40 protein-coding genes, 1 tRNA gene and 2 pseudogenes are annotated in these 48,586 nt (G+C 59.2%); 15 read left to right on the top strand and 28 right to left on the bottom strand.

Annotation, left to right across the window (positions count from 1 at the left end; genetic code table 11):
- Positions 1-563, bottom strand: a 563-nt coding sequence (locus M8523_RS28865; protein ID WP_282588335.1) for a hypothetical protein, incomplete at its 3' end; no start/stop codon positions are given.
- Between M8523_RS28865 and M8523_RS28860 the strand changes: the two genes are divergently transcribed.
- Positions 510-791, top strand: a complete 282-nt coding sequence (locus M8523_RS28860) for a helix-turn-helix domain-containing protein (RefSeq protein ID WP_282588330.1) — start codon at positions 510-512, stop codon at positions 789-791. The two genes, M8523_RS28865 and M8523_RS28860, sit on opposite strands and share 54 nt — an antisense overlap.
- 8 nt (positions 792-799) lie before the next feature.
- Here the strand turns inward: M8523_RS28860 and M8523_RS28855 are convergent, their stop codons facing one another.
- Both M8523_RS28855 and M8523_RS28850 read right to left on the bottom strand, forming a co-directional pair.
- Entirely contained in the window at positions 800-1,195 is a 396-nt protein-coding gene (locus M8523_RS28855) for a DUF3768 domain-containing protein (protein ID WP_282588329.1), read from the bottom strand.
- A complete protein-coding gene (locus M8523_RS28850; protein WP_282588328.1) occupies positions 1,192-1,794 on the bottom strand; it encodes a hypothetical protein in 603 nt (200 codons plus the stop codon). Before M8523_RS28850 ends, M8523_RS28855 begins: the two co-directional genes overlap by 4 nt.
- 802 nt (positions 1,795-2,596) lie before the next feature.
- Here M8523_RS28850 and M8523_RS28840 point away from each other — a divergent pair.
- Entirely contained in the window at positions 2,597-3,190 is a 594-nt protein-coding gene (locus tag M8523_RS28840) for a class I SAM-dependent methyltransferase (RefSeq protein WP_282588327.1), read from the top strand.
- A 507-nt stretch (positions 3,191-3,697) separates the two neighbouring features.
- Here the strand turns inward: M8523_RS28840 and M8523_RS28835 are convergent.
- The 14 genes from M8523_RS28835 to M8523_RS28770 all read right to left on the bottom strand — a co-directional run bounded on the left by M8523_RS28835 (position 3,698) and on the right by M8523_RS28770 (position 16,898).
- Positions 3,698-4,468, bottom strand: coding sequence for a hypothetical protein (locus tag M8523_RS28835; protein WP_282588326.1), 771 nt, complete (start codon positions 4,466-4,468; stop codon positions 3,698-3,700).
- Positions 4,469-4,899: 431 nt separating this feature from the next.
- Positions 4,900-6,399 carry a pilus assembly protein TadG-related protein gene (locus tag M8523_RS28830; RefSeq protein WP_282588325.1) on the bottom strand — a complete coding sequence of 500 codons (1,500 nt, stop codon included), beginning with the start codon at positions 6,397-6,399 and terminating at the stop codon, positions 4,900-4,902.
- Between the two features lie 32 nt (positions 6,400-6,431).
- Complete coding sequence (locus M8523_RS28825) at positions 6,432-7,043, bottom strand: TadE/TadG family type IV pilus assembly protein (protein WP_282588324.1); 612 nt, start codon at positions 7,041-7,043, stop codon at positions 6,432-6,434.
- Positions 7,033-7,491, bottom strand: a complete 459-nt coding sequence (locus M8523_RS28820; protein WP_282588323.1) for a TadE/TadG family type IV pilus assembly protein — start codon at positions 7,489-7,491, stop codon at positions 7,033-7,035. The genes M8523_RS28825 and M8523_RS28820 overlap by 11 nt, the downstream gene beginning before the upstream one ends.
- A gap of 16 nt (positions 7,492-7,507) precedes the next feature.
- Complete coding sequence (locus M8523_RS28815) at positions 7,508-8,431, bottom strand: type II secretion system F family protein (RefSeq protein ID WP_282588322.1); 924 nt, start codon at positions 8,429-8,431, stop codon at positions 7,508-7,510.
- Position 8,432: 1 nt separating this feature from the next.
- Complete coding sequence (locus tag M8523_RS28810) at positions 8,433-9,383, bottom strand: type II secretion system F family protein (RefSeq protein ID WP_282588321.1); 951 nt, start codon at positions 9,381-9,383, stop codon at positions 8,433-8,435.
- Entirely contained in the window at positions 9,383-10,726 is a 1,344-nt protein-coding gene (locus M8523_RS28805) for a TadA family conjugal transfer-associated ATPase (RefSeq protein WP_428351540.1), read from the bottom strand. The genes M8523_RS28810 and M8523_RS28805 overlap by 1 nt, the downstream gene beginning before the upstream one ends.
- Before the next feature lie 47 nt (positions 10,727-10,773).
- Complete coding sequence (locus M8523_RS28800; protein ID WP_282588320.1) at positions 10,774-11,958, bottom strand: CpaE/TadZ family protein; 1,185 nt, start codon at positions 11,956-11,958, stop codon at positions 10,774-10,776.
- A gap of 133 nt (positions 11,959-12,091) precedes the next feature.
- The gene (gene cpaB, locus M8523_RS28795) at positions 12,092-13,072 is read right to left on the bottom strand and encodes a Flp pilus assembly protein CpaB (protein ID WP_282588319.1); all 981 of its coding nucleotides are present in this window, start codon (positions 13,070-13,072) and stop codon (positions 12,092-12,094) included.
- Positions 13,069-13,209 carry a Flp family type IVb pilin gene (locus tag M8523_RS28790; RefSeq protein ID WP_282588318.1) on the bottom strand — a complete coding sequence of 47 codons (141 nt, stop codon included), beginning with the start codon at positions 13,207-13,209 and terminating at the stop codon, positions 13,069-13,071. The genes cpaB and M8523_RS28790 overlap by 4 nt, the downstream gene beginning before the upstream one ends.
- 270 nt (positions 13,210-13,479) lie before the next feature.
- Positions 13,480-14,124 (bottom strand): tetratricopeptide repeat protein, encoded by a 645-nt coding sequence (locus M8523_RS28785; protein ID WP_282588317.1) that lies wholly within the window; start codon positions 14,122-14,124, stop codon positions 13,480-13,482.
- Positions 14,066-14,683, bottom strand: a complete 618-nt coding sequence (locus tag M8523_RS28780) for a hypothetical protein (protein WP_282588316.1) — start codon at positions 14,681-14,683, stop codon at positions 14,066-14,068. Before M8523_RS28780 ends, M8523_RS28785 begins: the two co-directional genes overlap by 59 nt.
- A gap of 210 nt (positions 14,684-14,893) precedes the next feature.
- Positions 14,894-15,811: a ferritin-like domain-containing protein gene (locus M8523_RS28775; protein WP_282588315.1), complete on the bottom strand. Its 918-nt coding sequence runs from the start codon at positions 15,809-15,811 to the stop codon at positions 14,894-14,896.
- A gap of 628 nt (positions 15,812-16,439) precedes the next feature.
- A complete protein-coding gene (locus tag M8523_RS28770) occupies positions 16,440-16,898 on the bottom strand; it encodes an A24 family peptidase (protein ID WP_282588314.1) in 459 nt (152 codons plus the stop codon).
- A gap of 454 nt (positions 16,899-17,352) precedes the next feature.
- Here M8523_RS28770 and M8523_RS28765 point away from each other — a divergent pair, with 454 nt between their 5' ends.
- The gene (locus tag M8523_RS28765) at positions 17,353-17,625 is read left to right on the top strand and encodes a hypothetical protein (RefSeq protein WP_282588313.1); all 273 of its coding nucleotides are present in this window, start codon (positions 17,353-17,355) and stop codon (positions 17,623-17,625) included.
- Between the two features lie 518 nt (positions 17,626-18,143).
- On the opposite strand, the gene M8523_RS28760 is transcribed toward M8523_RS28765, so the two are convergent.
- Entirely contained in the window at positions 18,144-19,559 is a 1,416-nt protein-coding gene (locus M8523_RS28760) for a type II and III secretion system protein family protein (RefSeq protein ID WP_282588312.1), read from the bottom strand.
- 270 nt (positions 19,560-19,829) lie between these two features.
- Between M8523_RS28760 and M8523_RS28755 the strand changes: the two genes are divergently transcribed.
- Positions 19,830-23,171 (top strand): glycosyltransferase, encoded by a 3,342-nt coding sequence (locus M8523_RS28755; RefSeq protein ID WP_282588333.1) that lies wholly within the window; start codon positions 19,830-19,832, stop codon positions 23,169-23,171.
- A 376-nt stretch (positions 23,172-23,547) separates the two neighbouring features.
- Complete coding sequence (locus tag M8523_RS28750) at positions 23,548-24,108, top strand: hypothetical protein (protein WP_282588311.1); 561 nt, start codon at positions 23,548-23,550, stop codon at positions 24,106-24,108.
- A gap of 442 nt (positions 24,109-24,550) precedes the next feature.
- On the opposite strand, the gene M8523_RS28745 is transcribed toward M8523_RS28750, so the two are convergent.
- Entirely contained in the window at positions 24,551-25,159 is a 609-nt protein-coding gene (locus tag M8523_RS28745) for a DUF3429 domain-containing protein (RefSeq protein ID WP_428351531.1), read from the bottom strand.
- Between the two features lie 1,045 nt (positions 25,160-26,204).
- Between M8523_RS28745 and M8523_RS28740 the strand changes: the two genes are divergently transcribed.
- The gene (locus M8523_RS28740) at positions 26,205-28,529 is read left to right on the top strand and encodes an ATP-binding protein (protein ID WP_282588310.1); all 2,325 of its coding nucleotides are present in this window, start codon (positions 26,205-26,207) and stop codon (positions 28,527-28,529) included.
- Entirely contained in the window at positions 28,513-28,956 is a 444-nt protein-coding gene (locus tag M8523_RS28735) for a response regulator (protein ID WP_282588309.1), read from the top strand. Before M8523_RS28740 ends, M8523_RS28735 begins: the two co-directional genes overlap by 17 nt.
- Before the next feature lie 15 nt (positions 28,957-28,971).
- Here the strand turns inward: M8523_RS28735 and M8523_RS28730 are convergent, their stop codons facing one another.
- From M8523_RS28730 to M8523_RS28715, 4 genes are all read right to left on the bottom strand, one after another.
- Positions 28,972-30,450 (bottom strand): ATP-binding protein, encoded by a 1,479-nt coding sequence (locus tag M8523_RS28730; protein WP_282588308.1) that lies wholly within the window; start codon positions 30,448-30,450, stop codon positions 28,972-28,974.
- A 202-nt stretch (positions 30,451-30,652) separates the two neighbouring features.
- Positions 30,653-31,165 carry a transcriptional regulator LdtR gene (gene ldtR / locus M8523_RS28725; RefSeq protein WP_282588307.1) on the bottom strand — a complete coding sequence of 171 codons (513 nt, stop codon included), beginning with the start codon at positions 31,163-31,165 and terminating at the stop codon, positions 30,653-30,655.
- 268 nt (positions 31,166-31,433) lie between these two features.
- Entirely contained in the window at positions 31,434-31,676 is a 243-nt protein-coding gene (locus M8523_RS28720) for a hypothetical protein (protein WP_282588306.1), read from the bottom strand.
- Positions 31,673-31,921 carry a hypothetical protein gene (locus M8523_RS28715; protein WP_282588305.1) on the bottom strand — a complete coding sequence of 83 codons (249 nt, stop codon included), beginning with the start codon at positions 31,919-31,921 and terminating at the stop codon, positions 31,673-31,675. The genes M8523_RS28720 and M8523_RS28715 overlap by 4 nt, the downstream gene beginning before the upstream one ends.
- A 413-nt stretch (positions 31,922-32,334) precedes the next feature.
- Between M8523_RS28715 and M8523_RS28710 the strand changes: the two genes are divergently transcribed.
- The 5 genes from M8523_RS28710 to M8523_RS28690 are packed head-to-tail and all read left to right on the top strand — an operon-like array spanning position 32,335 to position 36,615.
- Positions 32,335-32,535, top strand: coding sequence for a YlcI/YnfO family protein (locus M8523_RS28710; protein WP_282588304.1), 201 nt, complete (start codon positions 32,335-32,337; stop codon positions 32,533-32,535).
- The gene (kaiC, locus tag M8523_RS28705) at positions 32,525-34,216 is read left to right on the top strand and encodes a circadian clock protein KaiC (RefSeq protein WP_282588303.1); all 1,692 of its coding nucleotides are present in this window, start codon (positions 32,525-32,527) and stop codon (positions 34,214-34,216) included. Before M8523_RS28710 ends, kaiC begins: the two co-directional genes overlap by 11 nt.
- Positions 34,213-34,536: a circadian clock KaiB family protein gene (locus M8523_RS28700; RefSeq protein ID WP_282588302.1), complete on the top strand. Its 324-nt coding sequence runs from the start codon at positions 34,213-34,215 to the stop codon at positions 34,534-34,536. The genes kaiC and M8523_RS28700 overlap by 4 nt, the downstream gene beginning before the upstream one ends.
- On the top strand, positions 34,533-34,862 hold the full coding sequence (locus tag M8523_RS28695) for a circadian clock KaiB family protein (RefSeq protein WP_282588301.1): 330 nt from the start codon (positions 34,533-34,535) through the stop codon (positions 34,860-34,862). The genes M8523_RS28700 and M8523_RS28695 overlap by 4 nt, the downstream gene beginning before the upstream one ends.
- Positions 34,852-36,615 (top strand): ATP-binding protein, encoded by a 1,764-nt coding sequence (locus M8523_RS28690; protein ID WP_282588300.1) that lies wholly within the window; start codon positions 34,852-34,854, stop codon positions 36,613-36,615. The genes M8523_RS28695 and M8523_RS28690 overlap by 11 nt, the downstream gene beginning before the upstream one ends.
- 508 nt (positions 36,616-37,123) lie before the next feature.
- Here the strand turns inward: M8523_RS28690 and M8523_RS28685 are convergent.
- Complete coding sequence (locus M8523_RS28685; RefSeq protein WP_282588299.1) at positions 37,124-37,666, bottom strand: recombinase family protein; 543 nt, start codon at positions 37,664-37,666, stop codon at positions 37,124-37,126.
- A gap of 400 nt (positions 37,667-38,066) precedes the next feature.
- Between M8523_RS28685 and M8523_RS28680 the strand changes: the two genes are divergently transcribed.
- A complete protein-coding gene (locus M8523_RS28680; protein ID WP_282588298.1) occupies positions 38,067-40,949 on the top strand; it encodes a TrlF family AAA-like ATPase in 2,883 nt (960 codons plus the stop codon).
- A gap of 429 nt (positions 40,950-41,378) precedes the next feature.
- On the opposite strand, the pseudogene M8523_RS28675 reads toward M8523_RS28680, so the two are convergent.
- The 4 genes and pseudogenes from M8523_RS28675 to M8523_RS28660 all read right to left on the bottom strand — a co-directional run.
- A pseudogene (locus tag M8523_RS28675) lies at positions 41,379-41,504 on the bottom strand (transposase); the annotation flags it as partial.
- Between the two features lie 390 nt (positions 41,505-41,894).
- On the bottom strand, positions 41,895-44,525 hold the full coding sequence (locus M8523_RS28670; RefSeq protein WP_282588297.1) for a hypothetical protein: 2,631 nt from the start codon (positions 44,523-44,525) through the stop codon (positions 41,895-41,897).
- A 754-nt stretch (positions 44,526-45,279) separates the two neighbouring features.
- Positions 45,280-46,980 (bottom strand): DUF6538 domain-containing protein, encoded by a 1,701-nt coding sequence (locus M8523_RS28665; RefSeq protein WP_282588296.1) that lies wholly within the window; start codon positions 46,978-46,980, stop codon positions 45,280-45,282.
- A gap of 85 nt (positions 46,981-47,065) precedes the next feature.
- Positions 47,066-47,135 (bottom strand) — tRNA-OTHER (locus M8523_RS28660).
- A 795-nt stretch (positions 47,136-47,930) separates the two neighbouring features.
- On the opposite strand from M8523_RS28660, the pseudogene M8523_RS28650 reads away from it, so the two are divergent.
- Both M8523_RS28650 and M8523_RS28645 read left to right on the top strand, forming a co-directional pair.
- A pseudogene (locus tag M8523_RS28650) lies at positions 47,931-48,278 on the top strand (integrase core domain-containing protein); the annotation flags it as partial.
- 135 nt (positions 48,279-48,413) lie between these two features.
- On the top strand, positions 48,414-48,586 hold a 173-nt coding region (locus M8523_RS28645), incomplete at its 3' end, for a glycogen debranching N-terminal domain-containing protein (RefSeq protein ID WP_282588331.1).

Below are 48,586 nucleotides of genomic sequence, written 5' to 3'. Positions count from 1 at the left end.
ATGATCAAATCGAGGTTGGCGTTCATCGAATCAAAACGCCCGCGATAGGCTGCTTCGACAAATCGTTCGGCGTCGAGGTGCGAGAGTAGGGTGAGCCCATTGCCTTGAGCTGTCTCAGCATCGAACGCGGCTTTTGCCTCAGCGGCGAGCTTGCAATCGCTTGACGGCAAAGCTGTTCTGTTACCTTGGGAAAAGTGGAAAGCGTGATCAAGCACCAACGTGGCATCAGAGTCGCGCGGTGGGCCTTCCATCGCAGCAACGGGCAGCATGGTTGCCAAGAGCAGCGGGAATGCGACCGCCACGGACATCGATTGCTGTTTTGACTTTAGCGACACCCTCTTCGCTATGACTGATCTCGCCCCTCGCTCACCACCGTGGAGCGGGGCAATGCGCGAGATTGGCATACCAAAAGTGGGAACCGACGAAGACATCACGGGCGTCTCTTTCAGACTATTATGTACCTTTAGTGCCTGGATTTCGGACCGGCAAGGGTTGTTTGTCTCCAGTGCATGGACGTCCGCGCCCTGGTGGGTTTCAACTTGCGCAGGTTGCGTATCGCTCACGAACTCTCGCAGGAGGGTGTCGGGCTCATGGCAGGCTTCGAGCCCTCGTATGTCGGTCGGATTGAGCGGGGGACTGAGAACGTCACCGTTGGCACACTTGATCGGCTTGCGACCGTGCTGCAGGTGCCTGTTTCTGCATTTTTCACTGTGCCCGCGGAGGGTGAGGCCAAGCCCTTGGTGCTGAAACCCGGCCGTAAGCGAAAGACCAGCAGCGCAGCTAAGCAATGAAAGGGGCATCAAAATTCCGCTCCCAGCATGATCGTCAGCACCCGGATGGTCACGGCTGGGATTGCGGGATCAGGCGAATAGGCTGTCAGCGTGCGATCGTAGTAGTCGATCTTCCAGCAGGCGCAGGTCGCATCGGTTCTAACGACGCCGAAATCGTGTTCGTCGAAGGGATCGTTGGCGCCATCGAACGCCGCAAATGACCGGATCGCGGCAAAGATGCTGGCCTGAACAGCCGCTGGTAAGGCTGCAACCCCGGCCGTGATCATGACCCGCCCCCCGTCGCCTTGGCAGCGAAGCCGATCGTTGAGTTGTCGGATCCGGTCGGCCCGAGCCCCTTGAACCAAGTCCGCACTGAACACGTCGCGCCTTCGGCTGATGTCACTTTGCGCTTTGGTCAGTGTCATTGTCCTGCCTCCTCGCTTTGCTGCGCCTGGGGGTGGAGCAACGCCAGCTCGTGGGTGTGTCGTGCGAAAGGCGGGTAATCTGAATAGTCGCGCCAAATGAGGATATGAAGTCCGTCCGGCTGCGTCTCGGTGACGACGGCATCGCACCAGCCGTCTTCAGGCTGATCGATAGCCAGAACCACACTGCCTGGGCGAATGCGGGTCCAATCCTCCGGGTAGTTCAGGATCAGTGGCGCTGTCTCCGATATATCCTTCACGGCATCGGCATTGTTGGCTTCCCGTTGCGGAAGCACGACCTCATTCGGGTTGACCCCGCCAAAGCCGCATAGTTCGTCATACAGCGCCCTTTTAACAAAGGGCACGAAGGCCTTGCCGCTGGCGAAAACCCGCCCCTTGGGCAGCTTTTGGGCCGCGATGTGATGCTCGGGGCGGTCGAGCTGCAACACATGCAGGCCCATCAAGCTAGCCGCCTTTCGCGCCAGGTCGGCATCGGCCTGGCCAAACACCGAGGCATGCGCCTTGCGGCTTTCGTCGAGCCCGAACACGGCGATGTGGGGCGGGCTGTCAGGCAGGGTCACTGCCGAGGTTTGGTCGTTCATCAGTATCTCCAGAAAAGAAGAAGGCCCCGGAGGGGGCCTGGAAAGGTTGCGCGGTGGAGTTTTCGTTTGGGCGCCATTGGCCTAGTGGCAACGAAGTCTTGTGCGCTCATGGTTCGCGCCTCGATGGGGCTGCAATCATCGCAGCCTTACGTAGGGTAATACACTCTGTGGTTGAATGTCAAGCGACCTTAGCTCTCAAAGGACCTTCTTGAAAGCAGCATCTGCATTGACGGCCTTCCCGCCTATCCATCGTTCTGCCAAACCGGTCATCCGCTGAGGCGCTACGACTCCCAGTTCCGCAAGATGGCAACGGAGGGCATTGATCAACATGGTGCGCTGCTTGACCAGACCCTCAAAGGTCTCACCGCTACGAAGCCATCTGCAAACAATGGACATCAGAACCAGGACGGTTCAGACACAACCCAATTCATCAGATGCTGGAACTGAACACCTAGAGAATTTAAAAGGCTCACAATCAAGGAAACTTCGGTGCCAGTTGACGCTGGCCATGACGGCGAGCGTTGCAGATCAGCCGTGGAGCATGGAAGATGTGGCCGAGATGGTTGAGGCTGGGATGTCGAACCCGCTGAAGCGTGGCCCGTACAAGAATGCGACTACCTTGGGGTGAGGCTTGATGGCAGAACTGGTGAAGTTTGAGGACCGCGCACCATCCGCTCAAACGGCGGTAGATGTCTTTCGCGATCGTTGGGCTTGCGATCTGCGTCCTCTCCTTGGCGTTGATGGCACCGGCTCAAATCTACTTTTTACACATGACGAGCGGCCCGCCATCTCGGCGAGGGCATTGGGTCTGACCGACTTTGCGGGACTGCACATTCTCGAAATCGGACCCTTGGAAGCAGCTCACACCTACCGTTTGGAGCAGATGGGCGCTGCAAGCGTCACCTGCGTCGAGGCAAGTGCCGAGGCGTGGCTCAAATGCCTTGTCGTGAAAGAGCTACTTGGTCTGAACCGGTCGAAGTTCTTGCTCGGCGATGCCATGGGTTTTCTTGAGGCTGAGCTTCGCCGCTTCGATGTCGTGTTCTGCTCGGGCGTTCTCTATCACATGTCCGATCCGATCCGGCTCATTCGCGCCATAGCGGGGGCAAGTGACCGCTGCTTCGTCTGGACCCACGTCTACCATCCCGATCGGCATCCTGTTCCGTTTGAGGCGTCGTCTGTCGAACGCGAGGGAGTCACATTCGACTACTGGACGCACCGATATGGCTCGAAAGAAGCGCTCCACTGGGGCGGCATCGATCCGACTGCGGCATGGTTGACGAAAGAGGACGTGTTGCGCGCCTTTTCGGCCTGTGGGCTTTCGGCCGTCAACTTCATCGAGGATCAGGCCAACCATCCGAACGGCCCGGCCATCATGTTCACCGCGAGTCGGCCGTGAACAAATCCAAGTCGAGACACTACCGAATTTCCAGCCACCTGCATTCTCGCATGCGTCGATGTGCGGGCGTCGATGTGCGGGCGTCGATCAGGTAGTTGGTTGTTCGCAAATCCTGGATAAGATCTGGAGTGGGCCCCGGTGCCGGACAGGATCATCGGTTGGTATCCCCCCATGCCGGTCTTCCGAAAGAAGGCCCATAGCGAAGCACCGAACACACAGCATCGATTTCAAGCGGCAGGTCGTGCAGGACCACTTGGCCGGGGAGAGCCTTCACGGGCTTGCCAAGCGCCAAGATCTTTTGAGCTGGAGTTTCTAAAGGGGGCTTCGCGTGCCGCACCCGGCCCAGAAACGCCGCGACGTCCACCATCATCGCCCCTCGGCTATCTCAGCCCCAAGCAGTTTGAGGATCAACTCCCCTGGCAGAGCGTCAAATCAGCAGCCTGAACTCGTCCGGCGCCAGGGACCCACTCCACCCACCGCCGTTCAGACAAACGGAGCCACCTCTGGTTACGGCTTCGAATAGGTGCGGTCCAGGAACTCTCGTGTGATGGCATTTCGTCGTGCCACCGGTGCGGAGAGTTCGGCGGCTAACTCCGATAGAAGATCCGCATAAGCCCGGACATTGCGGTGGACGACAGCATGCGAGTTTGAATTCACGATCGACACACCGACGTTCGGCAGGTCCCACACATGCAAACCATGAAAATAATCCATCCAGAAGTGAGCGTGAACGGGGTTGTCGGCTTCGCCGACGGCCATGACAATTGTGGTGGACGCATGCGGATCTGACGCTTCGATCAGTCTCGCTCGCACATCAATGAGATCGTCCGGCGTTGCAAGGGGGCGGATACCGGCGAAGTGAACCTTCGTTTTTACCGCCGAATCCGAACGCGTTTGTGGCGCGCAGGCAACCACGGTCGACCCTGGGAAATAAGTGGAAGCTACCAGGGCGGCATATGCGCCAGATGACTGTCCAAAGAAGAGTGCGGGCTTGTTGCCGATCTCGTCTTTCAAGAACATTTGGCAGAACACACTGAGTTCAGGAATCAGGCACGAACCCTGATACCAGCCACTTTCAGGATCCTGCACATACACGACCTTACATTTCAGGGTCTGGGCAGCGGACAGCATATGAAACCGTTCGAGATTACCAGCAAAAATAACTACAGTGCGATCGCATTCAATTTCGCCCTCGATCACCACACAACCGAGTTTGTCAGCGCGCTCATTGAATTCAGTAATAAGACTACGAAGCTCTTCGGCAGGCAGATCGATCATCCGAATAGAATGACGCTCAGCGCGAACATGCATGAGGTCGGGGAGTGCAGGAATTATATGCCTAGAAGGGTACAACAGTAATGACATCTGATTGAGCCATGATCTCATACGAGAAAGCATTTGCTGAAGAACTCCGACACATTTCCGGTGGCAGCTAGGCGATGAGACAATGGCGCGGACCACCTAGCAACACGGTCTCGTCTGATAACGAGTGGCCACAAAATTAGTCATCCGGGTCACGGGCGCCGGCATTTCTATTGTGGCGGTTCAGCCACCATCCTTCGCTCACATCGCGGCCTGACTTAAAAAACTGACGACGGACATTCCCCTGGCGATGCTCACGGGAGAACTGGTCCGTTCCGCGCCTTTCACCTTACGCAGTTGTCGCCTCTCCTAAACAAAAGCACACATGAGGTCCAATTTGAACGGAACTAATTCCCGTCCACGAGTTGCACGATGTGGCGCAGCTTGTCGGCATCGTCCCTGGGCCGAAGCAGGCCGATAAATTCGACCAGGGTCATTCCCGTATCGGTCGGCTCAGTGAGGAAAAATTTTGCCACGTGTCGCGACAGGACGGAAGCCGTTGCGGCCTCCGGAAATTGACCGCAATCGGCGACAGAAAGATCGATGACCCGCCGTTGGGGGTCGACCGCCGGCTGGGTGCCAGCATAGCAGAACGGGGCGGCATGTTCCCGTACCAGTCTCAGAGGACCTGAAACGGGACCGCCGGTCGGCATGGTCGCGACCGAAGCGCCGAGGCTGCGCGTGTCGACGGGCGCTTTCTCCGTCGACCGGTCGAGGCCGAGTTCAGCGAGGTATAGGTCGTAGCGTGTGGGCGCATTCCGAAAGCGGTCGAGCACAGCCGTCCCCTTATCGGCATGGTTCCAGGCCAGATATTCGTCGAGTGCCGTTTTAAGCTGAAGCCCCGTGCCGCCGATCGGCGGCGTGATCTTCCAATCGCCGATACCTTGGTCCCAGAGCCCGTTCAGACGAAGCCCTTCGTAGGCTGTGTCGCGTGGGAGATGATAGGGCGGATTGATGTCGCCGCCTTGCGGCGGCGAATTGCAGGTCGCGAGATGACGCCCCTGGATAATGTCAGGTGCCGGTGGATAGATTGCGAGATCGGGGGCGATCGGACCGCTCCGCCCGACATAACGGTCGAAACGGACGTTGACGGCCTCATCGAATTCAAGAGGGCTGATGTTGCGCCGCAGGCGGAGCCCGTCAGCGTAGCAGAATTGCGGGGCGTTGCTGGCAAGATCACGCAGGGCTTGGCGTCCGCCCTCGGCATCCGGCCGGTCGAGCAAGGCGATCGAACCGGCAACGATGTTGCCGTCCATGCGCAGAAGATATTGCTGGCCGGGACGCGCTTGGGCCGCGAAAGCGGCGGGGTCGGGCTGGCACAGGACAGCCGGCGTGACGTCACAGGCGTAATACTGCGACTCGGCGATGGCGCGCCGTTCGAGCGGCGCGGCGCGCGCGCCGACGAGTTGGAGGAAACTCGTCGTGAGCGAGGCTTCCGAAGCTCTCACTTCGACGAATTGCGCCTCCACTCCAGCACTGTCCGACAAAGAGAAGCCGGGGGATTGACGCAAATCAGCGAGACGTCTCGCGAAGCGGAACGAAAGGCGCGGGCGCGCGTCGCCGCGCCAGTCCGCTGCCGATTTGTTCAAGAGCGCAAGGGCCGCCGCGCGCGCTTGTGGAATGGCATCGGTCGATCGATCGAGACGATCTGCCGCCGCCAGAGCCGCCGCATCTGCGATATTGGCCGTGTCGGTATCGAGCGACATCAGCCTGATGCCGTCCAGCGCGAGGCCGATCAGGCCAAGAATGGCCGGAATCGCGATGGCCAGGAACACCAGAACGAACCCCGCTTCATTTTTGAGAAGCCGATGAGGCCGCGCGCGCCGAGTGGCGTCGTTGAAGCGCAAGCTGACACATCGAAGACCGAAGCACCAAGCCATCAGCGCGTCAGCAGGTCTTCGCCCGGCACGCCTGCCGAAGCCGTGATCGGCAGCGTGTCGCCCCAGAGTTCGCCGAGGAACAGAGGCTTGTAATGCAGCCCCACGAGACTCACCCGGACATCGACTTGAACCGGAACGGGCCGCGCGACATAGCCAAAACCATTTGTCGTATAGGTGATCTGGAGATTCTCGGGCCGCAGATCCGGCATCACGGCCTGCATAGCGCTCAGAATGGGTCCGAGGCGTCTCGCAACAAAGCGGAAGCGGCACGCATCACCTGTGCAATGGCAGCCCGCCTCAAAATCGCAACGCACTTGGAAGGTGGGACAAAGGGTGCGCTGTCCTGGCGGGGGGAAGCATCGCGCGCCGGGCGGCAAACCGTACCAATAGGTGGCACTCTCGGCCGGATCGAGCCCAGGCCCGACCGCAACAGCATCCGACAGGATCGCACGGCGCGCCCCAAGCTGGACGGCCTTGAGGGCGAGGCTTTTGGTCCAGAAATAGAGGCTGACGTCCGTGAGCCCGAAAACCAGGAGCAGCAGGACCGGCAGGACAAGCGCGGCCTCAAGCAAAGCCGCACCCTCCTGATTTGACGCGATATCACTCGGCAATCCGCTGCTCCTGGTGCACCGCGCTCAGCGTGAGAAGCGGTCCGAGCCCGACGAACCGCAGCATGTCGCTGTCGAGCGTTAAACGCGCCTGCATGGTCACAGTGGGGGATCCGGGCTCCCATTGCGCTGCGACACTGATGGCCGCCGGCAGGAGGCCGGTGTTTTCTACGATTGCGTTGCGTGTCATGGCCACGGCGCGGGCCGCCCCCGGCGTGCAGATGTTGAGGCAGGTCGGATCCGGCACGCGTGCGAGGGTGCGCGCACCGCCGCGCACGGCTTCGATCATGGCCTCCCGGAACAGAAGTGCGCGCCCGAGTTCGAAGGCGGCGCCGAGCAGCGCCAGTAGAATCGGCAGCACAAGGACGAACTCCAGAATAGCGGCGCCCTCCTGACAATCCGCAAGATTTCGCATGGTCTTCGCACGGACGACGCCAGAAGGTGAGCGCAAGGCTGGCTGCTCCATCTCAATGAGGGAGCGTGGCCATCACCTTGAGGACGGCCGGTGCCAGTACGGCAATCAGCACGACCGGAAAGATGAACAGGCCTAACGGCAATGTGAGTTTCGGAGGCAGCGCCGCCGCCTTTTCTTCGGCGTTCGACAGGCGTTTGTCCCGCATCTCGTCGGAGAACACCGTCAGCGCCTGCGCGACATCGGTGCCGAGTTCGATCGTCTGCTGCAGCAGGGCCACGAAGGACCGCGCTTCCGGCAAGCCGAGCCGGTCGGCCAGGGCCTTCAGCGCATCGCCGGTGCTCTTTCCGGCCCTCATCTCTCCAGCCATAAGTTCGAGATTGGCGTAAAAGGCGGCCGCCTCTTCGTCTAGTTCGCGCCCGGCGCGGTCGAGAGCCGCTTCCAGGCTCAGACCCGCGTTGACGCACACGACCAGCATGTCGAGGAAGTCGGGGAACACGAGGCGGTAGCGGTTCTCCAGATGCCGTTGCCGGCGGCTGAGATAAGCTGGCGGGAGATAATAGGCCACCGCGAGGAGGATGCCGACCAGCGCGACCCGTTCCGTCACGCCCCAGCTCGCGGCGGTGAAAAGTGCGACGAACAGCCCTATCAGGGGCAGCGCGATCAGGAAGGCAATCCTGATGACGGCATAAGCCGGCATAGCCGACGTGCTGAAAAACCCCGCACGCATCAGCGTGACCCGCAGCTCCCGCTGCGCGGCGGCATCGAGCCCGAGGCGTCCAGGATCGATGCCCGTCCAGGATCTCTCCCGCTCCACCAAGTCGACGTCCGCCCGTGCTCCCACAATCGACGCCGTGCTGAACCGCCGGCGCCGACGCGCGCGCTGTTCGACCGTCCGGATGGCCACCAGGGTGATAATCGTCACGCAGACGAAAATCAGCCCGGTGATGAGGAAGAGCTGATCCGCGATACCCGGCATGTCACACCTTGAAGTTCACTAGGCGGTAGATGACGAGATTACCGACGAGCAAAAGCGCGATGCTGATCGCCAGAAGTGGTCGTGCGGCGGCGCTATTCCAAAAATCCGCGTAGTAGGATGCGCTCACGAGGTTGATGATGCCGAATAACGCAACTGGGAGAACACTCAGCGCATAGCCGCTGAACCGGCCTTCCGCCGACAGGGCCCGCACGCGGCGGCCGAGGCGGAAGCGATCACGCAGCATGCGCGACAATCGAGACAGGATCTCGCCGAGGTTGCCGCCCGTCTGATGTGCGATAGCGGTCGAGGCCACGAAAAACCTGAGTTCAGGGTAGCCGACGCGGTCGGACAGATGTTCCAGCGCCTCACTGAGGCTTCGGCCGTAATTGACCTCGTCGACCACGAGCGCGAACTCGTGCCCAGCCGGGTGCGGGGTCTCACGCGCAACGAGATTCAACGCCACCGCGAGCGGATGACCTGCACGCAGGCTACGCACGATGACGTCGATCACATCCGGCAATTGCTCGCCGAAGCGGGCGATCCGCCGGGCCCGTTTGATGCGAAGCCATCCTTCGATGAGACTGATCGCGACTGCGGTGGCCAGCAGAGCGCGCAGAGCGCCGGAGGCTGGAACGGGCAACAGCAGCGACATCACCAGCGTCAGCCCGAGCCCCATTAGGGCGATGGTCGACCAAGCCAGCTGCGTTCCCGACTGCACGATAAGCTGGTTGGCATGCCGGGCGAGGAAAGACTGGCTCCAGCGGGTCGATCGCCGCCGCAGTTCCTCCAGGCTTGCTGGGTTGCCCGCCGCCTCCAGCGACGCAAAGCGCTTTTGCTTCTGCCGGCGGAGGCTCCTGGCGGTTCCCAATCCTTGCTGCAATTGCTGAATTGCGACGGCAACCAGGATGAAGATCAGAAGGTAGAGAGCCCAGGGCTCGTTCCCGTCGGACACTACAAGCTCGTGCGCGGATCGAAGGCCTGAGCCGGCAGATCGATCCCCTGCGCCTTCAGCTCGCCAATGAATTTCGGCCGCACCCCGGCGGCTCGAAACTGACCGACGATCTGATTGCTGGAGTCGATGCCCTCGCGCACAAAACTGTAGATCTCTTGCATCTGGATCATGTCGCCCTCCATGCCGGTGATCTCGGCCAGGCTGGTGATCCGCCGCCGGCCGTCGGTCATGCGCTGCAGCTGTAGAACGAGCTGGATTCCTGATGCGATCTGATTGCGGATCGAGACCAGCGACATCGAGGCCGCCGCCATCCCGATCATCTGCTCGATGCGGCTCAAAGCGTCACGCGGCGTATTGGCATGGACCGTGGTCATCGATCCTTCGTGTCCGGTATTCATCGCCTGGAGCATGTCGAAGGCTTCCTCACCGCGGCACTCCCCTAGGATGATCCGGTCGGGCCGCATTCGCAACGCGTTCTTCAACAGTTCGCGCTGCCGGATCTCGCCCCGGCCCTCAACGCTCGGCGGCCGCGTCTCGAGTCGCGCCACATGAGGCTGCTGCAGTTGCAGTTCGGCCGCATCCTCGATGGTAATCAGGCGCTCGCGCGGCGAGATGTAGGACGACAACGCGTTCAACATGGTGGTCTTGCCGGAGCCCGTGCCGCCGGACACGATGATGGAGATGCGGCCTCTCACCGCCGCCTTCAGCACCTCAGCCATCAAGGGTCGCAAGGCCCCGAGTTCGACCAGCCGATCCATGGAAATCGGACGTTTTGCGAATTTGCGGATCGACACGAGCGGACCGTCCACGGCCACGGGGCGGATCGCGACGTTGACGCGCGACCCGTCAGGTAAACGGGCGTCCACCATGGGCGAGGACTCGTCGACGCGGCGGCCGACCGCCGAGACCATCTTGTTGACGATGCGGAGCAGGTGGGCCTCATCCTTAAATCGAACTCGCGTCAGCTCGAGCTGCCCATTCCGCTCCACGTAGACCGACATATGTGCATTGACCAGAATGTCGGTCACGGTCGGATCCTTGAGGAGCGGTTCGATGGGGCCCAGCCCGACCATCTCGTCCAGGACCTCGGCCGCGAAGGCTTCGAGCTCTCGCTGATTGAGTGCCAAACGTTCACGTGATGCATGTTCGGCTACGAAGCGTCCCACCTGACGCGCGAGATCGTCCGCGGAAATGCGATCGATAAGCGCGAGGTTGAATTCATCAATGATCCGGCCGTGCAACTCCACCTTGGCATCGACCAGGGATTTGTTGGGCACCTCAAGCTTCGTTGCGACAGACGGGACAGGCAGGCTCGGCCGCTCCGGCTCGGCCGTCGTTTCAATGCGGGGAAGGTCTGGCTGCGTGCGCCAGCGGTCGGACAATCCCGTCCTCACGCCAATGCCTCACGGAGCAGTGGCGTCTTGACCCTCGACTCTTGTGACTGCCCGGTCGCCTTTTCGATCCATACCGCGAGGCATTTGACGTCCTTGACCATTCTGCTCTGGGGCGCCAGCTCGGACAGTGGCTTGCCGATGTCGAGCGCACGGGAGGCGCTTTTACCATCGTGCCGCACGAGAAAGCTTTGACGCTTCGCGAGGGCACGTTCGATTAGCATGCGACGCGATGCCCGTCCGAGCAAATCCGTTTCGACGGCGTTCACCACAACCGCAAGCTTACTGCCCGGCAGCGCTAGACGGTCGATGTGATCAAGTGCGGTGGTGAGCCGCCGCAGCCCGGGCACGCTTTCGGTCCCCGAGATGACCACGGCGTCAGAGCCTTTCAGAAGCGTATCGGTCCAACTCGACCAATGGACCGGAAGGTCGAACAGGATCGCATCGTAGCGGCCGGCGATGGAATCGATGAAGGTGAAGAGCAGTTCGGATTTGACGCCGTCCAGCCCGAGCCGACTCTTCGAGCTGGCGAACACATCCAGGTTTTTCGAATAGCGGCTGGTGAAGATGTCGATCAACTGCTCATCGAGCCGCTCGGGCCGATCCACGATTTCCGAAAGATCGAAGCGGGGTTCCAGGTCCAGCGCATCCGCAACGGTCCCGCCCTGCAGGTTGAGATCCAGAATCGCGATGCGCAACCCGCCCCGTTTGCGGCGTGCGGCCATTAAAACGGCCGTCTCGACCACCAGCGTCGTGTTGCCGACGCCGCCTTTGCTCGGCACGAAGCTTACGATCTTGGCCGCACGCCCGCTGGTGTCCGCGACTGCAAGGCGGGCTACAAGTTCGGGCAACTCGTCCCGGCAATCACGAAGTGTGATCCAGTCCGCAGAGTCGGTCCGCACGAGGCGCTTGTAATCGGCGGGCGCGATCGTGTCGGCGACGTAGACCACGAAGGCTTGGCCATTAAACTCGCGGGCGAAATCCACAACCTCGGTGACCGTGGCCGGCAGCGCCTGGGCGTCGGGCACCAAGACGAGCGGACGCTCCGCTTCCGCAAAAGCGCGATCGAGACGCAACTGCGCAAGACCTTTCGCATAACAGAGCGATAACCTAAGTTCCTTCACCACTGCCGCGAGAGCATGGTGGAGGGGTCCACCCCCTTCGCCAACGATGAAACTTTGCACGTTGTTCGACCTTCGCGGTTCGGTATTTGATCTCCGCAGCTATTCACCCCGGATTTGTCGCATCACTCAGGTTGGTTTCCGAGTTTTCTCATGAGGCGAAGAGTGCTTCTCGAAGGCGGCTCGGCCATGAGCCTCAGCGCTCAGCCGAAACCGTGTAGGCCTCGGTCTTCGCTCCATTCCGAGTAACATTGATGACAGAGCTCGATTTTGGCTGTACGGCGGGCACTTTCACGATGGACTGCGCCGGAATGGGGACTGGAGCGCGAAGGTGCGCTTCGATTTCGGCCATCTTTTGCGCCATCGCTCGATCAGCTTGCGTCCGGGCCGCCTCTTCGGCTGCCTTCATGTCTGCCATCCGTTTTTCGAGATCGGCGATCTTGTCTTGCGCAGCGACCTGATCCCCGCCGAGGTCACCTATCGTAATCCGCCTCGAAGGCTCCTCGTCCACTGCATTGGCTTGTCGCAGAACGAGAGACAGACGGCCGATCTCTTCGGCCAGTATGACTTTCTGCGATTGCATGACGGTTAGCTCAAGTGTGACCGCACGGGCGACCGCTGGCTTGTCCTGCCTTTCATCAGCCAATTGATCGACGGCCAGAACCTTGACGTTCGGCAGGAGCATGTCGGCATAAGCCAAAGTCTCCTGCGAGCCACCCCCGCCACGGGTCGAGATCACATCGACGCGGTCTCCTGGCAGGATGAAACCAGCCACGCCGCGAACCTCATCCACACGAATCGTGACTGCTCGCATACCCTCGTCCAATTGCGTCGCCAGTGTCGCGCGCTGATTCGGTCCTGTGATCCGGGAGGCAAGGACCGGTTCGTTCGGCTGCATTGAAAGCAGTGCGAGCCGACGCCCGTCCTTCACAAGGTCGCTGACCCGTGCGAACGAGCCCTCCAGAGGCGTGGTTGATTTCCACGCGACCTCCTCCAGATTGTCTACGGTCAACGGCATTCCGAAGGGCACAGCTTTTCGGGCCACCACGATCGTCGTCGTCAGCCCGGCTTGGCGCGAAAGCCCTGCGGTGCTAACTACGACCTCGCGAACTAGAAATGCCGCGAGCCCACCGACCAGCAAAGCAATCAGAAGCGAGAATTTTGATGTGAATGTCACTGATCGCAGGAGGCGGAGGGAGACGCTATCTTACAGCTGATTTTGGTGAATTGCGCGTTGACATTGGTTCCGACCGCCGCGACGCCAACGATGGCGACAAGCGCGACGAGCGCGACCAGCAATGCGTATTCAACCATCGCAGCGCCAGATTCGTCTCTGATGAAATTCCGGAGAAATGTTTTCATCACTTGATCACCATTTGCGAGAGGAGGCCAAAACAATGGATTGACCTCGTGCGAAGAGTAAATATTTCTTAAACTCTTTAGGCTATCGGAGGACCTTTGTACAGATTTGTACCATGTGATCCGACGCAATCCGTGCAATCAGCACACCCCTTTCAACCGCCGCGCGACACAAACACGTGATCAAAAGCGTTCCGATCCGAATGAGGCATAGTCAGGCTAACCCTAGGGTGCGGCACGCCGATTCGGTTGATCCCCCGTGCGGACCAAACTTATATTGTTCTCCACCACGGCATTATTTGGGCTCAAGCTCGCCGCCCTTTCGAGTTCCGACAAAGCCCGCTTGCGATCACCCCGAAGATAATACGAGTAGCCGATGTTGTTCATGATCCAGAATGTTTCGCCCCTGAGGCGTATTGCTTCGGCATAGGCACGGTCGGCGAGTTCGAACCGCTTCAGATTGTCGTAAGCAGCGGCCAGACCCACCCAAGCGTCATAGTTTGCTCGATTTTTTTCGACAGCACTCCTAAAGTGCTCCTCCGCCAATCCACTATTTCCGGCCGTGAGGTCCTGACGGCCCAAACGGCTCAGTTCATCGGACGCTAGGGGAGCGGCATCGAGATCAGGTCCCGCACCACTGGCCGATACCGCGTCTGGCGGTGTTTGACAGGCCGACAATGCAAGCAAGCCGCCGAACCCCAAAGTCCTAACTACGCGAAGCATACGCTTCTTCCGGTTCGGATCACCAACCTGTGCTTTTGCATGACGCAGCTTGCACGAGCGGCTAAGCGGAACAGAAACATCTGATCCTTCAATGGAGTGGACGAACCACCGGACGGCCACACGACTGAATGAACCTTTCGACGGCATCGATGTCTGCAGGCCCGAGCGATATGAACAAACGATACACCTTCAGCTGTGTCAACGGGACAGGGTTGGTGCCCAACGAAACGGTTATATCGAGCGCACGCGGTTTCGTCAGCAGCATTTGCCCGATCGTCACAGCGATATCACGCTTCGGCCCAGACTTTTCCGAAACTACAATTTCGGACGGCTTGTTCAACGTGAAGCGAAAAACGGTATTCGTCGGCGCCCTCGGCTGATCAAAGGCGGTGATCGCTCCGTAACCAGTAGTTTGCGATGTGGCGATCGGCGTTGGCAAGGAAAGACGAACTCGCCTGTCTGAATCCGAGCAGGCAATCAGCACCCCCACATCGCCGGCCCGCCCACTAGACCTGGACGTCCGGAGGATAGCGACATCGGTGCCGAATTGCTCAAACGCCCAGCCGTGTGTGCTCACACCGTCACGAGCGCTTGCACTTAGGTCAGGGTTTATCACAGACGCAATTAACGCCAAACGCCAAGTGGCTTTCAGAAGTCGATCACCGTATCGATGATCGCTGATTTCGAGATCAAGTGCCACAATCATGCAAACGACTGAGCCTTCCGTCCGCAAATATCAAGTTGGATCGTACTCCTGAAGCTTGTTATAGTCCAAATTTCGTCAGATTAGAATCTGAATATTTGATGCTACACCCGACACGATCTTTGAAACCAATTTTGGTTCCAATGCTCGAACTCAAACTAGCAGAGCAGTGTCCCGCCACATCACGCGGGACACTGCCGAACACATGTGCGATTACCTGATCAAGCCGTTCAGGCCATTCGGAAAGAAGCCCGTTGGGGTTCCATTTGGGTTCAAGTAGACAATGTTTAGGACCTGAGATGTAGTCCGGGAAAACGCTAAGCCGGACGAATCCACAGGAACAAGGTTGGACGTCATCGCGTCGCCAATTCCCTGATCCAGATCGGTCGGACCGTCGAGCGAGTCACGCGCGTTGGAAATTGCCTGCGCCTGACTGAACAAACCCTTGCCGTAGAGAATTGTGCGGATTGTGCCAGCATGGTACGCTTCAACCGCCAAAATACCGGCCGCGTAGGATCGGTTCGTCGTGTCCGAGATTAAAGGCGCTGCGCCGTGATACGCTGTTACGCCGACGTCTTCGAATATGAAGGCCGCCAGCAGGAAGTTGTCTTCATTGGCGAACGCGTCGAAGGCGTCATTCGGACCCGCGAGACCCGCCGCACGGGCCGCAAGCGTGAAGGCGAGCCCCAGATCGATTGATGGGCGCGCGACGGCTACACTGCCAAGCACCGACCGAATGGTCTGAACATGTGCTCGCTCGTTGCGTGCGATTTCGTTCGCGTAATTAGCGACCGCCTGGCTGTCGAACTGAACTTGGCGTCCGCCACTCACCGGCCCGAGCGTGCCAGTACCGCTGACCTCCATATCGGTCAAACCCTCGCCAGTTGACGCCCGTAAATAGAACTCGGCTTCAAGATATTCCAAATTGAGAGCAAAATTGAAAATATCGGCATCCGTTACAGATTGCGCCGAGGCTGGCTTGACCGAATTCGACCCAAAGAACGCGGCGCCCGCGACGCCCAAACCGAGTGCCTGGATGAATGTGCGACGGCCGGCCTCAAGATCAATTCGTACGGGAGCGGTTTCGGCCGCCGGCTTATCTTGCCAGAGCTTTGAATTGAGATTCGTCATTCTAAACGTTCCTCTATTGATGATTTCAACGAATTTGACCGGCGCCATCAGTGCATTGAGGACCCCTCAGCACCGCAGTTGACTGAACCACAATCAGTGGAGCTTTTTTCTTCTACCGGATAAACTGTTCGTTAGCCAGTTCAAAACTGGCATCAACCCGACAAAGAAGGTAGATATATTTTTATTGGTTCTCGTTATTACTTGAAACTTTCGATGACCGCGTCCGTATCTAGTGCGGCGAGGTCCTGGTCTGAAATGGCACCATGCAAAGAGCTTTCATTTTTGAACAGACTTGTGCGCAACAGGGAACCCCGCAGTCAGACGCAGGCTGACTGTCATGCCCACCTGCAAAGTACACGTCCTCGCTTCATGTTTCGATTTTACCGGAACAGTATCAACATTTCGATTTTTAACCCAAACGTTGCATTCTGATCTTCAGCACGCCCATTAACCCTCCAATGTTCTGAAGGTACGCAGGCAACGACGCGAAGTTTCGGATGGTTCCATAAAAATTAAGGAAGTCTGACCTTAAGTTCTCCAATCATGCAGGGTTCTCCCAAGTGCGGCGCGTTGACGCGGTGTGGATTGCTCGATGATCAAGTGATAGGCCAACTCGATGATCGGGCGATCAGTGTTTCGCGACCCAGACCACAAGACTGCCGTGGATGATCCAAGCAGCGGCGATGCTCGGGCCAAACGGAATCAGGGTTCGTCCGCCCCTGGAACGCTGTGGCAGCCAACCCGCCCAAGCGCCGGCCAGATAAAGCAGTGTGCAGAACAAAAGTGCGATGGCGAACACGACGCATCCTTCCGGCCCAACCCAGAGGAGGGCGGCCGAAAGCAGCTTCACGTCTCCGCCTCCCATCATTCGCAGAGCAAAGCAGCCGCTGAGGACACCGAGTCCCAGGACGGCGAGAATGCTGTGCGGTACCATCAGGGCGAGGCGATCCCCGAGAATGCAGTCGAGTGCGAAACTCGAAATCAGAGCAATGATGAGGACGTTGCGTATCCTGAACCGCAGCATGTCCTCGACGAAGATCCAGCAGAGGATGAGACCGACCACCACTGTCAACGTGTCAGAGCGCATGATTCAGCCACTCGGGATGGCGGCATCAGCCGTCACAGCGAAAGACGCGCAGCCGCACGATTTACGGACAATTGCTCTTATAGTAGAATCGTGGAGGCGGAATGTGCCCACTCATACATCGCAGCCGTGGTGCTGATCCGCGATGAAGCTTTCCTCGGTCACGGGCGCCTTGTGGTCAACGACAATGTCAATCTGGCGCCAGCGCGTCATGGCAGCATCTCGTCTCCTGGTGGAATATTTATCAGTTCGGAGGATCTGACCTGGTTCGAGTCGATGGCTCAGTCTCGAATCGAGCCCCATCCGGGTTAAACAAGCGTGCCTGCTTCTAGCGTATTGCATGACCCCGTCCTCAACCACTGTGGGAGCGCAGATTGAGGTGATGCGTCATATCGTGCGCCATTGCGCGCGACGCGCTAAGCATGCGGGCGTTCCTCGCGGCGCTCGACGACGGTCCGTGACCGGGCAAGGCACGTGTAACCACAAGAAGCCCGGCATCCAGGACATCGGGAGCACCGTGCCCGGTTTGCCGCCGCAACCCAGAACCCACACGGCGTTCGCATGCGACAACGAGTACAAGCGTCACGGCACGTTGAGCCTTTTCGCAGGCATCGAACTGCTGGCCGGGCAGGTGTATGCCAGCATCGAGGACTACCACCGCTTGCGCGATTTGATTGAGTCCTCAAGAAACTTGATGCCGGTTGTCCGACCCAAACCACCATCAAGGTGATCCTCGGCACACGCGGCGGACATCTCCAAGGAGACAAGGCTTGAGTCGATACTCGGCCCGAGGGCCAGTTCTCCTTCGTGATCACGCCAAAGCATGGGTCCTGGTTTAACCTCGTTGTGAGCTTCTTCGCAAACGGGGATAGGAATCGATCGATGGACGCGTCGGACTGGGCGAAGCGGCCAAAGCTCTACTTGAGCGTCGGGGCAAACGCGGGTGCGACGCCGACGGGGATTGTAGACGAGCCTGACGGCTGCGTGCCACTTGAGGGATTGCGATATTGCTCCATGGCGTGTTGAAGACGCTCCCCGTTCGTATCCAACACAGTCCACCGTGCGGCCGGAGGAGAGGGGTCGATCCCCTGAGCAGTCATGTCGGCCCTGATGGCGTCACCTGAGCCGGCGGATAGGGAATCCCTTCGGACCAGGTAGTCTTCTGAACAGGACGAGCAGCAGAGACTGCTCGCGAGGATCACGACTATCCTCAGGTCAAAGGGAAAATGCGCATCAGGCTGTCGCATCTCAGTTTACGGCGTTCGAGCGCGTCGCCACAGAGGGGGTGTTGACCGGCTCCTGCAGAATATGACCATAAGGTCCGATCACCTTGCCACGGGGTGTCGCGAAATAACGCGGATCACGCGGCACTTCCATGCGGCCGTCGACAAAAAGATCCACATCGTTCGCCGGTAAGGTGGTGTCGAGCGGTGTGCCGAGCGGTGTGCTCGGTTTAACCGGCTTGACGAGTTGCGGCGTTACGATGACCACAAGCTCGGTTTCTCGCTCCTGAAACAAGCTGCTTCGAAAAAGAGCTCCAAGGACCGGAATGGATCCCAGCCATGGCAGTTGGTCGATGTTGCGGGTCGATTGCGTCTGAAGCAAGCCCGCGATCGCAAAACTCTGACCGTCGCGCAAGTCGACGCTCGTCTTCGCACGCCTCTTGGAGAGACCTGGGACCGAGACGCCACCCCCAACTGCAACCGAAAGTGTCGAGTCGATGTCACTAACCTCGGGCTCAAGCTCCAGGTGGATCTGGCTGTTGCGCAGAACAGTCGGCGTGAAGGCCAGCTTCACGCCGAACTCCTTGTACGACACCGTGATTTGGGGTGAGCCGTTGGTGGTCTGGTTGGCGATGGGGATCGGGATCTCGCCGCCGGCGAGAAATTCGGCTCTCTCGCCGGAATTAGCGATCAGGTTCGGCTCTGCCAAACGTCGCAGCAAACCTTTGCTTTCCAACGCCGAAATGAAAATATCGAGCTGGTTGCCCGAGCCGGTGAAGGATTGAACGACGGTGCCGAACGGGACTCCTCCGGTCGTGGCCGCGCTCACAGCGGTGCCGACGGCACCTGACAGGAGACCTCCCGTGTTCGTCGAACTGCTGATTGCAGACGAGGTCCCGAAGGCCCCGATCGATGCCAAAGTATGGCTGCCGCCAAACTCAAAGCGCGTCCCGAGCTCCCGATCCGCATTGCGGTTGACTTCGACGAACCGGACCTTGAGCATAACTTGTTGAGGTGAACGCACCTGCGTCAAATTGACGGTTCCAGGCGGCGCTACCTGCATGGCACGGTCCACCGTGGGTGCATCTTCGGCGACCCCGCCGAGAAGCACACGGTCTCCTTGGCTTGCAACCGTCAGCTTGGGCTCACCTGTGCTCTGGTGGATCTGCGAAGCGATCGCGTCGACGTCGGGCCGGACTTCGACGTCGATCAATCCCACCAATTTCTTGTCGCTGCTGATGATCGACACATTGGTGGTGCCGACCTTCTTGCCCAGTAGATAGATGGTTCGATCGCTGAGCGGCACCACATCCGCGATCTCGGACGAGCCGACAAGCACATCCGCGAAAGCGGCCCCCGCTTTGACCGTTTGCGATTTGTTAACCGTCAGCCTGATATGGCTGAGCGTGGCACCGCCGTCAGTGCGAGGCAGAACTTTCACCTGTGACATCGTCGGGCTAATGCCGAACACGGCGCAGGCCAGGACGCCTGCTGTCAACCCACACAACACGCGCCTCGCGTCTTTTCGGTAAGCAATGCGCGGTCTCGCAAACTCATCTGGCACGCACGTGCTCCTGCCTCGGCCGCCGAGGATCGGATGAATGCTATCCGGGCCAACGGTCGAGCGATAGACGCACCGTGAAGAACATGGCAATGTGCGGCAATATGGATACGGTGCGCCGCGATCCAGCCTCAGCTGAGAGAATTGTTGGTGCGGTTTAGAGACTTCGGCTTATTGAGAAAGAGCCTTCGGAAAGTTAGAAGCATCCTCGCTGCAAGATATAAGTCGCAAGCGGGTTTCGATTTTGCTGGACTCCAGGCGTCAACATCACCTGACGCCTTCGACCCGATCTGGTATCTTCACCGCTATCCTGACACCGCAGATTTTCATCAAGGCCCGTTTGCGCATTTCTGCCTCCATGGGGCGAAAGAAGTAAGACATCCATCTCCTCACATCGATCTTTCTTCTCTCTACAGATCTCGACCCAATCTTCACAAGTCAGATCCTGACCTCTTGCTCAAGGCTATCGAAGACAATCTGGGAGAAACGGCACGCCCGCATTTGCCGAGCGATGAATATTCTTTTGAATACTTACTTTTCAAATATAAGTTGTTCGACGCGGAATGGTATTTGGCTCGAAATCGCGATGTCGCCAGTTCCGGCTTGTCGCCGATCAAGCATTTCGTTCGGCATGGCTCCTACGAGAACCGCGATCCAAGCCCGGCTTTCGATAGCGAGTTCTACCGCGCCGTGCATCCGGAATACGTAGAAGACAGCCTCACAGCGGTGGAGTATTTCGTCAGGATAGGGGCGCGCCGCGGTCACGTCGGCATCGGCGCCCCCGCCCTCGAACGTTGGCTTGAAGCTTTCGACACATTGACGCCTAGAGACATCAAAAGGATCGCTGCAGATCGATCCTTATCGCATCACGCGGTTCTCGTATTGCATATCATAGACGTCGATGCGGTGGCGTGCTTCGATAGGATTTTTGCGGCATGGGCTGCGCAGATTGGCGTAAATTGCCGCATCTGCTTTGTTCGCGGTTCGACCGTTCCGGATGACGTTTGGAACCGGTGCACCTTCCGCGTCGACGGCCACGAAGGCATGTCGACCGCCACATCGCCAAACGAGGCGATCGGCTTTTCACCGACCACCACGCTTATCTTCTGCGCGGGGGCGCAGATAATGCGCCCGCATATGGCTTACATGTTGGCGCTGACGCTCGATCAATCGGGAGCCGACGCGGTCTATGCGGATCATGACCACATAGCGGAAGACGGCCGGAGGTCAGCGCCGGCTTTCAAGCCAGCTATGTCGCCGGACTTCATGCGGTCGACGCCTTATGCCGGAAACACTATCGGAACCATCTTCTACGACAGGGATCGAAAACTGTACGAGGCAATTCTCGGACGCGCCATGCTCGGCCATGCCGAGATTACGTGGGCTGCCCACCTCCTTCAAATCGCACCGAGTAAAGTCGCGCATGCGCCGTTCATTCTCTCACATGACTGCCTGATCGGATCATGTGGCACGGATCACGGACACGGGCTCTCTGTTGTGCCGATGGAACGCGATCGGCACGATAATTTGGCCGACGTCACGATCATCATTCCGACGCGTGACCACTGCAACCTCCTGCGGGAGTGCATCGACAGCATCCAATCGGACACCGACTACCCGTCGCAACAAGTCACGATCGTTGTTGTCGACAACGGGTCGACGCAAGCCGCCACGATCGCCTACTTCGCGGAGCTTCGATCTAATCCCGGCGTTCTGATCGTTCCATCCCCGGGACCATTCAATTTCGCAAAACTCTGCAATGTCGGCGCGTTCCATGCAAAAGGCGACGTCGTCGTCTTTTTGAACAATGACACGACCGTCCTCCGACGTCATTGGCTTCAGGCGTTGGTCAAACAGGCGCTCAAGCCGGATGTGGGCGTCGTGGGTGCTCACCTGCTCTATCCAGATGGAACGACACAGCACGGCGGAGTCGTATTGGGTGTCCAAGGTGTCGGCGCACACCGTCTGAAGCCGGCGGCTGTCGGGCCTGCCGGTCAAATCGACCTGCCGCGGGAGATGGTGGCCGTGACCGGCGCCTGCCTCGCCCTCAGGCGCAGGCTCTTCGAAACGCTGGGTGGCTTTGATCCCGTACTCAAGGTGGCCTTCAACGACGTCAAGCTGTGTGCAAGTGCCTATGAGGCAGGTTACCGCAACATATATATGGGCGAGCCGCTGCTCTATCATCATGAGTCGAAGTCTCGCGGCTTCGATGTCACGCGCGATCAGCAGCACCGCAATGCGCGGGAGGCTATGTATGTCCGCGACCGCTTTGGCCCGCTTTTTCAGAACGACCCTACCTATTCTCCGAACCTCTCGCTGCAGGAGGTCGACAAACTCGCCACACCGCCGCGCGCCATCAGACCCTGGCGCCGTCGCTCCCCGAGTGAGAGATGGCGGGTGCTTCTTCTTTGCTATCAGCATGGCCTGGGGCATGGCGTCGCAATCGTTCTGGAGCAACAGGCACTGTTCCTGCGCGAGCGTGGCTGGGATGTCGTCGTGGGCGGTCCCAAGCGAAGCCGAGACTTGGCATACAAAGGATGCGAGCGGGTCAGCCTTTGGACCCCCGAAGCCGCTGCCGCCTACGCGACATCCGAAGGCATCCATTGCATCATCGCCCACACGCCACCGTTTTTCTCCATTACACGCTATCTCGGCGCGGAGCCGCTCGTGTATTTCATGGATCATGGCGAGCCCCCGGCCCAGCTGTTTCCCGATCGGGAGGCACGCGAAGATATCGATTGGGAGAAGCGCTTTTGCGCCTGCCTGGCGCGGCGCGTGTTCGTGATCTCGCGGGCCATCCAAGATGCCCAGCATCGGCCGGACACGATGCTCATTCGCAACGGCAATTCGCATCTCTCCTCGTGGTCAGAACGTTGGGCGGGACAGCGGGACTCCCTGCGTCGCAAATATGGCTTCGACGATTGTTTCGTGATCTTGAACGTGTGTCGCTTCCGGTCGGCGGAACGGATCTACAAGGGCGTGGTTCGTTACGGGAACGTCGCATCCGACCTGCCTTATTTTTACCCTGACATAGGGGAGAAGGTGCGGTTCATTTTGGCCGGGCGCGGTGATGACGATGATGTGGCTGCCGTGCAGGCTATGGGACTCGACGTTTATCCGAACGTTTCGGACGCCGAACTGATCGAGCTCTATGCCGCCAGCGACCTCTACATGAACTTTTCAGAATGGGAAGGTTACAACCTTGGCATCGGCCAAGCGCTTGCGATGGGGCTCGACGTCGTGGCCTCAGATATCGCAGCGCATCGGGAATTCGATATCGAGGTGTCCGACAGCATTCTGAAGATCTGCGCATCGATTAAAAAGCGCCAGGCGGCTCAAGATGATGCTCAGAAGACCCGGCATTCCAAGTTGGACATGTGGAAGACATCACTTGGCACTCTAGCTCAAACCATAGAGGCAGACCTGCAAGCCTCCGAGCGTCAAAGGGCGTCGGCGCCACATCGCGAGCAACGTAGCGCGCGAGGAGACTAAAAGCTTCGGACGCTCAATCGCATGCATAGCCTGCGTGCTTGAGGAAGTTCCAGAACCCTGCTGGGCTGAACAGGTCAAGGCTGTTCAACGCTCTTGACTGTGGGGCGCAACGAAGACGCGGCCTCGGATCATGGCGCCACGGCAACCCATCCCGCGAGCGGGTCAAGCCGCACCGGCGCGCAATATCATAATGCGTCGGCGTCCGGTCCTCCGGCATGTGCCGCGTGGTGTGCAGCAAGTCGTGCCCATTCCAACCAAGACGGCCACACTCGAACCCCGCCAACAAAGCCGTCATCGCGATTCGCTTCCCCCGGCCATTTGTCGCGATCGTAGCAGAACTTTTGCCGTTGTTCTTGATTTGTTCACAGTCTGGCGCATGCTTCGGCCGAAGACACTCGCGCAATATCCCTGGGTCGTGGTGCGGATCGATTGCGTGCTTTGTAATCGTCGCGGCTGCTATCGCTTGGCGCGCGTCGCGGCCCGATACGGTTCAGAGCAGAGCCTCGATGGGTTGCTTGCCGACCTCGCGCACGATTGCCCGTGGTGGCGCTCGGACCCGAGAAAGTACGAGCCGCGCTGCGGTGCCCGCTTCGTCGATCTCGACCACAACCTGCCACCAACCGATCATCCGAACGAGCCGGTGCATCGCCGTCGGCCGCCCGCTCGTGAAGACGTGGTGAAACGAGTTGCTGCTTCCCAGCTGCGGCTTCCTTGCGAGGTGCCCCGTCTCTCGACGTGGCCTTACCCCGAGATCATCGTGGCTTGTGCCAGATGCGGGCGCCGCGACTTTCTCTTGATCGAGCACCTTCGCTTGGCTGTCCAGGGCGACGACGCGCGGTTGACGGATCTCCTGGTCATCTTGACGGCGGAATGCCCGCGGCGCAATGCGCAATCGGTCTATGAGCAATGCGTGGCGCTATTCGAGCGGCCGAGCTGATGAAGTCGTCGGGCGACCGGCACAACCAGACGGATCCGGCTTGCGTCCGGGCTGCCGCAGTAGGCGCCTACGGCAGCCCGGTACAGGCTCCAGTTCTCATCAGAGCTCAAGCCATCATAGCCGCCCACCCCAGATCATACCAGCCTCGCGCAAGGTTCCCTCGGCAGCCTTGCCACCAAGCCGGTCCAGTTCGGCCCCGGGCGGTCCGGCAACCCATCCTCAGCGTATTCGCGCCGACGCGCCACCATCCGTAAATTTGAGGGTACGCGGCGGCGCGTCAGCCATGAAACAATGATGAATGAGGGTTGACGCGAGGTGAACGGGAGCGAGTCTGGCATGATCTATCCACACCATGTGCATCAGATCGGGCAGGATCTCCTGCTTAAAGTGTTCGATCAGATTGGAGACTGATCCCCGCCAACAAGCCGGCTGCGACATGAACTTACTTCAGCGTTTGCACAATCGGGAGCAACGAGAGCAGGCTCACAACCGGCAGCACCATCTGAACCGGCCGCAACCGCGCGAAGAACAGCGGCGCTTCGCCACTTTGAGCGGCGATGGGGTCAAGGATGCCGATGCTGGCAAAAGCTGCAGCGAGCAGAACGAGGGTGAGGCTGGGAAGACCGAGCCACCACAGAACGAGAGCACCTGACCCTGCGCTGAAAAGCCAGAGCATAGTGATGATCTGGCTGCTCGTTGGCCCACCCATGGTCCGGAAACTTACACCACGGCGCACACCTGCAAGGAAGGTGCAGATGCTGGCGGCCCAGAAGATGACAAGATCGAACCAAGCGTCGCGGCCAGGTTTAAAGTCCAGCCAGGCGAGCGTCGCGCCAATGACAAAGGGCAGCATCGGACCGAAGCCGAACACGACGCTGAGCCAGGGAACGGTCCGGGGCTCGGTAATCAGCATCGATACGCTGTCGGGAGATTTGTTCGCCATTCCCCGCAAATGCGGGGGTCCAGAGTAGGTTCCATGCGGTGCTGGCTTTAGAAATCCCTTGGCAGCTCCGAAAGTTCGGTAAGATGACACGGCGTGGCCGATCGCCATTTCGGTACCGCGGCGTGGGCGCAGGGCTGGATCGCATGAAGTGGCGGCCGGTGGGCGGATGAGGGGAAGCAGTGACATCAAAAACCTGGAAGCTCATCACCGTCGCGCTCGCACTTACATCTTTAGGCGGAGCGGCTTCTGCACGCGACTATCGGGCCGTGACCAAGGCCGGTCGTCCCGTCAGGATAACTACGCAGGCCTCGTGGCACCGCGATTGTAAACCTGACTCGCCACCCGAAATCCAACTCTTGCAACAGCCTAGCGGAGGGTCTGTGCAGCTTCGATCGGGCTCGACTATTACAATCCACAGTGCAGATGCAGGGGGCGAGCAATGCATTGGACGGCCGGCTGTTGGGACCGGGATCTACTACCAGCCGCAACCGGGCTATCGAGGCCAGGACGAGTTCAGCTTTTCCGTCTCGTATCCCAACGGGGTTCAGCTACAAAATCGAGCATTTGTGACAGTCAGGTAGGCCAGCGCTTTCGACCTAGCTCAGCATTTTGGCTGCCTGCCTGCACTTCTACGAACATGGGACTCTTGGCTCGGAAATATTCTTCGGGAGGATTGGCCGGACCGCCCGGGACGGAACCAGTCCGGCTTGGTGGCAAGGCTGCCGCGGGAACCTTGCGCGAGGCTGGCTGCCCACGCGCGACGTGGTGATCAGCGTTTGACCCGATCAAAGATTAACATATTCTGCTCTCAAGCAATCGGCGGTTGACCAGATTGCCTCAAATACTCCGGGGGGAGAGGCAATGATCATTTTTGTAGGTGCCGTGTGCGCCGGCTTGGCCATGCCGCGAACGGACCGCCCTGAACACCGTCAAGGCCACCGCCCAATCGTCCTCGTTCATCCGCGTCAGCATGGTCGATCCCGCAAAGCCGACCCGCTATGAATCACCGATCAAGTCGCTTGGGAATCCATTGCCACAGAGCTTCACCGATTCCGTCCACACGGACTAGTTCGTGCTATCCTTGAAACGTCGAGCGCAATAGGGTCATAGGCCGCTCTCGCAGAGGCGCGATTTCCGATCACGCAGGTACATTTTGAGCTCTTTCGAGAATTGGGCGGCGTCAGAGGAGAACTCGTCAATTTGCGACAAGGAGCCAATTCATCAACCAGGCTCCATCCAGCCGCACGGCATTCTACTCGCACTCGCCGGCCCAGATTTCGACATCCTTTCAGCAAGCGCAAGCATCGAAGATCACCTCGGAATTATGCCATCAGCCGCTCTCGGCATGAGGTTGCTCGATCTCACCTCCGAGGCGACCTGTAGCCGCCTGCGCCAGGGTCTCGTTGGGTCGGACCATGACATCAATATCGGTTTGCCTCTTGAGATCGACTTAGGCGGCCAGCCCTCAAAATGGAGGGGTCTCGCCCATCGGCAGGCTGGCTTGGTGCTCCTTGAACTGGAGCCTCCCGTGCCCGCGATCGGAGGGGAAAGTGCTTTGCTGATGGTCAGCGGAGCGTCCATTCGCCTGCATGGCGCGGCGACGCATGTCGAAGCTTGTCACATCGCCGCCGAGGAGGTCAGGCGAATTGCCAAGCTCGATGGGGTTATGATCTATCAGTTCGCGTCGGATTGGTCCGGCGAAGTCATCGCGGAGGCCCGTGATGCCGCGATGCCGTCCTACCTCGGTCTGCATTTCCCCGCGTCCGACATTCCGGTGCAAGCTCGGAGGCTTTACCGTTCCAACCCCATCCGCATGATCGTGAGCGTGGATTACGAGCCCTCGCCGCTCATCCATCCGCCAAGCGCGATCGGCACGGCGCCAATCGACCTGAGCTTCTCGATCTTACGAAGCGTGTCTCCCATTCACCTCGAATATCTTCGCAATATGGGAGTCGGCGCTTCGATGTCGGTGTCGGTGCTTCGCGACGGGGAATTGTGGGGCCTCATTGCCTGTCATCATCGAACGGCCAAGCATGTCGGATATGAGTTGCGGCAGGCTTGTGAGTTGGTTGCACGGTTTTTGGCCGCCCAAATGGAAGCGCTGGATAAACTGGCGCGCGCCGGACGAAAGGCCAAAGTGGAAGAGCTCCGCGCTCAACTTGCCGACGAGATCGCGAGCGGCCATACAGTCGCGCAGGCCATCGAGCGGCAAGGGGACCGGCTGCTTCAGCTCCCCAGCGCAATTGGCTTTGCCATGGTCCTGCCGGACGCTGTAGCTCGGGTGGGCCACTGCCCGGAGCAGAGCATTATGAATGGGTTGAGCTCATGGCTCGCCTCCCGACAAGACGACGCGGTTTTCCAGACGGATAGGATCGGTGAGCTTTATGAGCCTGCCGCGAGCCACGCGGAAACTTTCAGCGGTTTGATGGCGGTTCCCTTGGCGCGTCCACATGAAAGTCACTTGATCTGGTGCAGACCCGAGCAAGCTCAAACTGTGCAATGGGCGGGCAATCCGGCCAAGCCAGTGGATCAGCGTGCAGACGCATCTCAACTGTATCCACGACAATCCTTCAAGGCCTGGACCGAGGAGATGCGCGGCCGTTCATTGCCCTGGTCGGTTCAGGATGTCAGCGCTGCCGAGCAATTGCGCGATATCGTGCTTGACCTCATGCTTCGCGAAAAGGATGACCTGACGCGGCAGAACCTGCGCCTCATCCATAGCATGCACGAATTGGAGACGTTTCTTTACGTTGCCTCTCACGACATCAACGAGCCGCTTCGCCAGATGGAAATGCTGATGAGCTTGGCCCGCCGATGCGTTGCTCCGCATCAGGCTGAGGAAGCGGCCGAATATTTTCAGGACTTCGGCACCCTGTCGAAACATCTTCGTTCACTGGTGACGTCGCTTGCGGACTTTGCGAGACTGGGACGATCGGAGGTCAACTTCGGGCCGGTGGACCTTGCCGAACTCCTTCGTGCCGTCGTGCAGCAACTGGAGCAGAGGATTGTGCTGGCCAACGCGGCCATCGTCATCGGAGACCTGCCGCAGGTCCATGGCGAAAGGGATCAGTTGCACCAGGTGTTTGTCAATCTGCTCGGTAATGCCCTCAAATATCGAGACCTGGAAAGACCGATTCAAATTTCCGTCACGTCGGAGCCCGTCCGATCAACGAGGGCCTCCGAACAAGGCGCCGCCGCCGGCATGGTCTCGATCGTCGTTCGAGACAATGGGATAGGGTTCGACCCACAATTCAGCGATCGGATCTTCAAACCATTCGAACGGCTCCATCCGCGCGAGCGCTATGAAGGAAGTGGGCTTGGCTTGTCCATCTGTCGGCGCATCGTCGAGCGCCACGGGGGGCGGATCGAGGCCCGCGGGGAACTCGGACAGGGCGCGCAATTTCGCCTGAGATTGAAGACCGAACCGGCGCCACGCGCGCTGCTTGAACCGCGAGACCCCAATGCCGCATCCCCCTGATCTCAATGTCCTGATTGCGGAGGACAATCCGTTCGACAGGACCATCTTGAGGCGTGCCTTCGCGGCCGCGGGGAGTCATGCAACGTTGCGCTTTTTCGACAATGGCGAGGATCTGCTCGTTTTCCTACGCGCTAGCGTCGATGAACCGGCGAAGAAACAAGGTCCGGCTTTCGTCCTGCTCGATATGCACATGCCCCGGATGAACGGGAAGGAAACTCTCCAGCACATCCGCCGCGACGGTCGCTTGAAACCTCTGCCGGTCATGATCCTGACCACGTCGGATAACGAACCGCACGTTCATGAAATGTATGAGTTGGGCGCCAATTCCTACCTGGTCAAGCCGAACAATTTCGATGAACTCGTGGCGACGGTGAGTGGTCTCGAAGGCTTCTGGTTTGGTGCCGCCCGGCTCCCGAAGATCATCTGATCGGCTTTCAATATCCTATTTTAGCGCTCGCCCTCTGCTGCGACCAGCCTTGGCCGCCTGTTCGGCGACGGCAATCAGTGCTTCAGGGGCATAGGGTTTGACAAGATGACCGTTCATTCCGGCTGTTTCAAACTCTTTGATTTGCTCAATGAGCGCTAGGGCTGTCAGCGCGACAATGGGAACCTGACCACGCCGGCCCTCGATCGCACGAATGCGCCGAGTGGCTTCGAGCCCATCCACATCGGGCATGCGAACATCCATCAGCACCACATCGAAATCATCCATGTGGGCAGCCATGACCGCCTTGATGCCACCATCCGCGCAGACGACCTTATGACCAACCGAACAGAGATAAGCGCTGGCGATCTCGCGGTTCATCCCGATGTCGTCGACGACCAAGACCCGGAGGGGGCAATCAGGCAGGGCGAGCTCTTCCGCTTCGACGTTGTTCGCTGACACTGTCTGTTCGAACGCCAACGGCAATTCCAGCCAGAATACGCTGCCGCCGCCTGCATTGTCTTCGTGGTCCAGTTTTCCTCCCATGGCATTCGCCAAATGGACCGAAAGCGCCAGCCCCAAGCCCGATCCCTCGACTTTGTCGACGATAGCGGCTTCGAGACGCGTGAATTCCATGAACAAGCGCCGGCAATCCTCGATCGGAATACCCGCGCCCGTATCGGCAACCTCGATCCGTAAAATTTGGGAAGAAGCAGAGCCGGCGGATATGAGCGTGCGAAGGCGCAATTCGACGCTGCCGAGCGCCGTGAACTTAACCGCATTGCCTAAAAGATTCAGCAAGATCTGCTGGAGCCGCGTCGGATCGGCGATCATCCGGCGAGGAACTTCGGGTGCGATCGAGAGACTGATCTTGAGACCCTTCGCCATGCAGGCCGGCTTGACGACATCGAGGCAGTTACTGGCAAGGATGTGAAGGTCGAAATCCTTCTGGGCAAGAGTGGTGTCGGCTCCCGCGATTTGGGACAAATCCAACACTTTGTTGATCATCTGAAGCAGATGTTTTCCCGCGGCCAGCATTGCATCGATGCGCGCGTCCTGAACGCTGTTCAAGTCACCTTCGAGATGGAGGAGTTGAGCGTAACCCAAGATGCCGTGCAGCGGGGTGCGTAATTCATGGCTCATGCTGCTCAGGAAGCGTGACTTGGCCTGGCTGCTCGCTTCCGCCTGTTCACGCGTCTGGACGAGCTCTCGTGAGAGCCGCATCACCTCGTCATCTGCCCGGCGAAGCGCCTGTTCCTGGTACCGCAGCTGCTGCTCTTGTTGGGCTAATTGCAGGCGGAGCAGGTCTAGGGTTTGCCCGGCTGATTGAGAATCATAGCCTCCATCATTCTTCGATGAGATGCAGGTTCCGAACCGATGCCTAGCCGCATTCGCGCTTTGGTCCTCTCGATCGTCGTTGACCGATAGAATCGGAACTGGCCTGACCAGCGGCAGATCTATTCCATTTTGAGGCGATTTTTTTGCAGCATAGGGCAAGGGAGGATCCTGATTTTATTCATAGGATTTATGTATTTTGAAGCGACGGCTACCCAAGATATGCAAACTCTAAATAATACAATCCAAGAAAACAGAATAATGGAGATAAAAACCGCGATGAGGGATTGATACTGACCGCGCCCTACGCAGTTCTGTCTTTACGAGTCGCCTTATTCTAAATTAGCCTCCCCACATTCCGTTCCTAAAGCCGATACTTAATCTGGTCGGTCCAGAAGCGTTCGAGACGGGCGAGACAGATGTTGAGCTGGGCGAATTCCTCGGCCGAGATGCCGCCGATATGTTCCACCGTCATGACATGCTTCTCATAGAGAGCTGCCACGATCTCGTGAACCTCCTTGCCTTTTTCGGTCAGGCTGATGCGGACCGAGCGCCGATCGACGCGTGAGCGGGCATGATGCAGGAAGCCCATCTCGACGAGTTTCTTGACGTTATAGGACACGTTGGAGCCGAGATAGTAGCCCCGGGTCCGCAACTCCCCTGCGGTGAGTTCCTTGTCGCCGATATTGTAGAGGAGGAGCGCCTGGACCGAATTGATGTCGCTTCGGCTTTTGCGGTCGAACTCGTCCTTGATCACATCGAGAAGCCGGCGATGGAGGCGTTCGACGAGGGTCAGCGATTCAAGGTAGGCGGGGCGTACATCGGCAAGGCGGCCACTGCGGGTAGGTGCGGGAGCGATCTTGGCTGCGGTGTTCATGTCGTGCCTCAAACTCAGAGAGCTTATCTCGCGCGATCTCTCACATTGTCTTGACGGTACGAGCCCGATGTGAAGGCGACTCTAAAGAACAGAATGAACATCCTCTTTATCCAGCTCGCCTCCTCTAGTAAATCAATGCACGCGGCTCCGATCCTTATGAGATGAGGAAGAACAAGGCTCACCGTCTAAGGGCTTCAATACCGAGTTCACGCCACATCCAGCCAAAGTCGCAGGTGGCCACTGGATCGGTCGGATCGTTGTGGCTGGCCTAGCGGTTTTCCAGGAACTTCAACCAGTCTGCAACTTTGTCGCGTCCTTCGGCAGTTTTGACCGCGGCGCGAGGAGAGATATTGCCGATTATGCCGAGTGGTTTGTCCAAGGTCTCACGATACTGCTTGTCAAGCATCGCGTGTACAATCGGCCTCGCAACATCAGGAGAGCTATCGGAGGCCCGCGTGGGTTCGTTCTGAGGAGATGCGCGCATCTGATCGACGGCCTGGATTTCGGTCAACGCGTCAGAACGCGCTCGGGCGCAAGCGGCTTGAAATTCCCGTGGCGTGCGATGATGGTCGTAAGGGCGCCCTGCACGTCCTGCCTTTGCGGCGCGGCCGCATGTCGGCCGACAGCCAGGCCGCCGCGGCGATCTTCGTTGCGCAGGCAGACGATCCCTTCGTGCCGCCGACCGAAGTCGTTGCGGCTCTCTTCGGGCTTGCGCCTGCAGAAGGCCGTGTCTTCGAGCACGTCGTCGCCGGGCACGTTCAGTTTTGGAAGAACACCGTCCGTTTGTCGGACTTCGACAATTCTGGGGTGCGGGATGTGACGAAGACCCGGCACTTCAAGGCGGCTATCACGTGTGCGAGGCTTCCTCCGACCAGTAGGGCCTGGCATCTGTCGAGGCAGTCCCGTGCATCAACTTTGTGGATCCCGAACAGTCGGCGTTCGCGGTCACGTCGAGCGGCCCTGGGTTTGTGATCAATCTCAGACAACAGCCGAACCTCTTGAGGACGCACGCGCCCGGGACTTCTTCCGAGGATGAGCTATGGCCTGCGATCTCGAGGCGGACGAAAACATCATTCTATCTACCAAAGGCGGCTCAAAGGCCGGCGCGTTTGTATTGCTATCCGCATCATACCAGTTAGAAGCGGGCCATCCGAAGCCGGGGGTGAACGATGAAGCAGCCGCTCTCCTTCAGAATCGCTGCGGATCTGCTGGCTGCCATGCGGGACTGCGATCTTCAGGACAACCGTAGCCTCGCTAACTTTATCGAAACGGCCCTGATCGCCCGTATTGCGGCGATGAAGCAGGATCGTTCGAGCACCGGTCCCGCTCTGCCGGACCAAAACCATAAGGCGACGATCAGTGGCGCTTGATCCAACCTCCGGTCCGGCGCTGCCGAAGGCTAGGACAGGCATCGTAGGCTTCGACGACGTCACCTTCGGCGGCCTGCCTGCAGGACGTCCCACTCTGGTCTGCGGTGCGGCCGGCTGCGGCAAAACGCTGTTTGCGGTTACAGCGCTGGTGAATGGCGCTACTCAGTTCGGCGAGCCGGGCGTCTTCATGAGCTTCGAGGAGCGCGCCGAGGATCTGGCTGCGAACTTCGCCTCGCTCGGCTACGACCTCGATGGCTTGGTGGCCGATGGCAAGCTCGCCATTGATCATGTCCGGGTTGAGCGCAGCGAGATCGAAGAGACCGGTGAGTATGACCTTGAAGGGTTGTTCATCCGCCTCGCCTACGCGGTCGACACCATCGGCGCCAAGCGCGTGGTCCTCGACACCATCGAGACCCTGTTCTCCGGGCTGACCGACGCCTCGATTCTGCGTGCCGAATTGCGCCGGCTATTCGGCTGGCTCCGGGACCGCGGGCTCACCGCTATCATTACCGGAGAACGCGGCGAGGGCCAACTCACCCGGCAAGGTCTTGAGGAATACGTCTCAGATTGCGTGATCCTGCTCGACAACCGAGTTGAGGACCAGATCACCACGCGGCGCCTTCGGGTAGTGAAGTATCGCGGCTCAGCCCACGGTACGAACGAGTACCCGTTCCTTATTGACGACCAGGGCATCAGCGTCCTGCCCGTGACCTCGGCTGAACTCGGCTACGGCGTCTCCAACGAGATCATGTCCACGGGCATCGGCGGCCTGGATGCCATGCTGAGTCCGGGCGGCTTTTATCGCGGCTCCAGCGTCCTGATCTCCGGGATGGCCGGCACGGGCAAGACAAGCATCGCCTCGTCTCTCGTGGATGCCGCCTGCCAGCGTGGCGAGCGCTGCCTGTCCTTCGTGTTCGAGGAGAGCGGCGACCAGATCTGCCGGAATGCGCGCTCCATCGGGCTCGACCTCAAGCGGCACGTCGAGAATGGACTGCTTCGGTTCGAAGCGGCGCGTCCCAGCCTGTTCGGGTTGGAGATGCACTTGGCGCGCATGCATCGCGACATCGAGCGGTTTCAGCCCTCCATCGTCGTGCTCGACCCTATCTCGGCTCTCCGTGGTCCAAATTCCGAAGTGCAGGCCACGCTGCTGCGTATGGTCGACTTGCTCAAGATCCGCGGGATCACGGCCGTGTTCACCAGCCTGCGGACCGATGGGACGTTCGAGGATGATGACGATCTGGGACTGTCCTCGCTGATGGATGCCTGGGTGAAGCTCGTCAGCGTCGAGGCCAACGGTGAGCGCACACGGACCCTGTACGTGATCAAGGCACGCGGGATGAGCCACTCGAACCAAGTGCGCGAGTTCCAGATGTCGGCGGCTGGCATCGCCCTCATCGACGCCTATATCGGCCCGGCCGGCGTCCTCACCGGCACGGCACGCGTCGTACAGGAGGCCGAGGAACATGCCGCAACTCTCCGACGTCGCCAGGAGAGCGAGCGCCGCAAGCGCGAGGTTTTTAGGCGCCGCCAAGGCATCGAGCGCCAGATCGCCGAATTGCGCGCGAGCCTGGAGATTGCCGAGGATGAGGAGGCCGTCCTCGTGACCGAGGACGAGGCCCGCGATACGGTCATGAAGAAAGAGCGCCTCATCGTCTCGGCCCGCCGGGGTGCCGCAGAATGAGCGACCTGAACAAACCCGAAGTGGCCGACGAGAACGGCCACTATCATCTGCGCCTCTATGTTGCCGGTCAGACCGTCAAATCGATGGCCGCTTTTGCCAACCTCAAGCGGGTTTGCGAAGAGCACCTCGCCGGGCGGTACGACATCGAGGTGATCGATCTCGTGAAGAACCCGCAACTGGCCGCCGGTGACCAGATCCTCGCCATTCCCACCCTGGTCCGGCGCCTGCCGGAGCCGCTCAAGCGGATGGTGGGCGATCTATCCAACACCGAAAAAGTTCTAGTCGGGCTCGACATCCGCCCGAGAGCTTTCCTCCCTTGAGCAGCGCCCCCACTGATGAAACGTCACAGAACCGATATCTGCTGCGCCTCTTCATCGCGGGTTCGTCGCCACGGTCCCGGCGTACCATTGAGAACCTGCATCGCATCTGCGGCGCGTATCTGGCCGGCCGCTTTGACCTCGAAATAGTCGACATCTATCAGCAACCGCAACTTGCCGAGCAGAACCAGGTCGTGGCGGCGCCTACCCTGCTGAAGCTTCAGCCGCTGCCTGCCCGGCGCATCATCGGCGACCTTTCCGAGGAGGCCCGTGTCCTGCGTGGGCTCGACCTTCAGCCCGTCACACCTCAGGGCCGCGATGGGCGCTGACGACACGGACACGGACACGGACTTCGACCTACGTCATCGTGCGGATCAGGCACGGATCCGTGAGCTTGAGGCGCGTCTGGAGGAGAGCGAGGAAACCCTGGAGGCGATTCGCCGAGGCGACTTCGACGCCGTTGTGGTGGAGACCCCGGATGGCGAGCGTCAGATCTACACTCTGGAGAGTGCGGACAGACCCTATCGCGTCCTCATCGAACAGATCCAGGAGGGCGCCCTCACGCTAAGCGCTGAGGGAACGGTGCTGTACTGCAACCGACGCCTCGCCGAAATGCTCGATGTCCGCCAGGAGCGACTAATCGGCCAGCCCTTGCAGGCCTTCATCCCGGTCGAGGACGGACCCCTCCTCGGGCGCCTTCTCGAAGAGGCAAGGCTTGGCGTGGCACGCGGCGAGCTTTCCCTTGCCACCGATGGCCAGAACCAGAGGATGCCGGTCTACCTGTCGCTGAGCCTGCTGGCGCGGGATGAGACAGTCCCTCTTTTGTGCGGCGTACTTACCGACTTGACCGAGCAGAAGTTCCACCTGAGCGAGCTGGCCGGCGCCAATTCCCGGCTCAAGGCCGAGGGCCTGGAGCGCGAGCGGATCGAGGACGTCCTTCGACAGGCCCAGAAGATGGAGGCGGTCGGGCAATTGACCGGCGGCATCGCGCACGATTTCAACAACCTTCTAACGGTTATAAAGTCGTCCTCGGAACTATTGCGTCGGCCGGACCTGCCCGAGGAGCGCCGTCGTCGGTACGTGGACGCCATTGCCGACACGGTGGACCGGGCCTCCAGGCTCACCGGACAGTTGCTCTCTTTCGCCCGCCGGCAGTCGCTGACGCCGACGATCTTCGACCTGAGGGACCGTGTTCATCGTATCACCGACATGCTCGGAACCATCGTGGGTTCGCGCATCAGGATCGAACGGATCGTGCCTGAGATACCCTGCTTCATAGAGGCGGACACTAGCCAGTTCGAGTCGGCGCTGGTGAATCTGGCCGTGAACGCACGGGATGCCATGGATGGCGAGGGCCTTCTCACCCTGCGTGTTCAATGCGGGATCGTTCAACCGGCGATACGCGGACATGCCTCTCCGAGCGTCTCGTTCGTTTCCATCAGCATCGCCGACACGGGATGCGGCATCCCTCCGGATCGGATCGGCCACATCTTCGAGCCCTTCTACACGACGAAGGAAGTCGGAAAGGGCACGGGCCTCGGCCTCAGTCAGGTTTTCGGCTTCGCTAAGCAGTCGGGAGGCAACGTCGAGGTCACGAGCGAGGTCGGCTGCGGCACTACTCTGACCCTCTACCTGCCCGAGGTGGAGGGCCGCCCGACCGAGAATCAGGAGGCGGCGTCCTGGAACGTGGCCTCCGAGAGCTTGAGCGGCGGCGGTCGTCGAGTGCTTGTGGTCGAGGACAACGTCGAAGTCGGCACGTTCTCGACGCAGATCCTGCAGGACCTCGGCTATGAGACGACCTGGGCCGCCGGTGCCGAGGAGGCGTTGAGGCAACTCGCCGAAGCCCCGATCCGCTACGACATCGTGTTCTCGGACGTGGTGATGCCGGGCATGAACGGCGTAGACCTGGGACGCGCGATCCGTGATCTCTATCCGGGCCTGCCGATCCTGCTCACAAGCGGCTACAGTCATGCGCTTGCCGAGGACGGCCGCCACGGCTTCGACCTACTGCAAAAGCCCTACTCGATCGAGGACCTGTCGCAAAAGCTCCGCCAATCGATAGGTGGTAGTGGCGTCGCTTAAATGGTCTTAAACATAGGCAGGCAGAAAATTGCCTGATTCAGTCATTCAAAAAATTGAATTCGCCGTTCGGAAGAGGACCTCCATAAGGTCCACCGAGGATGAATTTCTGCCGTAGAGCAGAACCGCCACATTGCCCGCTTTTGGGCGTCGCTCGCAGAAAATTGTAAGACTAGATCGGGTGAATTGAAAACTCCTTTTTCGGCGCCGATTACAGTTCCGAGGCTCTGGGCGGGTTTCTGGGCGGACACTCGGTTGGCCGCGTTTAATTGCGGAAGCCCGGTGGAGATCGATCTAACCGATGTGGCGCGCCGTTTACCCGCTGATCTACTCTGCGACTTGCAAATCGTTGATTTTCGCTCCGCGTTAAAACAGAGTTTTTCAACGCAATCGACATCCGCCAGCAATAAAGGTCTGCTTTGTTGCAGGCCTGCTCGGAACCGGACGGTCAGCCGTCGGCCAGTTGCCGACGTGAAATCCGCGCTTACGGATCTTCGTGCAGGCTCTGGCTTCAACTCTGAAGCACGCGATAAACTTGCATGCGCGAACAGCCGATCGCCTTCGCAATCGTCGTCGCCCCAGCGCCGTTCGAGTGAAGCGCAAGAATCCGTTCACGATCGATCCGACGCTTACCGCCCTGGTATACTCCTTCGCCCTTCGCCCGTTCGATACCGTCCCGCTGGCGCTCTTTAATGAACCGGCGCTCCATCTGCGCGACCATGCCGAGCACGGTCAAAACGATGTGACCCATCTCGCCGCGAGTCGACACGTGCGGGTCGAGGACGGTGACGAACGCGCCCCGCTGCTCGCATTCATGAATCAAATTCAGCACGTCACGGGTGTCCCGACCGAGCCGGTCCAGCCGGGTGACGACCAACTCGTCGCCCGGCCGCAGAAAATCCAAGACCGTGGCCAGTTCGGTTCGACCGTCACGACTGCCGCCTGACACTTTTTCTGCCCTGATCACCGAACAGCCCTCGGCCTTCAACTTCGCATGCTGAATGTCGAGATCTTGGTCGATCGTGCTGACGCGGGCGTAACCAATGCGGGCCATGTGTCACCTCAAGCTTTAGGCCCAAGGCTACTTGGTCACAAATAGTCGATGTCAACCCAGATGTTACGTATCATTCGCCCCCCTAAGGTGACGTCACGCCAGGGCATACCCTGGTGTGTCGACCTGACTGCATAGGCCTCAAGTTGAGCACACATTCATTGTTGACGCCCTGGGAAGCAAGCGAACACGTGACCCATCTCTGACCTTCAGTAGGCCTGCTTCTTCGCTTTCTGACTAACCATCGCAGGTCGAGGGTGGCCGTAAGCGGAACGACCGCTGCCAAGCGCATTGCTGGCGGAGGATGGACTCCGTTGCATCGCGACCATCGACCTGAGCCCTCCGGGGACGCCGTCCTTGACCTCGCCTGAACGCGCTTGTCTGGCTGGATGTAGCAACTAACATGGCGACACAAAGCGGTATCAAAGGCGGGTCGATGAAGGGGCATCATTCCGGCGCAACGTGGCGCAAGGCAGATCTTCAATGTCATACCGCGCGGGATCACAGCTGGAGAGGAGGCACCCAGCTGCCGGGCACAACTCCCGAAGAGGAAGCCGCCCGCGACGCGTGGGCTGACGCGTTCATCGCGGCTTGCGTGTCCAAAGGACTGCATGTCATTGCGGTGACCGACCATCACGACGTGTGCATGGCCTCGTATGTCCAGCGAGCGGCCGAACGTGACGGGAACCGTGTTCTTGTTTTCCCAGGCGTCGAGGTCACGTGCAGCGACGATGCGCAGTGCCTGACCATCATCGAGCCGACATCAACCCCAGAGTTACGGTCCCGCTTCGTCTCGCTGCGCAACTTCACCGCCGCCAGCCACGCTCTCGGCCGGACCCCGGTTTCGTCGCCCGTCAACATGACGGTTATCGACCTGTTCGAGATCATCCAGGGCGACAGCGAGTTACGGGAAAATTCCGTCGTCCTGCCCCACTTCAGCGATGACACTACGAACGCGCACAAGCACATCAACAAACCGCGGACTCAGATGCGGTTTATCAATCTGAACTGCGATGGCGTCTACATCGAGAAGCCCTTTTCGGAGCTGCACGAGGATACGAAGAAGAAGGCTTACGGGAAGGTAGTCGAGTGGGGCAGCCGCCGCCGCGCGATTATTCCGACCGGTGACAATCGCTACGAGGACTGGGGCAGGCTCGGAAAGCATGAGTGCTGGATCAAGCTAGGCGAGAACAGCATCGAGGCGCTGAGGCAGGCGCTGCTGGCTGATGAGGCTCGCATCACCGTCACCCCGCCGGTCGTTCCCGGAGAGCGGCTGATTTCGCTGAAGGTGCAGTCCGACCTTACCGGGGCTGATCCGCTTTCAATGACGTTCAATGAGGGACTCACAGCCATCATCGGTGGACGTGGCTCCGGGAAAAGCTCAATTCTCGAATACCTGCGCTTCGCTCTCGCGCGGACGGTGGCTGACTTCCCTGCAGGCGAGGTGGTCTCCAGCGGCGGCAAGGAGCAGACCTTGATCGAGGAGACCCTGAAGACGGGGTTTGTGGAGGTTGAACTTGACCGCGACGGCTTGCGCGAGACCTGGCAGCGTGAGTGGGCCAGCAAGGATCACATCACCGTCACTGAAAGCTCAGGGACAGTGCGCCAAATGACGATCAGAGAGGCGCAACGCACTTTCCGCGCACGCGGGTTCTACCAAAAGGGACTGTCTACAACCGTGAACGACCCCGCATCCGCTGCGGACCAGATTACAGGGATTGCCGCAGCGGAGGTCCTTGAGCGCCGTCGAGCGATCGAGCAGGATATCGAGAAGGCTCAACTCGATGTTCGTAACGCCCTCGGCCTGGTGGTCGCACACTGGCTAGACAAAATGAGGCACCGCCAGGCGCGCAGCAGCGCGGACGACGTTCGTCAGCGGCTTCAAGCCGTCACGGACCGGCTCGACGAACAAGGCGTCTCGGCGGAGATGAAGGATGTCCTTGCCAAGGCCCCCCTTTACTCACGGGCGAAATCCTGGCTCACGGAGCTGGACCGACGCATTGTCGCCACGCGAACCGCGATCGAAGAGCTGAAGGCCCAGCTGCTGGAGACCAAGACGGACATGTCCAAAGCTGGTGCTGAGTTCGAGGAGATGGCGGAGATGGCCACCGCAGTCGATCAAACAAGCGCAGCCATAGCCGGTCAGCTCGACGCTGCCATCGCAGTTCTCGGCAATCTGGAATCCCTCAGGCAGAACGTGATCGTGCGGTTTGAAGCGCGGTCGGCCGCGTTCGATGTTGTTCATCAGGCGGCGGTCGCCGCCCAGTCCGCTCACACTGCGTTGATCGAGGAAAGCACCCAGCTCACGCAGGAGCACGAAGCCGCGGTCGCTAAGATTGCCGCTGCAGCAGCCGGCGAAGAGAAGTCGGCAAGCTCTCTGACGCGCTTACAGCAAGCTCGTCAGCAGCTTGAGACGTTGGTGGCAGGTCGACGTGCCCTGCTGCAGGAAGCGGCTGATCACGTCGGCGGTCGGTCAAGCCAGCGTCTGGAAGCGCACGTTAAGCCCGACCCTGCACCGGCAGAATACATCGCCGCTCTCTGCCGTACCCTGCAGAGCAGCTACGTCTCAGATCCGGAGACGAAATGCACCGATTGGGTCGAAAAAGCCATCAAGGCAGGCCCAACAACAGCGTGGCCGGATATATCTGAAAGGGTTCTGAAGGTCTACGAGGCGAAGACGATGGCCGGCAGCCCCGCCGATCCGAGCACCGACATTTCCAATGGCTTGCATTCCCTGTTCTTCGGTGGAGGCAGCCTAAATGCAAACCAGACCAAGCGTGTCTACGGCAATCTCAATGACGGGACCGTGGGTGAGCTTTTGGCCGCCGTGCCCCGGGATTACATCTCGCTCCGCTACATTGACGACCAGGGACGTCGCAAACCCTTTGACAAGGCATCACCTGGTCAGCAGGCCTCAGCGCTGTTGGAGCTTCTTCTGCAGCAATCGGCCGGCACCCTGATCATCGACCAGCCGGAAGATGATCTTGACAACCGGGTCGTCATGAAGATTGTCGACTTGATCAAAACCTCCAAGAGCCGCCGGCAGCTTATATTCAGCACTCACAACCCCAACATCGTTGTGAACGGCGACGCGGACAAGGTAATTGCGCTGGAGACGAACGACGCACCTGTCATCCCGACCGCAGATATCCCGGAGATCACCATCGACGTTGACGGCGCGATCGAGACGCCGGACATTCGGATTGCCGTCACCCGGATCATGGAAGGTGGCAAGGATGCCTTCGAGCTTCGCCGCCGCAAATACCGCTTCGATCACGCGATCTGAGCAGAATGCGAAGCGCGAGTGTATCACCTATTTGTCTCCGGAAACGACGAGGCGTGGAGAGGCGAGCCTTGGCAGATTGGGAAGTCACGATGCGTTCGGGAATCTACCGACGACGCCCTGACTAAGCGTGTCGGAAACCTAGATTCGCAGGCTGTGGCTGGGCTCAGGCACCTTCCCTGCATCTTTGCTTACGAAAAGGGGAACAGGCTTGCACCCCATTTCGGTCGCATTCGGGACGTGACGCGGAGACAGGGTGTTCAGGTTCAAATCGAGTAATAGATTGCGCCTATTGGCTCATTTCTGACCGCTGACGATCTGTTGGAGCTGTCGCCCTCCCTTGACATCGGGAATGGAGCTGCATCGCACGCATTGGGCTGTGAAGGAGGTGGATCTCGCCCACGAGCTCGGACCAAAGAAGATAGTGTTCCCCAACTGGTTCGGATGGACATCAAACTGCTGCGCCAGTTCGGCCAGCATCTTCTCGCCTCGTACAGCCGCCAAGGCCACCTTCGCCTTGAAGGCGGGTGCGTGGTTCCGGCGTGGTCTCTTACTCATCGTCTCTCCTGCTCCGCGGCCATCCTGGCCGCCGTCAGGCAGAAACTCCACTCATGCAACCTGTTCAGATTTCCCGAGCCATCTCCGTCCGCCGCACAAAGGTGGCGCTCGTCTAGAAGCGCACAGGCAACCGCGTCACCGCCATTTCGCGGATGGTAGCGAGCTTCAGTACGGATCCGGCCAGTACCGCAGATCTGGGCTACCGCGTCACGGTGATCCCAGCGGAAGGTATTGGCGGTGCGTCAGGCTGCCTGAAAATAAACGTGATGGGCTGCTGGCCTTCTAGTTCCAGGGCAGCAGCTCGTCGAGGCGACTGGCGGGGTGGTCCGGAGGGTTCGTCCCGTCGTGCGATCATTCAGCAGAGGCCGTGGAGCGTGTTGTTTGAGGCAGTCAATACCGACCGATAGCCGTAGGATCAGCAGTGCTAAGGGTCCAGACACTCTTAAATCCGTGTTGAATTTTCCAGCTCGACAGTGCCGCATCATCATCACAGCTTACGGCAATCGGGTCACGCCTCATCGCGAACTCGCTGTCTTCGATTTCGCCAAATATAAAACATTCGCTCTTATAATCGCCCAGCATACGGTTCTTCAGCCCAATGTTGATCCGGCTGAGAGCGGTCTCAAGCTTCCGGCCTTTGAAGTCTGACATCCCATAGTCCTCCAGTGCAGCGTTCTCGCTCATGAGCTCCCAACGATTAGCTAGCTCATTGCGGTAGAGCGAAGCGAAAGTTGGGAAAACACGAGCCACACCCTCGCTGTTGTCTGGATGATCCATGAACTCTTTGACATCTGCTGCGATGTTGGCTTGCGACGCATTGGCGCTGCTCAAGTATTTATCGCGCGAGGCCGCTTGCAAGTTAGCCAGTTTGGAAGCTTCATCAGCGGCCCGAAGACTCGCAAGATGCTGCTCCTCAATTTGCCGACGCTGACGCTCGGCCGACTGCCGCGCGGCATTTTCGTTTTGCATTCGCAGCTTATCAGCCATGGCCTTGACTTTATCAGTCTCGATCCAAACTGAGCTAAATCGATATGCGAGCCCATCGCGCTTGAGCGCTCCCGCAAGGTCTTTCAACTCGGCCGATTGCGCATAGATTGCCCCGCACTGACCACGCTTGGCGTTCACGAAAGCACCATCCGGCGATGTAGGCACGAGCGTTGGTGCGGCTCTCATATCGGAAGCGAGCCTCTCCGCGTGGCCAACGAGCAATTGCCGATGCGCCTCCACTTGGTCCTGAGCCACTAGACAGATGGCAGCGGAGTTTCCGGTGAAAAGTATCAAACCGAAGCCCTCCTTCACGCCTTTTTCCACGTCCGCCGCGATCTCCGTAGCGGCGACGGCATCGGCCGAGGCCGCTGCTTTTAGCTGGGCATCTGTGACAGTGACCAAGCTCTTGAACGCATCAATCTCGATCGCTTTAATGAGGGCAAGCGCAGCCTCTGGGTCCTGACGCAGGAAAGTGCCCCGACGGGTCGCGACCACGTCGTAAGTGTTTAGTTGATCCGCGTTGCAGGGATCGCCGCCGAGTACAACGGTCTTAGCCGTATTGTACGCCGACAGTGTTGACCGCATTACAGCACTAAGCTCCCTATCGTCACCGTCTCGCCCAAACAAACAAGCGTCGGCTCTGCCCTCGGTGAAAACAATGTCGCCTCTTAGGTTGCGGACGACGTGAGGCGCGCTCGATGAGGAGTTATACATCAAGACCACGTCCTGCAGATCCCCCTTAAGCAGGAAGGCATTTTTCTCGGTGCCGACGAGCTGCACGCCCGTCTTCTGTTGAGCTTCCGCACTTTCAATTTTATGGGCCTCGCTGGACGAGGCGGAATCGCCCTGGGTCGAATCGTCCGGCTGCTGCATCTTTTGACTGGCCGCGAACTCGTCCGACAAACCCGCGTCCTGCAACGCGATATCAACCTGCCCCAAGAGAGTTTGGACGCGGTCAAGGTCAGGGCTGGCGACGACCACCTCGGCTCGCTTGATGAGCGGGAGTAGCTTGGATGCGTTCGCCGATGTCGGATCACGTGTCACGTAGCCGACCAGGAATTGTCGCTGCGACGTCAGCGTGTGGACCGCGTCGCCCAAGTCCCTCGCGATCTGCCGTTGCCTCTGCTTATCTCGTTCATCACGGAATCGCTGGAAATCGGGGTCATCTTGAAGCGACCGGAGAAGGGCTTTAGTTTTGGCTTCGGTGACATTGGCATCGCTCGCCGATAAAGTGTCGTTCAGATCGGCAATCTGCTGAACGTAGTCGAGCAATTTCGGAGTTGTCGCGCTCGATTTTACGAAAGCCGATGCGTCGTCGATAGCTTTCTTAGCATTGGTGGATGCTCGCTCAAACTGGGCTTTGCGCAGTTTCGCGGCGGCCGCATTTCGTGCCGCCTGCGCCTCGGCCTCTGCCTGGTTAGCTTTTTCCTTCGCCTCCGCTTGAGCACTATCGTCCGGCGCTGAACCAACGGGGGATCGGGGTGGAACGATGGCTGTCGGCATCACCTCAGAGAATGCAAGCGCTTGATCAGAGGTTGCTTGTGCAGGCGCGGATGCAGCGTTGAAAACCGACGCATCGGCAATGCCAAAACGAAGGGTCCCATCTCCCCCATCATTGAACCGAGCAGCCCAATAATATCCGGAACCACCAGAAATCTTATAAACCGGCAGCCCTCGCCGGGCAGAAGCGCGATAGTCACCAAGGAAATCGATCAAAATACCTGAGTTGACGACCTGTCCGGACGCGAGAAGTGATACATTCTTGGGATCAAGCGGCGTGAGCATCAAAGAGCCCCACAAAGCTATAACGGCCGAATTTCCCTCTGCATTGCGTTCCATCTTTAGGATGCGGGGATGGGCTTGATACAGATCGGCGATCCGCTTGATCTCACCTTGAACAGCACCGGGCTCGAAGTGAGCCGCCTCATAGTACTTATTGTAGTATTCTATCTCATTGGCAGAAGAAACAAGTATAGAGATCGTGGTTAAAATAGAATTAATTGCTTTCCTTCTCCGAAACCATTGGAAGCCCAAGAACTGCTCACTTGGAGAAAGGCTAAAATCGGGCGCAAGGTGCCCCGGACTGAGACGATCCCCAAGTCCGTGCCCATCGACTGCGAATAATTGTGCGCTCGTCCTCGGATTGGAGCCGACCAATCGACTATCGTCGCCACCATTCTCCACGGTAGGTGTGCGATCAGGTAACCTTGGGCGCTTTCGGACCTCCCGCTGCGACCCCTGTATCTCGGATTGAATGGCACCCTGCATCAAGCCGCCGATGATCCCTCCCAGATCAACATTCTGAGCTCTCGCTGGCGTTAGGACCGCGGACGTCGTCATAAGGATCGCGGCCAAGCCCCGAACAGCACTCGACTCTTTAGTACTCAAGGACTGCTCCCATCCTTAAAAGCTGGATCATACTCGCCCACCCAGCCAAGCGCGGCAAGCGTCGACACGGTACGCTTCTACGGCAAGGCTTATCGCATCTGCCCTGTGCTCTTGGATCGGACCCGAATGCGTTCCGCTCTAGCGCAGAATGAACGCGGTCGGGCGGCTTATTTCAAGGTCGGTCGCCATCAGCACCGAGGTCGATGGCCGGTGTAATTGTCCAAAGAAGTGCTGTGAGGGCCGCTAGAAGCCGGTGACGAATGTGGGCTAAGCTGAGGGCTGCCGCATCGAACTAGCCAGAAAACTTCAAACAATGTAGGTACTTAGCCTAAATGTCTGGCGGAAGGGGCGGGATCCAAACGAACAAGAGAAATAGGGACCGCCTCGCCAGTCATCGCTCTTAAGCCGGTTCTTTCACCTTCGCTTGCACAAAAAAATAAGGGAGCTTGAACATCGCTCCTGCCATTGTCTTAAGTGTCACGTCACCGTAGCTGTCCGATACGCTGCGAGGGGCGTGACCCTGGATTGCATCAAGGATGCGAAGTGGGATGCCGGCTTCCATTCCTACAGTTTTGAAGCGATGCCGCCAGCCGTGATTCGGCGCGACCCCTTCGTCTGGAACGAGTGCCCGGCCGAACTCAGCCAAACGGTTTTTCAACGTCTGAAGGGGCTTCAGGACATCTCCGTCACTCCGCGGCGACAAGAAAAGGTGCCCGGAAGGCGCAGCTGCGACGAACGTCGAAAATCCAAGCTTAACAATCTGTGGGTGTAAAACGACTTCACGAGCTTCGTTCGTCTTAACCGTGCCCGCCTCCGGTGTGATTCGGACCACCCAGTAGTTGTCGCGCTGAGTAACGTCCTCCTTGCGCAGCTGGGCCAGTTCGCCGACCCGCGCTCCGGTAAACGCGCACAGCCAAGGCACCCATCGCTTGGCGGCCTTCAACTGCGGAGCATCACCGCTCAGATTCGCATTGAGCGCTGCGGACAGAATCAGTTCAGCTTCCGTGTCTGTGAACCATTTCGGTCTGAGGCGTTGCGGCTTGGCAAGCTTGATGGTGATGCCTGTTGCCGGATTGGCCCCGAGCTTGCGATTGGTTACCGCCCAGCCGAACAGTGTCTTGAGAGCGGAAAGATCGCTGTCTTTGACGGTCTTCGCTGACGGTGGCTTACCGGTCCTCTTTGAGGGTGTACTCAGGCGATGATCCTTGAAGGCGACAACGTCGCTTTCGGTGACACGCGCCGCATCTTCGTGTCCGAGGAACTCGACGAAGGTGACGAACGTGTTGCGATAGCTTTCATAAGTGCTCGGCTTTCGTCCCACCGCCTTCGCTTCGGTCCACCAAGCCTCTAGCAGGTTCGCAAACGTGAGCGCGTCCGGTTCATCCTTGCTGCTCACCGCTCGTGCCACCCCCGTAGCCGCACCGCGCGAACGCGGCGTACCGGAAGGAGGCGAAGTGCGCGGAGTGACCGTGTTGGCCGTCGGCAGCTCCTCATCGATTTCGACAGGCTCGCCTGTTTCGAACGAATCACCGAGTATCAGACTCGCGCGTTGCAAGGCGATGGCGCAGGCGCGAACAAGCTTCAGGTGGCTGTAGCCATCCACCCGTAGCCCGTGAGCTTCCAGGATGTACTTCGCCTGCGCACGAGCGAAGACCCGCATGTTCGCTAGCAAAAGTTCATCAAGGTGAACCCCGGCAGTATCTTCTTCTACGTTGTCGAACCCCTGGTTTTTCAAATCGCTTAGAGGATCGGTTTCTGGCAGGAGGGTCAGGCGTTCGTATAGGTCGGGATGCCATTGGAGCTGGTTGCCGGGATCATCCTGATAAAGCACCAGCCATTTGCGAAAGATTGGTTTCGCGAGTTCATGAGCTTCACGTTCGGTAAGAATGCGTTGCCCTGCACGGAGATTTGCCCATTGCGAATCCATCTCGGCTATCGCTTTCGCGTGCAGCCGCTTCGCCTCCTCGGGGTCGCGCGTTCCGAGACTGAACTTTTCTTCTCGCTTCCCAACAAGCGACCGCAAGCTCTCGGGCACACCACGCCGCAGCCAGTAAATTCCAGTCCTCGGGTGCTTGTAGGGACGCGCCATCATCAAGGGCATTTGTACCACCCGTTTGTACCACCGGGTAGCCGTAAGTGCCTCGAAATGCTTGAACTTGTTGAGCGTCAGCCACTTAGCAAGCTGATGGTGCCCAGGGGCGGAATCGAACCACCGACACTGCGATTTTCAGTCGCTTCAACACCGCTTGGAAACACTGATTGATTCGCAACAAAGATTTCCGTGCAATGACTTAGGGGGACAGGTGTGGACAAGTGGTGTCGCGTATTGCCACTTGCAGTGGAGCAGTTTTGGAGCAGCCGTCCTCGCGACCGCTTCGCGCGGTCGAGACGCAAAGCGCCCGCCACCCGTTCGAGCTGCGCCGTCCGCGAAATAACGAGAACCGCCGCCTTCTGGGAACCGTCACCGTCCGCGGAAAAATCGCGAAACATTCCGCGAGGCGATGAGAAACCAGCGCTACATTCCGCGAAGGTTTGAGAAGCGCTTTCTCAGCAGTTCTGCCCGTGAACAAGCGCGCGCGGGCCGGATCGCGGATGGGGAGTTCAATAGCCTTCCGGTGACACCCTCCCAGCCGTCGGAAACAGGCCCGCCGAACCACTCCGTAGGCCATTGACCCGACAGCGAGCCGGATCGGCGCCATGGACTTGCGCACGGCGTCCAGGAAGGCTGCGCTTGCGTTCTCGATGAGGTGCCAGCGGTCGGCAACCTGGACAGCCTGCGGAAGCGCGCGTCCGGCGGCCTCACCGTAACCTCCGCCGCGGTCGCGGGCGATGATGCCAGTCTCGGGCCGCGGTCTCAGCCACGCCTCGACCGTGCCGTTGTTCCCGGGCGGTCTGACTCTCACAGCGATGGACCGTTTGGTAGGCTGGCGCCGCAAGGCGTCCCGTCACTCTAGAGATCTGCCGGCCATGGCCGCCTCGGTCGGCACGCTGCGCTCCACAAGGGCTCCGCGCACCGCCCGAGGCTCTCACCCATTCCCGATGTGTTATAGCCCGGAATTTACCGCCCAGGCCGTACAAGACTGGATCAAAGCCGTTGGCGCAAAGACCGCCTACATTGCCCCAGGTAGTCTATGGGAGAACGGCTACGTCGAGTCGTTCAACGCCCGCTTCCGCGATGAACTGCTTGATGGCGAGATCTTCTACTCATTGAAGGAGGCACAGGTTATTATCGAGAGCTGGACACGCCATTACAATACTGTGCGCCCGCATGGCTCAATCGGCTACCGACCCCCAGCCCCGGAGGTGTTCGTACCAGCCTTCGCCGCATGGCCGGCTGCGAAACCCCGGCCATCTACGCCGGCCATGCTCACGCTAGCCCTCAGGGCCGCCATGAACTAACATCCAACCCGGACCACACAACTGGGGCCAATCACTTTGGTCCTTGAGATAATCCGGACTTGAAGGCCTCTTATATTCTAGACGACGACAAGGTCTGGTTGTGCTTCGAGGTACAGTCGCCGAGAGTGGGGCCTGATGGCACTAGAGATTACGGTCGGCCCACCCCTCCTGACTATCAACCAGGGCCGGACCATCCTGGCGAGCGAGCCGGATGGCCAGATCTATCCCGAAACGGACAAGGGACTCTACTTCTTCGACACGAGAATAATCAGCACCTATCGCATCTTCGCGAATGGCCACTCGTTCGA

Origin of the sequence: Lichenifustis flavocetrariae, from assembly GCF_026130545.1 — a bacterium.
Lineage (GTDB): Bacteria > Pseudomonadota > Alphaproteobacteria > Rhizobiales > Beijerinckiaceae > Lichenihabitans > Lichenihabitans flavocetrariae.
This window is presented reverse-complemented; position numbering and strand designations above follow the sequence as displayed.

Bases quoted from the DNA above. Each gene is read 5' to 3' on its own strand.
- M8523_RS28860 (WP_282588330.1), top strand. From the start codon at position 510: ATGGACGTCCGCGCCCTGGTGGGTTTCAACTTGCGCAGGTTGCGTATC.
- M8523_RS28855 (WP_282588329.1), bottom strand. From the start codon at position 1,195: ATGACACTGACCAAAGCGCAAAGTGACATCAGCCGAAGGCGCGACGTG.
- M8523_RS28850 (WP_282588328.1), bottom strand. From the start codon at position 1,794: ATGAACGACCAAACCTCGGCAGTGACCCTGCCTGACAGCCCGCCCCAC.
- M8523_RS28835 (WP_282588326.1), bottom strand. From the start codon at position 4,468: ATGATCGATCTGCCTGCCGAAGAGCTTCGTAGTCTTATTACTGAATTC.
- M8523_RS28815 (WP_282588322.1), bottom strand. From the start codon at position 8,431: ATGCCGGGTATCGCGGATCAGCTCTTCCTCATCACCGGGCTGATTTTC.
- M8523_RS28790 (WP_282588318.1), bottom strand. From the start codon at position 13,209: ATGGTTGAATACGCATTGCTGGTCGCGCTCGTCGCGCTTGTCGCCATC.
- M8523_RS28785 (WP_282588317.1), bottom strand. From the start codon at position 14,124: ATGCCGTCGAAAGGTTCATTCAGTCGTGTGGCCGTCCGGTGGTTCGTC.
- M8523_RS28780 (WP_282588316.1), bottom strand. From the start codon at position 14,683: ATGATTGTGGCACTTGATCTCGAAATCAGCGATCATCGATACGGTGAT.
- M8523_RS28775 (WP_282588315.1), bottom strand. From the start codon at position 15,811: ATGACGAATCTCAATTCAAAGCTCTGGCAAGATAAGCCGGCGGCCGAA.
- M8523_RS28770 (WP_282588314.1), bottom strand. From the start codon at position 16,898: ATGCGCTCTGACACGTTGACAGTGGTGGTCGGTCTCATCCTCTGCTGG.
- M8523_RS28750 (WP_282588311.1), top strand. From the start codon at position 23,548: ATGCTTCGGCCGAAGACACTCGCGCAATATCCCTGGGTCGTGGTGCGG.
- M8523_RS28745 (WP_428351531.1), bottom strand. From the start codon at position 25,159: ATGGCGATCGGCCACGCCGTGTCATCTTACCGAACTTTCGGAGCTGCC.
- M8523_RS28735 (WP_282588309.1), top strand. From the start codon at position 28,513: ATGCCGCATCCCCCTGATCTCAATGTCCTGATTGCGGAGGACAATCCG.
- ldtR (WP_282588307.1), bottom strand. From the start codon at position 31,165: ATGAACACCGCAGCCAAGATCGCTCCCGCACCTACCCGCAGTGGCCGC.
- M8523_RS28710 (WP_282588304.1), top strand. From the start codon at position 32,335: ATGAAGCAGCCGCTCTCCTTCAGAATCGCTGCGGATCTGCTGGCTGCC.
- M8523_RS28700 (WP_282588302.1), top strand. From the start codon at position 34,213: ATGAGCGACCTGAACAAACCCGAAGTGGCCGACGAGAACGGCCACTAT.
- M8523_RS28690 (WP_282588300.1), top strand. From the start codon at position 34,852: ATGGGCGCTGACGACACGGACACGGACACGGACTTCGACCTACGTCAT.
- M8523_RS28685 (WP_282588299.1), bottom strand. From the start codon at position 37,666: ATGGCCCGCATTGGTTACGCCCGCGTCAGCACGATCGACCAAGATCTC.
- M8523_RS28680 (WP_282588298.1), top strand. From the start codon at position 38,067: ATGGCGACACAAAGCGGTATCAAAGGCGGGTCGATGAAGGGGCATCAT.
- M8523_RS28665 (WP_282588296.1), bottom strand. From the start codon at position 46,980: ATGCCCTTGATGATGGCGCGTCCCTACAAGCACCCGAGGACTGGAATT.